The 57671-nt window shown below is 37.0% G+C and carries 45 protein-coding genes and 1 pseudogene (2 of these 46 only partly in view); 4 read left to right on the top strand and 42 right to left on the bottom strand.

Annotated features, from left to right (window positions below; translation table 11 throughout):
* From IGJ17_RS03800 to IGJ17_RS03755, 10 genes are all read right to left on the bottom strand, one after another.
* Positions 1–477: the 5' portion of a glutamate decarboxylase gene (locus IGJ17_RS03800; protein ID WP_429961089.1), read on the bottom strand. The gene continues 894 nt to the left of window position 1, outside the view; only the first 477 of its 1371 coding nucleotides appear in the window; the start codon lies at positions 475–477; the stop codon falls past the left edge of the window.
* A 22-nt stretch (positions 478–499) separates the two neighbouring features.
* Entirely contained in the window at positions 500–1486 is a 987-nt protein-coding gene (locus IGJ17_RS03795; protein ID WP_429961088.1) for a choloylglycine hydrolase family protein, read from the bottom strand.
* A gap of 241 nt (positions 1487–1727) precedes the next feature.
* Positions 1728–2288, bottom strand: a complete 561-nt coding sequence (locus IGJ17_RS03790; RefSeq protein ID WP_429961087.1) for a DUF308 domain-containing protein — start codon at positions 2286–2288, stop codon at positions 1728–1730.
* On the bottom strand, positions 2281–4779 hold the full coding sequence (locus IGJ17_RS03785) for a YhgE/Pip family protein (RefSeq protein ID WP_429961086.1): 2499 nt from the start codon (positions 4777–4779) through the stop codon (positions 2281–2283). The genes IGJ17_RS03790 and IGJ17_RS03785 overlap by 8 nt, the downstream gene beginning before the upstream one ends.
* Entirely contained in the window at positions 4779–6191 is a 1413-nt protein-coding gene (locus IGJ17_RS03780; protein ID WP_429961085.1) for an amino acid permease, read from the bottom strand. The genes IGJ17_RS03785 and IGJ17_RS03780 overlap by 1 nt, the downstream gene beginning before the upstream one ends.
* A gap of 247 nt (positions 6192–6438) precedes the next feature.
* Positions 6439–6936: a hypothetical protein gene (locus IGJ17_RS03775; RefSeq protein WP_429961084.1), complete on the bottom strand. Its 498-nt coding sequence runs from the start codon at positions 6934–6936 to the stop codon at positions 6439–6441.
* 233 nt (positions 6937–7169) lie between these two features.
* On the bottom strand, positions 7170–7331 hold the full coding sequence (locus tag IGJ17_RS03770) for a hypothetical protein (protein WP_176324028.1): 162 nt from the start codon (positions 7329–7331) through the stop codon (positions 7170–7172).
* Positions 7332–8657: 1326 nt separating this feature from the next.
* Positions 8658–8909, bottom strand: coding sequence for a hypothetical protein (locus IGJ17_RS03765; protein ID WP_429961083.1), 252 nt, complete (start codon positions 8907–8909; stop codon positions 8658–8660).
* Positions 8910–8924: 15 nt separating this feature from the next.
* Entirely contained in the window at positions 8925–9167 is a 243-nt protein-coding gene (locus IGJ17_RS03760) for a hypothetical protein (RefSeq protein WP_429961082.1), read from the bottom strand.
* A 16-nt stretch (positions 9168–9183) separates the two neighbouring features.
* Positions 9184–9537, bottom strand: a complete 354-nt coding sequence (locus IGJ17_RS03755) for a DUF805 domain-containing protein (protein ID WP_429961625.1) — start codon at positions 9535–9537, stop codon at positions 9184–9186.
* Positions 9538–10731: 1194 nt separating this feature from the next.
* Here IGJ17_RS03755 and IGJ17_RS03750 point away from each other — a divergent pair.
* Positions 10732–12504, top strand: coding sequence for an oleate hydratase (locus IGJ17_RS03750; RefSeq protein ID WP_429961081.1), 1773 nt, complete (start codon positions 10732–10734; stop codon positions 12502–12504).
* 45 nt (positions 12505–12549) lie between these two features.
* Positions 12550–14322 (top strand): oleate hydratase, encoded by a 1773-nt coding sequence (locus IGJ17_RS03745; protein WP_429961080.1) that lies wholly within the window; start codon positions 12550–12552, stop codon positions 14320–14322.
* Between the two features lie 924 nt (positions 14323–15246).
* Here IGJ17_RS03745 and IGJ17_RS03740 read toward each other — a convergent pair.
* From IGJ17_RS03740 to IGJ17_RS03700, 9 genes are all read right to left on the bottom strand, one after another.
* A complete protein-coding gene (locus IGJ17_RS03740) occupies positions 15247–16017 on the bottom strand; it encodes an ABC transporter permease (RefSeq protein ID WP_429961079.1) in 771 nt (256 codons plus the stop codon).
* On the bottom strand, positions 16010–16942 hold the full coding sequence (locus tag IGJ17_RS03735) for an ABC transporter ATP-binding protein (RefSeq protein WP_429961078.1): 933 nt from the start codon (positions 16940–16942) through the stop codon (positions 16010–16012). Before IGJ17_RS03735 ends, IGJ17_RS03740 begins: the two co-directional genes overlap by 8 nt.
* A 103-nt stretch (positions 16943–17045) precedes the next feature.
* Entirely contained in the window at positions 17046–17204 is a 159-nt protein-coding gene (locus tag IGJ17_RS03730; protein WP_429961077.1) for a hypothetical protein, read from the bottom strand.
* 3 nt (positions 17205–17207) lie between these two features.
* On the bottom strand, positions 17208–18890 hold the full coding sequence (locus tag IGJ17_RS03725) for an FAD-dependent oxidoreductase (RefSeq protein WP_429961076.1): 1683 nt from the start codon (positions 18888–18890) through the stop codon (positions 17208–17210).
* Positions 18891–18907: 17 nt separating this feature from the next.
* Positions 18908–19987 (bottom strand): ACR3 family arsenite efflux transporter, encoded by a 1080-nt coding sequence (gene arsB, locus IGJ17_RS03720; RefSeq protein WP_429961075.1) that lies wholly within the window; start codon positions 19985–19987, stop codon positions 18908–18910.
* 13 nt (positions 19988–20000) lie between these two features.
* Positions 20001–20315 carry an ArsR/SmtB family transcription factor gene (locus IGJ17_RS03715; RefSeq protein ID WP_270277295.1) on the bottom strand — a complete coding sequence of 105 codons (315 nt, stop codon included), beginning with the start codon at positions 20313–20315 and terminating at the stop codon, positions 20001–20003.
* A 1301-nt stretch (positions 20316–21616) separates the two neighbouring features.
* Positions 21617–21982 (bottom strand): DUF7006 family protein, encoded by a 366-nt coding sequence (locus IGJ17_RS03710; protein WP_429961074.1) that lies wholly within the window; start codon positions 21980–21982, stop codon positions 21617–21619.
* Between the two features lie 106 nt (positions 21983–22088).
* Positions 22089–22937: a helix-turn-helix domain-containing protein gene (locus IGJ17_RS03705; RefSeq protein ID WP_086332067.1), complete on the bottom strand. Its 849-nt coding sequence runs from the start codon at positions 22935–22937 to the stop codon at positions 22089–22091.
* A 153-nt stretch (positions 22938–23090) separates the two neighbouring features.
* Positions 23091–24041, bottom strand: coding sequence for a hypothetical protein (locus IGJ17_RS03700; RefSeq protein ID WP_429961073.1), 951 nt, complete (start codon positions 24039–24041; stop codon positions 23091–23093).
* Between the two features lie 537 nt (positions 24042–24578).
* Between IGJ17_RS03700 and IGJ17_RS03695 the strand changes: the two genes are divergently transcribed.
* Complete coding sequence (locus IGJ17_RS03695; RefSeq protein WP_086332066.1) at positions 24579–25217, top strand: CPBP family glutamic-type intramembrane protease; 639 nt, start codon at positions 24579–24581, stop codon at positions 25215–25217.
* 157 nt (positions 25218–25374) lie between these two features.
* Positions 25375–25995 (top strand): CPBP family intramembrane glutamic endopeptidase, encoded by a 621-nt coding sequence (locus tag IGJ17_RS03690; RefSeq protein ID WP_429947053.1) that lies wholly within the window; start codon positions 25375–25377, stop codon positions 25993–25995.
* Positions 25996–26083: 88 nt separating this feature from the next.
* Here the strand turns inward: IGJ17_RS03690 and IGJ17_RS03685 are convergent.
* The 23 genes and pseudogenes from IGJ17_RS03685 to IGJ17_RS03575 form a co-directional block, all read right to left on the bottom strand.
* Positions 26084–26194 (bottom strand): annotated as a pseudogene (locus tag IGJ17_RS03685) (transposase); the annotation flags it as partial.
* A gap of 289 nt (positions 26195–26483) precedes the next feature.
* The gene (locus IGJ17_RS03680; RefSeq protein ID WP_429961072.1) at positions 26484–29735 is read right to left on the bottom strand and encodes a MucBP domain-containing protein; all 3252 of its coding nucleotides are present in this window, start codon (positions 29733–29735) and stop codon (positions 26484–26486) included.
* Between the two features lie 1792 nt (positions 29736–31527).
* Positions 31528–31869 (bottom strand): ABC-2 transporter permease, encoded by a 342-nt coding sequence (locus IGJ17_RS03675; protein WP_086332064.1) that lies wholly within the window; start codon positions 31867–31869, stop codon positions 31528–31530.
* Positions 31866–32732, bottom strand: coding sequence for an ABC transporter ATP-binding protein (locus IGJ17_RS03670; protein WP_429961071.1), 867 nt, complete (start codon positions 32730–32732; stop codon positions 31866–31868). Before IGJ17_RS03670 ends, IGJ17_RS03675 begins: the two co-directional genes overlap by 4 nt.
* 2 nt (positions 32733–32734) lie before the next feature.
* On the bottom strand, positions 32735–33112 hold the full coding sequence (locus IGJ17_RS03665; protein ID WP_429961070.1) for a GntR family transcriptional regulator: 378 nt from the start codon (positions 33110–33112) through the stop codon (positions 32735–32737).
* A gap of 1949 nt (positions 33113–35061) precedes the next feature.
* Positions 35062–35412 carry a DUF7006 family protein gene (locus IGJ17_RS03660; protein WP_086332061.1) on the bottom strand — a complete coding sequence of 117 codons (351 nt, stop codon included), beginning with the start codon at positions 35410–35412 and terminating at the stop codon, positions 35062–35064.
* Positions 35413–35917: 505 nt separating this feature from the next.
* Entirely contained in the window at positions 35918–38086 is a 2169-nt protein-coding gene (locus tag IGJ17_RS03655; RefSeq protein WP_429946531.1) for a BspA family leucine-rich repeat surface protein, read from the bottom strand.
* A gap of 8 nt (positions 38087–38094) precedes the next feature.
* Complete coding sequence (locus tag IGJ17_RS03650; RefSeq protein WP_086332059.1) at positions 38095–39129, bottom strand: DUF916 and DUF3324 domain-containing protein; 1035 nt, start codon at positions 39127–39129, stop codon at positions 38095–38097.
* 91 nt (positions 39130–39220) lie between these two features.
* Positions 39221–40048, bottom strand: coding sequence for a WxL domain-containing protein (locus tag IGJ17_RS03645; protein WP_086332058.1), 828 nt, complete (start codon positions 40046–40048; stop codon positions 39221–39223).
* A 3-nt stretch (positions 40049–40051) separates the two neighbouring features.
* Positions 40052–40378: an LPXTG cell wall anchor domain-containing protein gene (locus IGJ17_RS03640; protein ID WP_139843203.1), complete on the bottom strand. Its 327-nt coding sequence runs from the start codon at positions 40376–40378 to the stop codon at positions 40052–40054.
* A gap of 91 nt (positions 40379–40469) precedes the next feature.
* Complete coding sequence (locus IGJ17_RS03635; protein WP_086332057.1) at positions 40470–41789, bottom strand: sensor histidine kinase; 1320 nt, start codon at positions 41787–41789, stop codon at positions 40470–40472.
* Positions 41783–42469 carry a response regulator transcription factor gene (locus IGJ17_RS03630; RefSeq protein WP_005233513.1) on the bottom strand — a complete coding sequence of 229 codons (687 nt, stop codon included), beginning with the start codon at positions 42467–42469 and terminating at the stop codon, positions 41783–41785. The genes IGJ17_RS03635 and IGJ17_RS03630 overlap by 7 nt, the downstream gene beginning before the upstream one ends.
* A gap of 74 nt (positions 42470–42543) precedes the next feature.
* Positions 42544–42702 carry a hypothetical protein gene (locus tag IGJ17_RS03625; protein WP_005233508.1) on the bottom strand — a complete coding sequence of 53 codons (159 nt, stop codon included), beginning with the start codon at positions 42700–42702 and terminating at the stop codon, positions 42544–42546.
* A 41-nt stretch (positions 42703–42743) separates the two neighbouring features.
* Complete coding sequence (locus tag IGJ17_RS03620; RefSeq protein WP_422705384.1) at positions 42744–44057, bottom strand: PASTA domain-containing protein; 1314 nt, start codon at positions 44055–44057, stop codon at positions 42744–42746.
* Positions 44050–44724 carry an ABC transporter ATP-binding protein gene (locus IGJ17_RS03615; protein WP_008379303.1) on the bottom strand — a complete coding sequence of 225 codons (675 nt, stop codon included), beginning with the start codon at positions 44722–44724 and terminating at the stop codon, positions 44050–44052. Before IGJ17_RS03615 ends, IGJ17_RS03620 begins: the two co-directional genes overlap by 8 nt.
* Positions 44725–44736: 12 nt before the next feature.
* The gene (locus tag IGJ17_RS03610; RefSeq protein ID WP_429961624.1) at positions 44737–46185 is read right to left on the bottom strand and encodes an ABC transporter permease; all 1449 of its coding nucleotides are present in this window, start codon (positions 46183–46185) and stop codon (positions 44737–44739) included.
* A gap of 419 nt (positions 46186–46604) precedes the next feature.
* Positions 46605–46952, bottom strand: coding sequence for a DUF7006 family protein (locus tag IGJ17_RS03605; RefSeq protein ID WP_429947056.1), 348 nt, complete (start codon positions 46950–46952; stop codon positions 46605–46607).
* Positions 46953–47043: 91 nt separating this feature from the next.
* Positions 47044–48519: a helix-turn-helix domain-containing protein gene (locus IGJ17_RS03600; RefSeq protein WP_429947057.1), complete on the bottom strand. Its 1476-nt coding sequence runs from the start codon at positions 48517–48519 to the stop codon at positions 47044–47046.
* An 80-nt stretch (positions 48520–48599) separates the two neighbouring features.
* Complete coding sequence (locus IGJ17_RS03595) at positions 48600–49862, bottom strand: helix-turn-helix domain-containing protein (RefSeq protein WP_429947058.1); 1263 nt, start codon at positions 49860–49862, stop codon at positions 48600–48602.
* 59 nt (positions 49863–49921) lie between these two features.
* Positions 49922–55438, bottom strand: a complete 5517-nt coding sequence (locus tag IGJ17_RS03590; RefSeq protein ID WP_086333071.1) for a WxL domain-containing protein — start codon at positions 55436–55438, stop codon at positions 49922–49924.
* A 13-nt stretch (positions 55439–55451) separates the two neighbouring features.
* Positions 55452–56495 (bottom strand): DUF916 and DUF3324 domain-containing protein, encoded by a 1044-nt coding sequence (locus IGJ17_RS03585; RefSeq protein WP_086332084.1) that lies wholly within the window; start codon positions 56493–56495, stop codon positions 55452–55454.
* An 88-nt stretch (positions 56496–56583) separates the two neighbouring features.
* Complete coding sequence (locus tag IGJ17_RS03580) at positions 56584–57414, bottom strand: WxL domain-containing protein (protein WP_429961069.1); 831 nt, start codon at positions 57412–57414, stop codon at positions 56584–56586.
* Positions 57414–57671: the 3' portion of a hypothetical protein gene (locus IGJ17_RS03575; protein ID WP_086333070.1), read on the bottom strand. Its footprint extends 63 nt past the window's final position; 258 of the gene's 321 nt are visible here — the last part of the coding sequence; its start codon lies beyond the right edge, outside the window — the gene reads right to left on this strand; it ends in the stop codon at positions 57414–57416. The genes IGJ17_RS03580 and IGJ17_RS03575 overlap by 1 nt, the downstream gene beginning before the upstream one ends.

Below are 57671 nucleotides of genomic sequence, written 5' to 3'. Positions count from 1 at the left end.
CTTTTCCCAGCATACTTGAAATCCTGATGAAATCACAAGGTTTGGTTTTTTCTTTTGTACATCTAATCCGCGAGCAATGGCTTCATTACGCCATTTAAATTTCATCGCCATGCCACCGAGCATACATGCTTCACTTGACCCAACAGTTGATGTACCAATCATCTTTTCTTGATCGGGAACATGCCATAAATCTGCAATAATATTTACACAGGCTTTCTCTATTTGTGCGGTACTTGGATATTCAGATTTATCAATAGCATTCTTTTCAAATGTTTCTGTCATTAGTTTCGTTGCTTCGGGTTCCATATATGTTTGACAAAACGTAGCCATATTTTGGCGAGCATTTCCTTCATCGATCAATTGATCTTTAATTAATCGATAGGCTAATTCTGGTTGTACTGGCTTTTTTCTCAATTTTTTTAAAATAACATCTTCACTTGATTGTTTGGTGCCGAACAGTGGTGTGTTGTTAGTCATTAATTTTCCCTCCAAATATTGGTTAGACAGATTTAATTATAAGGTTACGATCAACTGGGAATTTTTGTACAGTTGACTCTTCAAGTAATTTTTCGGTAATCATTGCTTTTGTAACACTATTACTATCATAGTCTTTATAATAGATTGATTTTGTCTCGTTGCACATAATACTAATAAACTGAGAATAATCTTGCTCACCAGTTTCTTTTAGTACAATTCCTTTAGGTATGCTGACAGTAGACAAGATATTCAATGCGTTCATAACGCCTTCTTCTTCATTCTCCGCTTGATCGATATATTCTTTGAAAAATGCAGCTCTGACAAAGCGTTCAGGAGGAGTATATCCACCGGGCAAGCTTGAGGTCCCTGTTCCTTGAGAAAACGGGGTTGCTTCAAAAGAGTCAAATGTCACTGATGGAAGTTGTTTTGGCTGCGCACCTAAATAATTTCTGAGATTTTGAATATGCCATTCTAAATGCGGTGTATTTGTCATAACACGAACAGGATTTTCTTTAAAGTATAATTCTTTTTCAGTTGGTTCAATCACGATTACTCGGCCATTTTTATCTGAAATAATCCAATGCAACGGTGTAACGAATCCTAATTCAGGAACAGGACGGCTAACTAAATTTATTAACGGTAATTGTTCTTCTAAAGCATCCAAAGATTGAATATTTCCTAATACCCAAAGAATAAACTCGTGGGGACAAATATTAATTTTGTCAGTTTCTGCTTCTTTTTGGTAAACTGCTTCGCCAGGAAGATAAAGTTCTGCAATTGAAATTCCAGCTTCGTTGACGCCATCACTAACGAAATAGTTACATGAAATTTGTTCTCCTGTTCCTAAAAAGCCTAGTTGATTGCTCCAGACCTTTTGATCACTCGCTGATGTCCATAAATAATCACGAGGAATATAAAGTGGTGTAACATTTAAGGGATATGAGAAATCCATTGTCCTTGCCAAAAGATGTTTCCGGTCTTTTGTTCTTGTAAAAATACTTGTACACATATTCTATTTCTCCTTTTATGATTTTTTGTTTTGTTATTACAATTATTATTTTAAGAGGAAATCATTGGTATGATTGTTTAGATGTTGTCGTTTATTGCGCCAATTTTAATACTTTTATACTCAGAATTTCTCTACTAACGGCTTAAGTATGTACATTGGTTATTTCCCCTACTTGATTTCAAAATAAGAGCCCATGACTATATCCGTCATGGGCGTTCAAGACCTTATTAACTGGAAGAAACTACTTCACACTGTGCAAATCATCTTTATTGATGATCCCACCTATGATTTTGGCCATTCCAAAAAGCAGGAAGTAATTGCCTATCAATGTCGGTACTGCAATAATCAATGTATCACCACCAATAAGAAGCAATAAACCTATTAGACAGCCAATCAAATCGACAATCAGTGAAAAGTAGTAATACGGCATTGCAATCAGTTTAGCCAAGTCCAACATGAAGAAGGACAATACTGAATCGCAGATAAACCAAAATCCAAAAAGTATTGATAATGAACTAACATCTAGCGTTGTATTCACTACCAAGATCAATCCAATGATACAATCCACAAAGCCTATCACAAGTGCTGAATATTGTTTGCGTTTAGTTCTTTGTGCAATTTTTTGATGATTCATCAGTTCAAAACATCCTTTGATTAATGAAAATACGCCGACTAATTGAATAGAAGCAATAACGCTTTCCTTTGAATACCTCATGGCTAATACCGCCATAATCAAGTAAATGATTCCAGTCAACAATTGTAGGAAGCGATAAGATTTTATAAAACTTTTTTTATTATTCATGATGTATCTCCTTCTCATATACTTTATCTTTTTTCTTTGTTATTTTAATTTGTTCTGCTAAACGTTCTTTGTCATCTGTCTCTAAGGCTAACATTTTTTGATTATCATTTAATAAGGAAACATCTCGTAAATGTTTTTTTTGCAATATAGCCATAGACACACGTAAAAAGATAAGAAATAAAACTATCAATGAAACTAATATTGTAAAACATTTAATAAGCAATTGGTGGCTTATTCCGCTGGCAATTGCATTTCTAAAAGCGTATAAAGAATAAGTCATTGGTAAAAATGGATGAATGATCTGGAAAAATTTTCCTTGCGTTTCGATTGGAAAAGTCCCTGCTGCGCCGCCAAGTTGCAAGACCAACAAAATCATTGCTACAAATCGACCAGGATTATCAAATGTAACTGCTAAAAACATCACAATCGCCATATAAGCCCAAGCAGTAATGAGCGCTGTAACGTATAAAGCTGGAATACTATATGCTGGTAGCCCTAAGAGCAGCATAATTGTTACTTGGATAATAGCCATCATGGATGAAACTACAAATCCCAAACTTGCTTTACTTAACCACCACGCTCCACTACTTTGACCATCCATAGAAGATTTTCTGACTGGATACACAAAATTGAATAGCATACATCCTACAAACAATGCCAATGACATAATGTAAGGTGCTAAAGCTTCGCCATAGTTGTCTACTTTAGTGTAAAGATCATTATCTAGGGATACTGGATCTACAAACTGGTTGATAGTTTTATGAGTAATTTTCACACTGTCCGCCTTGTCGACCCCTTCGTCTAATCCACTTGCTAATTCTGCTGCACCAGCTTGAAGTTTTTTAATACCAGAAACTAATTCTGGTGACTTGCTGTTCAATTCGTTCAATCCAGCATCTAATTGTTCGCTACCGTTATACAACTGTTCGACACCACTACTCAAGCTTGGGATTTTACTATTAAGTTCACCCAATCCATCAGTTAACTGTGAACTACCAGAAGAAAGTTGTTGTACTGCTGACTCCATTAATGGAATATCCTCAGCAGCTGTATTCAGCATCTGGCTCAGCTGATTTAACTGGGCAATAATTTGTTGTGCACCTTCAGCCTTAGGAACAATCCCCATAGCTTCATCTAACTGCTGACTTCCAATTTTTATAGCTGATAAAGTATCTTGAACATTTGCTGTATTTTTTGACATACTACTAGCCACTTGACTCATTTCACTTGCTTGTAGTGCCAATTGTGCTGTAATTGTTGACAAAGCATCCAAGTTTCCATTAATTTCATTTATATGAGCGGTGATAGATTGATTTAAGTTAGTTAAATTTTGATCCACAATACCGCTAATGTTACTAATTAAACTATTTTTCGCTTCTTCCGATAATTCCTGATTAGTTTGAATCAAATCTTTAATCTGGCTGGTGATTTTTTGGTTAGCCGTTCCTAGATCTCCAGCAATGACCTGTAATTTAGATGAAATCGCAGAATTTTGTTGTTCTATTTCATTGGCATCAATAGAAGCTTGATTTAAAGCCGTTGTATTTGTAATTAACTCTGCTAATTGATTTTGTGCGCGTTCAATCTGTTCATTCAGCTTGATTCTCGTTTCTTCACTCAAATGATTTTCAAAATTTTCTAGAGCATCAGCCATATCTTGTGCAGCTGTTGATAAATTTGAGAGTCCACTATCTAATAGATTGATACGGTTTTGATTAGCTTGAATCCCTGCTTCGACTTTGTTTAAAGCTGAACTAAGTTCTTGTGATCCGTTCGCTAATTTGTCGACACCGCTGGCCAAAGGTCCAACCGCTGATTCCAACTGTTCAGTACCCGAAGCTAATTTACTGGCACCTATATCTGCTTGTGAAACACCATTCGTGTACTGATCTATCCCTGTTTCAAGTTGCCCTGTACCTGAAGATAGCTCATTTGCTCCAGAAGCAGCTTCACTAATAGCCCCAATCATTTTGCTTGCTATCTGATCGACAGCACTAGCATATGCTTCTACTACTTGATTTCGAATTTTGATCTCCAATGCATTGGCAACAACCTCTGAGATTTCTTGTCCGATATAATTGTATGAACCATTCGTTGTGTAGATAAGTTCCATTTTCTTTGGTTCGTTATCCATAATGCTAACTGCTGATTGCGAAAAATCTTTTGGTATTGTCACAATAGTATAGTACTTCATATCTTTCATGCCTTCTGCAGCTTCTTTTGAATCTACTATATGCCAATCGACATCTTTGTTTTTTTTAATATTATCAATAACCTGCTCACCAACATTGACTTTTTGTCCCAACATTTCAACAGATTCGTCTTCGTTGACTAAAGCAATAGGAAAATCTTTAATTCCTCCATACGGATCCCACAACGATTTATCAAAAACCGAGGTATATATAATGGGAATAAACGTTATTGCAATAACTGATATTAATAAGATTTTATTATTTAATAAATTTTTGAATTCTTTTAATGCCATCTTCATTATGCGCTACCCCTTGATATTTGTTCTTCCTTGTGACGTTTGCTATAACACTGATAAAAAATAAATGGACAAGCAAGTGTCACTACAAATCCAACTATTAAACTAACAAGATATAAACTACTTTTACCCTTTGGTACCGTTGAAGGAACAATGAATGCTGTGCAAACTGCAGCAATCGAAATCAATAGGCCGCAACCCGCTACGATTCCCTTAGTCCACTGACCACCAGGAATTTGGAATTCTCGGTTAAGCGATTTATGTTTAAATAAAAGTACGAAATAAGCTACGAAGAACAAAATATAGGCGCTTAAGTAAATCAATACTGTTAAAGAAATAGCTGTCTGAAAACCAACATTTCCACCTGATTCCTTAGATCCAAAAGTAAGTAATGCAGCCCATACTGTTACTATAAGTCCTTGAATCATCAAAATTCTAACTGGTACGTTATTTGCATTTTTTTGAGCCAACTTTTTCGGAAGCAAATGCTTACTTGCTGCAAATTGTAATCCTTCAGTTGGACTCACAATCCAAGAACTAACTTGTGCTAATATGCCGAATGAAGTTAGAAAGCCTATAATTTTAACTAACAATCCGACATGCCCTGGAGACATCAATTGCGTCGCCGTATCTATAACCCCTTGATTAGCAGATATTTTTCCTGTTAAAACCGTTGAAACGACACAGCCACCAATCGTGCTCATCATGATCCCAACGATGACTAAAACCATCAAAAGTTTTGGATAATTCTTTTTGCCATCTTTTAAGTCCGAAAAGTGAGTTGCTGAAGCTTCTACACCCATATACGCTAAGACAAATGAGGTCAACGCTCCAATATTTCCTTTGTTAGGTAAGAAGGACGAATGTGTAAAGTGAGACGAAACAGCATGTCCTTGTTTAAAGTATGCAACAGTATATCCAAACAATACGAGTACCGGGAGAATGATTCCGACTGAGAACCCTAATTTCGCCATTTTAGCAGTTGTTTCGGTCCCCCGTAATTGCAAGAATGTCAAAATCCAAAAAATACCGACAACTGAGACAAATTTAAACACTGGATCATTATTCATTGCGGGTATTTCCAAAACGTACGATAACGTACCCACAATAAAATAAATCATTGTAACAAAACCAACTGTGACTTGGAACCATTGAAAGAAAAGCGCTGCAAACCCGTATTTCTCTCCAAGTGGTTTTCCAACCCAACTATAAATGCCTCCTTCTTGATAACCCTCAATTGTGGCAAGCTCTGCTGAGCACAAGGACACTGGTAAAAACCAGAAGAATCCACAGAGTAATAAATAAAAAACCAATGCTTTACCCACAACTGCAAACGTAGGATACTCATATACAGTAACAAATAATGAAGCTGTCATTGCAAAAAACGAAAAATTTGACATACTGTTTTTTTTCATGTATTTAAATTCCTTTCATCCATTTCTATTTTTATTTTATTTCTTTTTTAGTTTACTAATGAACAGGAAGTAATGTTATGCGATTATTGTCGAAATAAAAGACAAACCATACAAAAACTCCATTACTTGAACAATAAAAAGAATTGTAGAAGTGAGAGAACTATTCGAACAATACTTTAAAAACAAAAAGATCAGCACAAAACTGATCTCTTTTTGACAAGAATATTCTATTTAATCAGTATCAAAATTAATCTAAATGATTTTGTGCAGTTTTTATATCTTCTTGAACTTCCTCATAGTCAAAGCGTTCAATTGAACCGTTGTACTTTTCGACAATCATTGTATTTAATAATGTCTCGTCCGTTTCATCAATATATATCAATAATCCAACTTGATTTTCTTTCAATTCACCAGCGATTTTATCAAAAACTGTGATTGTTTTTTTATTTTTCAAATAATTAGTACTCATACCTGCAATATCTCCAACAATCCAACCACAGAGAACACCTAGAGGCCCCGCAAGTATGCCTACCAACATGCCGATTAAACTCCCTTTGACCACACGATTACCACTTACGTAGTCAACACTATCTTTGATTGTAATATCTGTACCTACTTTATTTTTTTCAATTACTGCGGCTTGTTTGATATATAAGGTATTACTGTTATTAATATTTTTCATTTGTGAGAAGGCTTCATAAGTAGTTGCTGAATCCGAAAATGTTACTAATGCTATTTTTTTCATATTATTTTCCTCTTTCCTTGTAACTGTATTCAACTGTCTGTATTCTTTAACTGCTTTACATGTCTGATGGCAATGGTTTAATGTTTTTGGCACTTAAAATTTTTTACAGCCATCTATAGAAATTTTATTGTAGATATTTAAGGAATAGATTTCTCCTAGATCCATTGTTCTTTAGTTAAAGAATATTTTTTCATGTTAGTACATGTAACTCTCTATAATCATTAATTTCTTAGTTAAGTAAGCAGAAAACTTTTTTGTTCTAATTTAGAAATGGCTTCTTCAATTGTTGTTGCTCTTACTTGAACCATTTCATTTGACGCTAGGTACACTATAAATTGATTTTTATCTATATTGAATGTTACACGATATTCTAGATCATTTGTTTTAAATTTCATTTAGTTTACTTCCTTTTTTACATCTGCTTGACTCCTTTCAAGCAGTGCATGATTTTTTTCCTATTAAGCAAACATTCTCTTGAATGTTTTTAAGTACATCTTGATATTATTAAAACGAGGTATCTCAAATACTTGAGACATCCGTACATACGAAAAATCGAATGCTCCGTTTTCACTTGAGTGGATAACACATTGTTAGTAAAGATAGTTCGTTAAGTTTGCTCTACAAATCATCTATTAAATGCAAATCTTTTTAATGTTTTAGAACTACTTGATTGCATTCAGTTTGGTTGAATTGTTAAATATGCAGATGCATAAATCATATGAACTGATACAATATTTTAAATACTTACTATGACCTCTACTCCGTTTTTCTAATATCAATTAATCTTAGTTATATTTTTCCTATATATTCAATTGATTTCTAGGTTACTTTTTTTCATTCACTTTAATTTAAGTTTGTTTGAAAAAATTACCCAATCCTAAGTTAGTATACGATGTACCCGCAGATAACAATTTCATTTGGTTTAATATTAGTGAAATAAAGTTAATCTTGACTAACAACCGAAACTGTCGAATCTATTTAACTGATTGATGAATTATCTTTGATGAGATAATTGAATTTAACGCATTCAATATCCTTGTTTACGGATCCGTAAACAAATACGCGATAATTAAGCATTCGTCAATCACAAGCAATATTTTCTTTGTTATTTACTATTTGATAATATTGCTTGATAATCATATGTCATTGAAAGATTAAGTGCTTCATCGTTTGATACTTGATTTTCCAATGAAAAAAATGAATATCTGGTCCTTTCCATTTTTTCTTGATTAAAGTAAATAGTTGCTTCCTTACTGACGCATAAACTCTGACTATTTTGCTTTTTTTATGGTTCTCACTCCTTTATTTTCGCCTACATTTAGTATTATGTTTGTCATAAGATTGGGACTCATTTTGCAAGATTCCTGTTTTTTTTCCTGCATAAAAAATTCCTAATGCGACAACACCTAAACCAATACTCGTTTTTACTAGATTATTCATCAAATGTTTCATCTACCTTTCAATATAAATATCTTACGCATACATCAAAGTCAGATATTGTTTCATCCTAAAATTTATGCGATTAATTTCATGTAGAATGTGCTTGAAAAATTAAAATATCTTTTTCTCAACAACCGTTTTGCTGAAAAAATATTTATAGTATCTTGCTCGATGGTATCTATTTTCACTTTTTTTGATCGAGCTCATTGATTCAGTGAAGGATATTTTCGACCAATTTGCTAACTTGCTCTATGCCTGTTGAAATAGAGCGCTTTCTTCATCTACATTAGTTCATTAATATAATCTTCGAAATCAACCATTTCTTTTTCATCATATGTTTCATAAAGATTGGCTTCATGTAAGATATGCTTGATCTCATGTAATGCTCTTTTCTCAATGAACCATCTCTTTAAAGCATGCTTCTTTTTATCTTGTTCTAAGGTATTCAATTTTGCTAATTCGTAATCTAATTTTTTCATTGTTTTTATAATATTCTCTACTACATTCTTGTCCCTTTTTTCGTAATTTTTCATATATATATCACCCTTTTAATTGACGTAACTAATTGATTGTACTAATTCATTTACTTCGTATGTTTTATAGTGATCTGCTTCATTAAGAATGTGACGAATTTCATGTAGTGCTTCTTTTTCAGCGAAAGATTTTTTCAACGTATGTTTTTGTTGACCTTTAGATAAGTAATCAATTTTGTCAAAGTTATTATCTAATTTGATGATAGTTTTTTGAATTTTTTTTATAACGTACTTTTCTTTTTCTGTGTAATTTGTCATCCATTGCTCTCCCTTTTCACTTTAATGACTGATTCATATATTTTTCAAATTCTCTTTTTTGATGTCTTTTCGTCGGTTGGCAAAGCATAACGATCAAGACGATCCACCCAATCACCGGTAGCAAACCAATTAATAACCATGCAGCGGATCGATTGATATCATGTAGACGTCTAACTGTCAACGTGAATTGTGCAATAAACAATAGAATACCTATACTGATCACAAATATGTTAGTGCTATCAAATGTAATATAAGAAAATCCTGTTAATGTAATCCCTGTACTGTAGAACAATAAGTTGTATAGTACGCTATAAACGATTGTTGGGATCCAATATTGTTTTCTAGTTGCAGTATAATTCCACTTCAACATGTCCTTCCAAAATTCTAATAAAGGGGTCATTTTTCATCTTCTTTCTTTTTGCTATATTTCCTATTACTAAAACTTTTTTCTGCTTTGTTCAAAAATTATACTTGGTTAATGATCATATCTCACCGCCTTTTTTGTTTAATATTTTTCTTTCATAACTCTAGATTAACCCTTTTTTTTATTCGTAATAACAAAGTATTGTCCAATTATTCGCCGATTTTTTTATCCATAAAAGCTTTCTATGATAAATTTCTTTTAAAATAAATTTTTCAAAAAGGATCTTAAGTTTGTAGAGGTATAGAATCAGAATTGATTGTTCACCCCCATTTTTATTCATGCCTTTATTCACTTCCGCTCGCAATACCTTTAAACAAAAACCCATGTTTCAACAGGACGAAAAAGTAGCTTTAGCGAAAAAATCCTTTAAATATGCTGATTAGTTATATTTGTAGCTTTAAAGTTGAAAAAATATGACTAATAAAATCAATACTTACAGATAAAAATTTAAATCCTTCTTTTTATCTTATAAGGATTTATTCCTAACCAGAGCAAAAGCTAACTTGATACAAAAAAATGCTCTATAAATATTATTCGGATAAAACTATACAGAATTTTGTGATTCATTTTGCTACTAAATCAATCTTAAACTGTCCAACACAAAAAAATTCACTTAATTTTCTAAAAACGAAAATTATTCAGTTTACCTTATCTCATATCAAAAGTTTTTTATTAAAGAATTTTACAACATCGATGATAAGACATCTTCAAGTGACTCGTATGGTAAGTTAGTTTATCGCTTTTCTTAAAAGAGCAGAATGATTCGTAGTATCGTAACCCTGTTTAAAAGATTATTTTTCTAATTATCTTCTTTAAGAAAATTTTTACTTCTGAGAAAGCGTCCATTCCTTATTAGTACAGAACCTTAAGAATTAAGTCATTTATTCTAAGAAGTATAGATAAACCAGTGTTTCCTGTTCATTTAGTTACTAAATTATTCAACATCAAATAAGAATATTTCTCGTATTGCCCCCCCTAAAACGAATCAAATTTTTGTTTATAAGAAAGAATAATTTTTACAGTTATACTTTACTTCCTTTTAGCGTATCAACTATTGGCTGTCGGATAATGCGACAGAAATCGCATCTTATACCTATTTGATTTCATTAAAATGAAGTCATAAAAAAAGGAGGTATACTTATGTATAGAAGTAATGGAAATTATGAAGCCTTTGCTAAACCAAAAAAACCTAATAACGCAGATGAAATTTCAGCATATTTGATTGGCTCCGGATTAGCTTCACTTTCTGCAGCTGCATTTTTAATCAGAGATGGTCAAGTGAAAGGTGAAAAAATTCATATCATTGAAGAACTACCAATTACAGGAGGTTCTTTAGATGGAATGTACAAGCAAGAGTATGGATTTGTTACTAGAGGCGGTAGAGAGATGGAGAGTCATTTTGAATGTTTATGGGATCTATACCGCTCAATTCCATCTTTAGAGGTAGAAGGTGCATCTGTTTTAGATGAATTTTATTGGTTAAATAAAGAAGATCCTAATTCATCACACTGTAGACTTATTTACAAAAAGGGAGAACGCTTTCCAAGTGATGGTAATTTAACTTTAAGCGAAAAGGCAACTAAGGAAATTTTTGCTCTTTGCTTAATGAAAGAAAATCAATTACAAGATAAAAAAATCTCAGATGTATTTTCGAAAGATTTTTTTGAATCAAACTTTTGGGCTTATTGGAGTACAATGTTTGCCTTTGAAAAATGGCATTCAGCGATGGAAATGCGTAGATACTTAATGCGCTTTGTTCATCACATCGATGCACTAGCAGATTTTTCATCATTGAAATTTACTAAGTACAATCAATATGAGTCGCTTGTTTTACCACTACTTTCTTATCTGAAAAATCATGGAGTGCATTTCCTATATAATACAAAAGTAGAAAATATAATCATTGACACAAAAAATAATGAAAAAGTAGCACAAAGCATAATCTTAACAAACGAAGACGAAAAACAAACGATTGAACTAAGTAAAAATGATTTAGTCTTTGTAACTAATGGATCTATTACAGAAAGTTCAACATATGGTAATAATGATACGCCAGCGCCTCCAACACATGATTTAGGTGGAAGCTGGACACTATGGAAGAGACTAGCTGATCAGGATCCATCATTCGGACGTCCAGAGAAATTTTGTGATAACTTACCTCCAGAAAGCTGGTTTGTTTCCGCGACAATTACAACACTAGATAAAAAAATTGCTCCTTACATTGAAAAAATAAGTAAAAGAGATCCATATGCAGGAAAAGTAGTGACCGGTGGAATCGTCCATGTAAAGGATTCAAATTGGAAGTTAAGTTACACACTGAACAGACAGCCACATTTCAAGAGTCAGCCAAAGGATCAATTAGTCGTTTGGGTTTATGCGCTACTATCTAACAAACCAGGTAATTATATTAAAAAATCAATTACAGAATGTACAGGAAATGAAATTGCACAGGAGTGGTTGTACCAAATGGGTGTACCAGTAAGTAAAATTAAGAATTTAGCACTAAATTCTTGCAACACTGTACCTTGTTATATGCCATATATAACATCTTACTTTATGCCTAGAGCAAATGGTGACCGACCATTGGTTATACCTAAAGGATCTAAAAACTTAGCCTTTATTGGTAACTTTGCTGAGACTGAAAGAGATACTGTTTTTACAACAGAGTATTCCGTCCGAACTGCGATGGAAGCTGTTTATACACTGTTAGATATTGATCGTGGTGTTCCCGAAGTCTTTGCGTCATCTTATGACATAAGAATGTTACTTAAAGCCTTTTACTACCTGAATGATAGAAAAGGAATAAAAGAGGTGAAAGTTCCATTATTAGCCAAATTAATCGAAAAACATGAGCTGAAAAAAATAAAAGGAACTTTCTTAGAAGAATTACTGCAAGAATCAAAATTACTTTAGAAAAGTTTTAAAAAATTAATCAAATTGATTAAGGAGGAAGTTAATATGTATTATTCTAATGGGAACTATCATGCATTTGCACATCCTAAGAAACCAAAAGGTGTTGAAGATAAATCAGCATATTTAATCGGATCTGGTTTAGCATCGTTAGCAGCTGCTGTATTTTTGATTCGTGATGGACAGATGCCAGGTAAGAATATTCATATTTTAGAAGAGTTATCCTTACCCGGTGGGAGCCTCGATGCCGCACTACAACCCGAAAATGGTTTTGTTATGCGTGGTGGTCGAGAAATGGAAGAACATTTCGAAACATTGTGGGATTTATTCCGTTCAATCCCTTCTTTAGATACCAAAAATGCTACAGTTTTAGATGAATTTTTCTGGCTAGCAAAAGAAGATCCAAGTTTCTCTCATGCTCGTATAATTGAAAATAATGGAATAAGAATGGCTACAGATGGACAACTTAAACTGTCCAAACAAGATATTAGAGAAATTTTATCCTTAGTTTTAATGACAGAGGAAGAATTGAATGATACAAAGATAAATGACATATTTAGTCCAGAGTTTTTTGAATCAAATTTTTGGTTATATTGGGCATCAATGTTTGCTTTTGAGCCTTGGGCTTCAGCGATGGAAATGCGGCGATATTTATTAAGGTTTGTACACCACGTAGGAGCATTGGCTGATATGTCATCATTAAGATTTACTAAGTATAATCAATATGAATCATTGGTAAAACCACTGATTCATTATTTAGAAGAACATCATGTTCATTTCCAATATAACACAGCGGTTAAAAACGTAATTGTAAAAAAAGATGAAGACAAAAAAATTGCCACTTCATTAGAGTTAGTGGTCGATGGAATTGAAAAAACCATCTCTTTGACAGAGAATGACCTGATCTTTGTAACGAACGGTTCTATTACAGAAAGTACTACGTACGGAAGCAACCACAAGCCTGCTGATCCCAATCACGAACTAGGAGCTTCTTGGGCATTATGGAAAGCTTTAGCCAGACAAGATTCAGACTTTGGTAAACCAGAAAAATTTTGTGATAACATTCCAAAAGAAAACTGGGTGATTTCAGGAACAATTACATTAAAAGATGATCGTGTATTACCGTATATTGAAAATATTAGTAAAAAAGATCCTCGTAGTGGATCAATTGTAACAAGTGGACCTGTTACAATCAAAGATTCAAGCTGGTTTTATGGCTATTCTATTAGTCGACAACCTGTTTATAAAGCTCAAAATCCAAATGAAACAGTTGTTTGGGTCTACGGTCTATTTTCTGACAAAAAAGGCGATTTTGTGAAGAAAAAAATTACAGAATGTACAGGTATTGAATTATGCGAAGAATGGCTATATCATATTGGTGTTCCAATCTCTGAAATTCATGATATTGCTACAAATTCTGCGAATACGATACCAAGCCATATGCCATATATCACTTCTTACTTTATGCCAAGAGCTGTGGGAGATCGTCCGTTAGTTGTACCAAAAGGTTCACAAAATTTAGCCTTTATAGGTAATTTTGCAGAAACGGATCGGGATACTGTTTTTACAACAGAGTATTCGGTTAGAACAGCTATGGAAGCCGTTTATACATTGTTAGAGATTGATCGTGGTGTTCCAGAAGTATTTGCCTCCTCTTTTGATGTCAGGACTATTTTAGAAACCCTTTACTATCTAAATGATCAAAAAGGACTAAATGAAGTGAATATGCCTTTAATTGATCACCTTATTGAAAAAGAAGCGTTGAAGAAGGTTAGAGGAAGTTATATAGAAGAGCTATTAGAGAATGCAAATCTGATTTAAATCGACTTCTTACAATTAAAAAAGAATGAATTTACTACGCAATTGATGCATTATTGCACGTATCTTCCCCAAACAATAATAAAAGTAAGTCATTCGTATTCTCTTAGGACATAGTTGAGACAGCCAAGGATTTTTTAAACAAAGACGAAACAATTCATTTTTATCAAAATTAAGACATTAACAATATAATTAGGATGTAAAAATATTGACAACTTAACAATTAGGCTCTTTGTCATCTAATATTGTTGAAGAAAATCCTAAGAATCATATCACTTAATATTTTTCCTAAAGAAAATTTATACGATTGTAAAAAGTTTAACTTTTTCGGAGTGGAGAAATCCACTCCATTTTTGTATGCTTTTATTGATGATTTGAGGAAGCTTTTAATACATCTTATCTATATTATACCGGACTCTGACAGCTTAGTTTCCCTCCATATGATTGTAATTGTAGTAATCAAGTTAGATATCAATTTCTCACATCAATGAGAATCTCTTCCGTCATAAATTTTATACTTTAATAGGCTAAAGAAATTCTCCATAATTGAATTATCTAAAAAATTCTCTTTACGAAACATAGTTTGGAAGTCTTATGTCCTTTCAATCCATGCCTCTAAGCTTTAATTTATTATTTTCATCTTTTAATAGGACTTATGTATTTGCTATAAATTTCTCTCTAGGTAGTTTCCTCTACTCTTCGTAAAATTGTTTGATTTTGATTATCTACTTAGACAAAAAAATTCATAACTTAATGTCGATTTTTCTGCACTAAAAAAGGTGTCAGTAACTTTTAAGTTTCTGACACCTTTTTTATTACATATTTTGAAACAGCTAAAAATTGTCCATAACTTTTATACCAAAATGGATTGTTCGAAGTATTTTACCTTTGAACAATCCATTTTAATTTTTTTAGATATATATGAAATTAACTTCTCAATCCAATTCCCTTATTCACCAGGTAATAACAAATTCCATAAAGGACAATGATAAATCCAATAAGAAGTGACAATGAAATAGCAATTGGAACATCCGTCGTTCCTAAGAATCCATATCTAAATCCGGAGATCATATATACTATGGGGTTGATTTTAGAAACAGCCTGCCAAAAAGGAGGCAGCATTGATATCGCATAAAAAACACCGCCCAAATATGTAAGAGGCTGTAAGACAAAGGTTGGGACAATCGAGACGTCATCATAAGATTGAGCGAAAACCCCATTGATTAGACCTGCAAGTGAGAATAAGATTGCCGTCATTAATAATGTGACGATCACAATAAGCCAAGAATGGACATGTAGCGGAACAAAGAACAATGATATCAACGTGACTAAAGACCCGACCAGGATACTCCTTCCAAGTCCCCCCACTACAAACCCCCAGATGATAATATGTGTAGGTACAGGAGCAACTAATAGTTCCTCAATATTTTTCTGGAATTTTTGTGAGAAAAAGGAAGATGATACATTTGCATATGAACTTGTAATTGCTGACATCATTATTAAACCTGGTACAATAAATTCCATATATGAAAAGCCGCCCATATCACCAATACGGCCCCCAATCATTTTCCCAAAAATAATAAAGTACAAAGAAGTTGTAATAACAGGTGGTACCAGTGTTTGTACCCAAATTCGAAGATACCTATTTGTCTCTTTTATTGCTAAGCTTTTCAATGCTGTGTAGTAAAGATTAAACATGATTCTCCTCCAATGTTTTTTCTTCTGTTATTTTCAAGAACAATTCTTCTAATCGATTAGACTTATTCCTTAGGGACAAAACTTTCACTTCTTGATCACTCAATTGTTTAAAAATATTGTTTACACCTTGATCACGCTGCACGACGACTACTAATGTCGTATCATCTTCAAAATAGTATTCATAACCCAAAATTTCTGGTTTATTCTCACTGGATTCTAAGTCAAAAATAAAGGTTTCGTATTGCAGCTTTGAAAGGATACTTTTCATACTAGTGTTCTCGATCAACTCACCTGATTGAATAATCCCGATGTTTCGACAAAGAAGCTCTGCTTCTTCTAAATAATGTGTGGTAAGAATGATTGTTGTTCCTTGATGATTCAACTCCCTTAAGAAGTTCCACATATCACGTCGCAACTCTATATCTACTCCTGCAGTCGGCTCATCTAAGATAAGTAAATTAGGTTCATGCATTAATGCTCGTGCTATCATTAATCTTCTTTTCATTCCTCCGGATAGCATACGTGCTCGCACATTTCTTTTTTCCCATAAGTTTGATTGTTTTAAATACTTTTCAGCTCTACTCAGTGCTTCTTTTCGTGAAACCCCATAGTAGCCTGCTTGATTGACAACGATTTGTTGGACTGTCTCGAAGGGATTGAAATTGAATTCCTGAGGGACAAGTCCAATTTTCTGTTTGGCTCTTACTAAATCTGTATCAATGTCATAGCCAAATATTTTTACCTTTCCCGAAGTCTTATTTACTAATGAAGTAATAATTCCAATAGTCGTGGATTTACCCGCTCCGTTTGGTCCCAGGAGTGCATAAAAATCTCCTTCATCCACTGTTAAATCAATCCCTTTCAAAGCCTCTACACCTGTAGCATAAGTCTTTTTTAAATTCTTAATTTCTAATGCATAAGACATTAATCAATCCTCGCTTTCTTGCTCTAAGTAACATGCTATCTTCTATTGACCGAAATAAAATCATGCAACCAAGAAGGTCACATGACTTTATGAATTTTTGAATTTACTTCGCTCTTTTTTTAGCGACTATATATAAGACAAAAATCAGAATAAGGATATTTAAAAATACACCGAATCGAATGGGAAAATTTAAAAGTTTAGCAACCGCAAAAGCAAATATAACACCAACAATACGTGCGGCGGTTCGCTTTTCTTCTGTCATAAGTTATTGCGCCTCTTCCTCATTTAATCTTGTATCTTTAAGAATTTCCTGATAATTTTTGTTTCCTCCAGATAAATTGTAGACTTGTCTGAAACCTTTTTTCAGTAGAATATTTTGAGCTGCATTTCCAGTAACTCCTTTATTACAGTAAGTTACGGTCACACATTCTTTATCCAACTCTTCATATCGGTCTCTTAACTCAGCTAAAGTTATGTGAATTGCTCCTATAACTCTTGAAGTTTCAAACTGTTTTCTTGATCTGGTATCAATAATTTGTAATTGTTCACCGTTTTCAATTCTTCTTAGTAGCTCTATAGGAGTCATTAGCGGTGTGTTATTATTTACATCGTTGTTCAAAGCCATCCCGGTATAATGAATAGGATCTTTTGTTGTAGAAAAAGGTGGAGCGTATGCTAGATCTAGGTGGAATAAATCTTCAGCAGTTGCGCCAAATGAAATAGCAGTAGCAAGCACATCGATACGCTTATCTACACCATCATAACCAATGATTTGTGCCCCAAGTATCTTCCCGTTTTCTTTATTTGCGATCGCTTTGATCACCATTTCTTTACCATTCATATAGTCCGGCTTATTAGGTTTAATATTATATAAAGTAGTAATGGCTATATCATTTGCTAAAGCATCTTTTTCTGTGAGACCAGTTTGAGCGATTGTAATATCAAAGAATCGTAAAATACCAGTTCCTAAGATTCCCTTATGTCGTAGATCGCCACCGGTAATAACATCTCCTGCGATCCTTCCCATTTTATTGGCTGTTGAAGCTAAAGGTCGATAAATAGGTCGCCTAGTTATGCGATCAAAACTTTCTGCTACATCACCCACAGCATAAACATTTGGAAGATTGGTTTCTAACTTATCGTTTACTTCTATAGCTCCGGTAATTCCTAATTTAATTCCCATGGATTTTGCTAATGCGGTGTTCGGCTTTACTCCAGTAGCTAATACAAAAATATCTGCCGTAAAGATAGTTCCTTTAGCCGTTTCAATAGACTTCAGACGACCATCACTGTTAACTTTTCTGATGGTTTCTTCAGGGAAAAAGGTAATGTTTTTCCTTTTCATTTCATTAATGATTCTTGAAGACATGTCCCAGTCTAAATGGGACATGGGATATTTACTTCGTTGAAGTAACGAGACCTCAAGACCTAATCTTTGCAACTGCTCGGCCATTTCTAAACCAATATATCCAGCGCCGATGACAACAGCTTTTTTTGGCTCGTTTTCATCTACAAACTTCTTGATACTTTTCCCACTCGAAATGTTTTTCACCTGAAAAACATTCTCAAAATGTCTATTAACAAATATTTCTGGGGTATTATAAACCGATCCTGTGGCAAACACTAAAACATCAAAGTTATTCGTAAATGTTTTTTCTGTAATTAGATTGATTCCGTGAACCAATTTTTTATCATAGTCAACCTGAGTTATTTCATGAGAGGTATGAATATCTACGTTGTACCTTTTTTTAAACCATTCAGCATCACGAGGCGTCAGTTCATCAAAGTTTTCCACTTCTCCACCCACTGCATATGGAATCCCACAAACTGCGTAAGACACATCTATATCTTTATCATACAAAACAATCTCTGCATCTTCAGTATTCCTTCTTGCTTTTGCAGCGACACTTGTTCCAGCAGCGACAGATCCAATAATGATGATTTTCATTTCTCCACACCTATCCTTTATATGTTCTTGATTTCACTCAAAGATTCCGGATTTATGAACCAGTCTTTTGTTTTATTAGAAACCTTAACTAAAAGTAACATAACCGGCACTTCCACAAGTACACCTACGACTGTTGCTAAAGTTGCTCCTGACTGTAATCCAAAGAGTGATATTGATACCGCTACTGCTAATTCAAAAAAGTTACTTGCTCCTATCATTCCGGCGGGTGAAGCAATATTATGTGGCAACTTCCAAAATCTTGCCCAACTATAAGCAATTGTAAATATTAAAACCGTTTGAATCGTCAAAGGAATTGCAATCAATAAAATATGCAATGGATTAGCAATGATTCTTTCACCTTGGAAGGAGAAGATAATGATCAAAGTTAGTAATAACCCAATAATCGTCACTGAATCAAATTTCTTTAAGAATATATTTTCAAAATAGGTTAACCCTCTTTTTTTTATGATCAACACTCGAGTAATGAAGCCTAAAAACAATGGAACAACTACAAAAAGAACAGTAGACAGTAATAAAGTAGCTAAGGGGACACTTACATTATCAACACCTAACAAGAAAGCAACAATAGGTGCAAATAATACTAGGATAATTAAATCGTTGATTGCGACTTGAACCAAAGTATAGGCAGAGTCACCTTTTGTTAGGTAGCTCCACACAAAAACCATCGCTGTACATGGTGCAGCTCCTAGAATAACCGCACCAGCGACGTATTCTTTTGCTAGTTCTATTGGTATCAATTGTTGGAAAATCACATAAAAAAAGAGTGCTGAAATGCCATACATCGTAAACGGTTTAATAAGCCAATTAGTAACGCATGTGATGATCAAACCCTTAGGTTTTTTAGCAGCACGAACAATACTAGTAAAATCAATTTTTAACATCATAGGATAAATCATCAACCATATTAAAATAGCCGTTGGAATTGAAACCTGAAAATACTCAAATTGACTTAATGTATCAGGAATAGTTGGTGCAAATTGTCCGATCAACACACCGACAATCATGCACAAGATTACCCATAGAGTTAAATACTTTTCAAAAAATCCTAACCCTTCAGTTTTACCTTTTGGTTTCATTTTTCTTCCCCCCCTATTTAGATCCTTCTTTTACTTTGCACACACAGTTGTCTTCATTATTTACAAGTAATTGTTGAATAGATTTCATAAATTCTACAACAAATTCTTCCCTCAACGAATAATGGTGCCATTGTCCTTTTTTACTTACACAAACAACACCTGCTTTTTCTAGTACTTTCATATGATGAGAGAGTGTAGGTTGTGTAAAATCAAAATATTCAAGTAAATCACATGCACATAAACTGCCGCAAGAAAGCACATCTACTATTTTCATACGATTTGGATCCGCTAGAGATTTTAATACTAATGAAAGAGATTCATAATTCATTCTTTCGATCCTCCTTATATAGATGGTTGTCTATATACAATATAGACAACCATCTATATAAGGTCAAGTTGTTTACTCATAATTTCTAAGTAAAAAGGAATTAATAGCATAGTTATTGCTCTTACTATAGGTTAATTTAGCATAGAAAAAGTGTCCAATAATATCCAATCTTGAACGATTTTATAATATATAGCAATCAAAGAGAGCTCATAAACTCTTAAGTTTCTGACATCATTCAAGATATGTAATTATCATCATAAACTTAATTTTTAATTGAACAGTGAATAATTTATGAGTTTGTGGATACAAAAATAGAATAATACATATCAATTATAGTATTTAAAAAGAGTGTTCAGTAATTAGTCATTTTCTGAACACTCTTTTTAACAATTGCATCATACACATTCTATTTTTTTGAATTCTAATTTGCTCAACATATCTGGCTGCAAAGAACGGTTTATATATTCCAATCGGCAAATAGACCAACAGGGTAAACTCTACTGTCCTACTAAGAATTTGTAATATGCCGGAATTAAATTTAAATCAGATTAAAACACTGACTGACTTAAACAATTTAATTACGCGTCGACACACTTATTAGGTACTATCAAAATTTGGCTGCAAGTAATTAGTAAATAAAAAACCTCTTGAACATGTAAGAGGTTTTTACTAGTTATTTATTTTATACTATTCATGTTTCACTCATTAAAAAAACTAGAAACTACCATAATACGGAAATGAAATAATAAGATAGGACAATCAATATGAACAGCAGTAACATTAAACTTACATACAACCAATTTTTTTGGAATAGTTGGGTTCTTTATCTATCCTTTTTCCTGCAACCCATTTCCATAGATCAAAGTTATTCATATTCTCAGATTCTAGTTGAATAATGTCCGATATACCGAGCTCCGCCCACATAACTTACACGTTCTACATGACCAATGTACATATGAGTTGAGTATACAGCTGGAGGATATTGTCCAGGAGGAAATAATATACTGAACTTAAAACCTGAACACGAGATTGGATACCAACTTGCTCCTCAAATCCTATCGTTATTGATACTAGGAAATCATATATAACTCATTTTACTTGCTTCATTAATTGCGTTCATTATATAAAAGAGGGACAAAAACTTTTAAGTTTATGACACCATTAAGGGTTTGTCCAAATACTCATAAAACTATTTTTTTAATAAATAATCTTTTGATGACAAGTTTACGAAAACAAAAAGAGCATCCAGCAATTAGTCATTTTCTGAATAGACTTAGTTTTTACATCACAATAATTTGAATTTATGACACATTAAAAATCATAGAAGGTTTGGATTTCATTTTCAGGTCATACCCACATAACTCCTTAAAATAATTCTTATAATCATTCTGAACTATTCGAATGATATCCTTACTGGTAAAGTTCTCGAATGATACCAACTGGATCAATAAAGTTAGCTTAGCATCAATACCTAATATTTCAGGGAAAACATCCCAAAATGAATCTTTGGGAACACCATCAATTAATTGATTCAATTTTTCGAACTGCTCCTCCATATAACGGCTCAACGCATTTCGTTCTTTTCCTTTTTTTAAGTGACTGTTGAAAATATTCCATATATTCTTCTTTTTTTTATTAATTTCGTCATTATTTTCTTCCTCATCCACTTTATTTGAAGATTAGGTCCACACTACAGAAAGGAACCATTTCTAGTATATTTTAATTAATGCATTTTTCATTTTTTCTGATGCTTAAAATCATTTTATACTATGGTTACACCAAGTGAGAAAACATCTTCGCTAACGGTTCTTGATCTAAGTAACGCATAGTTTCAAGCATGTGCTCTGCAATTTTTCTTCCTTTTACTTCCTCTCCTCGCTTCATAAGTAACAGTCCTTCAAAGAATTTATAAACTGTTCTGTGGAAAAATTCTCTATAATCGGTTGATAACAGATCTAATTGTGCAAGTAAAACTTCTGTATACTGATATTGTTCTTTCTTAAAGGTGTACTCTAATAAATTTATTAACAAAGTACAATAAATTTCTCGACCATTATCAAGCAGAACATAATATTCTAATAAATTAGAAACTCTTTTGAAAAAAATAAAGATGAGTTCATCTTCTAAAAAGTCCAGTGTATTAGCAAAAAGTAAGATTTCATGTAGCGTCCAACTTTCAACATCTACCAGATAAGAAGCAATAACCTGACGATCACATTCCAGAACTACTCCAGCATGATAAGTTCCAAACTTTTTAAAATGCGTTAAAATTCTTATACGTGATCTTACTTCTGCAATTCTAATATTGTTCAATTTTCCTGTTTTTTTTTTCAAATCTTCTAACAAGAGATTTAGACCAGAAATATCTTGTTTATTTGCCAATCTTTGATAAATATGATTGTAATTATTTTTTTCGTTCAATTGATAATCATTTGCAATAAATAAGAATTCATCAATATCCATTGAAAGCTTATCTAGGATTTGAATAAGTATATTGGAAGCTATTTGATGTTTTCCTTTTTCAAATTCAATAGCATAGGACTTAGATATGATATCTCCATAAACTTCTTTTTGACTAAATCCTTTCTTTAAACGAATTTTTCTGATCGTCTCACCGTACATAAATAGTACCCCCTCTTTTACATAACCTTCAATAAACCATCTTCTGAATAGAATCAGTTGATTTTAAGTTTTAATTGCTATTTAAATTATTTATTCAAGTTAAAGTCATGATCTTTAAATTAATTCAGTGAAAAACTTCTAGCGTCTTGAATTTCACAGTTTTGCCTCTTTTGTTTTGAATACAAAGCGCACTACTATACATATAAATATAATACCAATAAAACTAAAAATAGTTGAAATCTTACTATTTTCTCCTGTTTTAGGAAATCTATTAGCATTGATATTTACTTTATCTTCTAGAACTTTAATTTCTCCTTTTTTAACAGAACTAGCCGTTTTCGTCACAGATGTTGCTTCCTTATTGGCTCCTTGACCAATAACCTCTGATGTGTTTTTTGCTGTCTTAATAGAGAGGTTCGTTTCTTCTGGTTTTGGTTCTGTTTCTTTCGTTCCTTCTAGTTCTTGTGTAGGAGTTGGAATTACGGGAGTTGTTTCTTCCGGTTTTGGCTCTGTTTCTTTCGTTTCCTCTGGTTCTTGTGTAGGAGTTGGAATTACGGGAGTTGTTTCTTCCGGTTTTGGCTCTGTTTCTTTCGTTTCCTCTGGTTCTTGTGTAGGGATTGGAACTACGGGAGTTGTTTCTTCTGGTTTTGGTTCTGTTTCTTTCGTTCCCTCTGGTTCTTGTGTAGGGATTGGAGTTACGGGAGTTGTTTCTTCCGGTTTTGGCTCTGTTTCTTTCGTTTCCTCTGGTTCTTGTGTAGGGATTGGAGTTACGGGAGTTGTTTCTTCCGGTTTTGGCTCTGTTTCTTTCGTTCCTTCTGGTTCTTGTGTAGGGATTGGAATTACGGGAGTTGTTTCTTCTGGTTTTGGTTCTGTTTCTTTCGTTCCCTCTGGTTCTTCTTTGAAAAGAAGAATGCCCTTTTCACCGGTAAGGCTATTAAACCATGTGCCACCATCATTTGACCACATGGTTCCATCATCATCAATTGCATGGTATTCATCTTTTACTGTGACGTGATACCCGTTTATTGTATCTGCCGAAACAGGTACTACAACCCCTATACTGCTAATTGCAACTGCTGTTAATCCAATAAAAAGTTTTTTCATTTTGTTTTCCTCCATTAAATTGATCGTTAAAAACTCGTATTTACACGAAACTAAGTAATATTAAAGTAATGATCATAACTATCCATTTCACTTATTTGCTCCTCACAGCTTTTATTAGAATTTAAAATTCCACTTCATTATAGTTTGATTTAATGAATATAGAAAAAAAGTCTTAAATATACGACTTTATTTCTTTTGTTAACTGAAATGACGTAAGATACACTTGTATAAATATAAGAATAAGAGAATCAATCCTTTGGAAAAGGCTAGTCAATACAACCAAGAGTTGTTAATGCCTACATGCATTGCAGTTTTATACTCTATTATATAGAAGCTGATTAAAAGTAAGATTGAACGTGTTCGTTTGATATGATTTATGCCGACCAAGCTTTAAATTATATTTTGAAATGATAATAGTTTATACTTACAACAGTTATTTCATATTAAATTGTCTTAAACTGATCCGATTAATTTTCCTCACTTAATATTTTTACAAAAAACGAATTCTATTTTATACCACATTAGGAGCTGAATCATATGAACAGATTATTACACAGAGATTTAGAGACAAAAAAAATTTTCATTGGGACCTTCATCGTAATACTTGGAATAGTCGGACTATTATGGGGACCATCAATAGTCAGTATTCTTGCACTGACAGTCACAGGTTTTATTGCTTTTCGCTATGTTTATGGGCCGGGTAGTATAAAGTCCCTTTTTTCTAAACCCACTGCACCAATTAAAAACTTCCTTCTGTACTTCTTTTTAAATCTGATTTTGAGTTTCATTGTCTCTGTGATATTAGAACATGTATTGAAATGGGATCTCAAAGGAAATTCTGCTACAGAAGCTGTTCAGCCCTTACTTTTTCTTATTTTACCAATAATGATATTGGGTGAAGAACTCTTTTCTGTTTTCATTTTATCCATTTTCTCTAGCAAATTTCGTCTTCCGATTGCAAGCTTATTGTCAGCGATCATATTTGGGCTAATACATTATTCCACTTATGATAATGGTAATATTATCCATACATTAGGTCATATCTTATTGATACAAGGAGCGGCAAGGATTCTCTTTAACCAAGCTGCAATTAAAAGTAATTCTATACTTACCAGTTATGCAGTTCATTTAATATTTGATCTCACTGCTATTTTGTTAGCTTTTTATTTTGGTTAATATTCATACTAGCTAGCCTAATTAGGGTTGGCTTTTTTTGTTTCGTCGGATTACTGAGTAACTTGCTTATACTTAACCCAAAAAGATTAATATTTTTATTGTTTTTTATTTTTATCTCTATACTTTTCTTAGTTTCATCATATAAAAAGGTGTGATGATGTTGAAGAAAAATTCATCTTTTATTCTATTCTCTATAACCATAATCATTGCTATCTCTTACTTGTTTCTTTCTTATACTGGTTTAAACACTAACGTTTTATCTGTATTCGGAACTGTTTGGAATTTCTTGTTATCAGCTTTAGCGGGGTATTTCTTATTGAAGACTGAGTTTTTATCTCAGTTTAAACATTTCAGTATCAAAGTTTTACTTTGGGGAATACCATTAGTTCTGATTTCTGGCTTCTTCTTTTCTTGGATGTATGTTCATTTTTTCGGTCAAACCACATCTAATTCTATTTATGGAACCATCTCATGGACAATGTATTTTTTACAAATACCCTTTATGCTTTTGGGGGAAGAATTGGTAAGTACAAATATTCTTTTATCTCTTCAAAAAAGAGGAATATCTTTTTTCTGGTCTACAATTATTTGTAGCTTCCTATTTTCTATGTGGCACATCACTTCATATGGTTTTCATCCACTACAATTAGTAATGACTTTGATGCCTGCAAGACTTGCTCTAAATTATATTTGGAAGAAATCTAATAGTGTATGGATTAGCTGGATTTGTCATTTCGTATATGATTCTTTTGGATTTTTAAGTTTCCTTATAAAATAAAAATGGTTCTTCGACATTTAGTGTTGGTAGAGAAAGATACAACTGAAAATTTAGTCATAATCAGTTAGGCAGAGTGCTTAACTGGTTTTTATTTTACTTGGAAGATCAAGCCTTGAATGAGATAAATTCTTGCTCGAAAGTTGTGGGAATTTCGATAACCGTAGGCTACTCGTTTTATCACTTTTATCTTATTGTTTATTCTTCTCTCACAAAATGGCAAGTTATGATTCTCTAACTATTTCCCCACAGTATTTCTGTAAATTCCGATTTTCAAATGTGGTTTTGAGCATGCGGTTATAAATATGAGGTCAGAAACTTTTAAGTTTTTGACCCCATCCATTGTTTGTCCTAATACTCATAAATCTAAATTTAATTGAACAATGATTTAGTTACGAGTTTATGAACACAAAAATAAAGTAATACCTATCAATTATGGTATCTAAAAAGAGTGTCCAGAAATTCGTCATTTTCTGAACACTCTTTCTTTTTTAATGATTAGCTTTTTTACGTATTTTACCTACTACAAATGCAAGAGTAACTAATAAGGCTCCAGCAGCTGTCATAATTCCTTGTCCATAGGTCTGTTCTCCTGTTTTTGGCAAATGATTATTTGAATTGTCATTGTTCTTCGAATTATGCGATTTAGTGCTATACACGTACACTACTTCTTGCACTGCGTCGCTGAAAGTGCCGGAAGCATTATTCGGTGTTTCTGCGACATACCATCCTGGAATCTCTTTAGGATCACTATCATAAGGCAACCCCACTTTTCCACTTAGGATCGTTGGTTCTGCTAGTTGATTCCCTTCGGAATCTTTGTGTTTTACGGTAACAGGTGCTGCATCGCTACGTTCATACACATACACCACTTCTTGGGCTTCTTTTGTAAAGGTACCAGATGCATTATTCGGTGTTTCTGCGACATACCATCCTGGAATCTCTTTAGGATCACTATCATAAGGCAACCCCACTTTTCCACTTAGGATCGTTGGTTCTGCTAGTTGATTCCCTTCGGAATCTTTGTGTTTTACGGTAACAGGTGCTGCATCGCTACGTTCATACACATACACCACTTCTTGGGCTTCTTTTGTAAAGGTACCAGATGCATTATTCGGTGTTTCTGCGACATACCATCCTGGAATCTCTTTAGGATCACTATCATAAGGCAACCCCACTTTTCCACTTAGGATCGTTGGTTCTGCTAGTTGATTCCCTTCGGAATCTTTGTGTTTTACGGTAACAGGTGCTGCATCGCTACGTTCATACACATACACCACTTCTTGAGCTTCTTTTGTAAAGGTACCAGATGCATTATTCGGTGTTTCTGCGACATACCATCCTGGAATCTCTTTAGGATCACTATCATAAGGCAACCCCACTTTTCCACTTAGGATCGTTGGTTCTGCTAGTTGATTCCCTTCGGAATCTTTGTGTTTTACGGTAACAGGTGCTGCATCGCTACGTTCATACACATACACCACTTCTTGGGCTTCTTTTGTAAAGGTACCAGATGCATTATTCGGTGTTTCTGCGACATACCATCCTGGAATCTCTTTAGGATCACTATCATAAGGCAACCCCACTTTTCCACTTAGGATCGTTGGTTCTGCTAGTTGATTCCCTTCGGAATCTTTGTGTTTTACGGTAACAGGTGCCGCATCACTGCGTTCATACAGGTAAATCACTTCTTGAGCTTCTCCGCTAAATGTACCTGTCGCATTATTTGGTGTTTCTCTTACGTACCATCCAGAGATTTCTTTTGGTTCTGTAATAAAGGCTGCCCCAATATCTCCGTTCAGAACCACAGCTTCTGCTAATGGTTTCTCTGTCTCAAAATCAAGATAATGAACAGTAACGGGTTCAGGGCTTCGACGTTCCCAAACATAGGTTCCAGGTTTACTCCCATCATATTGGTCCATGAATTCCTCAGAACTAGCAAATCTAACAGTTAGCTCTTCTGAATCCAGTATCCATCCACCGGTATAAATACTAGATGACGTAACTGTAAATAAATTAGCACTTGCAGAAAACACCGACTTTTCTCCCAAAGTAATAGAAGACAAATTACGCGTTCCTCTAAACATGTCTCGCATATTCGTTACATTGGACGTGTCCCATGAACTAAGATCTAATGAAGATAACGAAGTCGAACTAAACATACTCCACATATTGGTAACATTTGAAACATCCCACGTGCTGACATCTAATTGGTTGAGTCTTATCGCAAGATTAAACATGTAGTTTGTGTCAGTTACTTTAGATGTATCCCATAAGCTTACATCTAACGAACGCAAGTTCTCGGTATTATAAAACATCCAGCCCATATTGGTGACATTTGACGTATCCCACAAACTGACATCCAATGCAGTCAAACTACGAGCTCCTGAGAACAGATTTCCCATATCAGTGACACTAGAGGTATTCCATGAGCTGACATCTAAGGCAGTCAAACTACGAGTCCCCATAAACATGGATCGCATGCTTGTAACACTTGAGGTATCCCAGGAGCTGACATCTAAAGTCGTTAAACTACTCGAATTAGCAAACATAGAGCGCATATCTGTGACACTTGACGTATCCCAAGAGCTGACATCTAAGGCGGTGATACCAGTGCCCATATTCGAAAACATGGCAGCCATGTTGGTGACTCTTGACGTATCCCATGAACTGACATCTACATTAGAAAGATTTTCAGCACGGAGAAACATATTACTCATATTTGTTACTTTTGACGTATCCCATGAACTGACATCAAGAAATGATAATTCACGGGCATTATGGAACATGTTGCTCATGTTCGTTACTTTTGACGTATCCCATGAACTAACATCAACAGAGGATAAGGCTGTTGTACCATTGAACATGTTGCTCATGTTCATTACGTTTGACGTATCCCATGAACTAACATCAACAGAGGATAAGATTGGTGTATTATTGAACATGCTACTCATGTTAGTCACATTGGATGTATCCCATGAACTGACATTAAGAGATGATAACTCACGTGCACTAGTGAACATACTACTCATGTTCGTCACGTTGGATGTGTCCCACGTACTAAGGTCTACTGTTTTCAAACTCTCTGCACGGTGAAACATATTACTCATATTCGTTACATTTGACACATCAAAATTGGCAGCTGAATCGATTTCAGCCAATCGATTCGTGTTTCTGAATAACCCTGAACTATCACTAGGTAGTACTACGATTCCTTTAACAACAATCTTCTCTACCTGAGTATACTGTGAACTCCAAGGTGCTTGTAACGATCTTCCGGCAACTCCTGCTTCTAAAGTGATTGTTTTTGTGGCTTCATCCCAACTCCAAGGAACTTCCCCCCAAGTGTCTGAGTCAGTTTTCTCCATTAGTTTCTCTTCATTTTCCTCATTTTTTTGTTCGATGGTATCCGATGAATCCAAAAAATCAGGATCATTTTCCTCAGAGTTGGTGGCTTCGTGGCTATTTTCAGGCTTTTTCTCATCTGAATCAGAAAGAACAGGTGAAGAGTCTTCGCTTGCATTTTCATCCTTACTGTTTTCTGAATTAATAGGATCATTCTCATTACTTAGCTCATTTTTAGGGGGTGATTCGTCTCTTTCCATATCCTCACTTTCTTGGTCTCCTTCTCCTAGTCGTTCCTTTTCCTGCAGTGGTTTTTCCATTCCTTCTGCCACTGCTATAAGAGGATGACCTAACGTCATCATTCCAACTACTAGTATAATACCTAATTTTTTCAACATAATAAAACTCCTCTTCTTCTACTCAGATTCACAATTTCTATGAATGTAGATATCACTTCTTTAGTATTTAATTTCCAAATAAAGCTTAGGTTCAAGCACTACTATTCTCATCTATAATTGCTCAACAAATCACATTAAGTCAGTTGGATTGCTGGAGATACCGCCAGGCCAACTAACTTCTTATAATAGTCCCTACTGACCTTTTATGTTTGTTCAAGCAAAAATCCTTCATTAGGAATTGCATAAAAGCGCGTCCAAAAAAAAATCGAGATTCACTAAAGATGAAATTTTCAAGAAATTACGAGTAATTGTTATACAGATGGTGGCCGATCGCCGGATAACTAATCGTCAGTTATTGATAATAGCGTTTTTCTTTAGGGTATTTTAAAGCATCTTATTCAATAAATGAAAATTATCCTTACCGTTGTGATTAATTTACAATTCAATCTCGATAGTAAAAAATTATTGTGTTTAAGTAGTTCCCTTAGAAACTAAATGTTAACTTACATTTAAAGTGTTTGGTTATATTTATTGGTAATATTAACAATTATTCCTCTTATTAGCTTACAATGGAATCGTGTAAATAAGTAATCAAATTTTTCGTCTCTCTAAGAAATATTTGAAAGAAAGCGATTGCAAATCGATGTCTACTAAGGAATTAAAAAATCTAAAAATTCCCTTTAATGAGAACTTTGCATATTTTCTACTGACGCTTTAGTTGGAAATATAATAGAAAAAAATGATAGACTAACTGAGGCAATGTTCTCTATAGTTTATGGATCTGAAGAATCACAAATAAATTTACAGTTCATTTCCCTTTAAGACTTACAATATATAGTTCTCTAGCACGGTTATATTATGATTTAATCAGTAAGCGAATAACGCCCAGTCACCAATTAGATCTCTTACAAGATTTTTTGGATTAAGTAGAAGACTCAGTTTTTTCAGCTCCTACTCAGGTCTGTAGAAACTGTTTTCTTCATTCTTGATCGATGGGAAGATTGTCGTTGTTTCCCCACCTAAAAAAATGTTTTGCGAATGGAAATATACTATCATATACCATTATTAAAATAAAATAGGAATATTATATAGCTCATAATCACTCATAGCTTATCTATTGTCTATATTAGGAACTAATTACTATTAAATCACTCAAAAAAGTCAATGATATTTTTTTAAAAAAATTCTATTACTAGAGCATACTCCGTTGTCCTCTGAAAAAGAAACTTTCTGACCACAAAAAAAATAGTCTTCATAACCATAAATCTAAAATTTTAAATGAACAATGATTTTTTTCCGAGTTTATGATCACAAAAATAGAGTAGTACATATCAATTGTAGTATCTAAAAAGAGTGGTAGAAGTTGATTTGTATCATTTCGTAAAAACAAAGATTCATATTTTGAATTATAAAAATAGGCAAAATTTCATTTATTATTTATGGTGATTTCTTATTTAACTGAAATCTAACTTTCTAAATGCCTTGACGCTAATGAAGTAGCTAATTATAAAGAAAACTAATCCCGCACCTAACATAGCATTTGGCATTTGATCCCATGTCAAGTTAATAAAATGAATGTAGGAATCTGCCATCATATATACGCCCGTTATAATAACGGTTATCCAAAATGGTGGTTTTCCTACATTTTTGAATACTGTATAAGATAAACTATAGTAAAGGGCTGTCTGAAACAAGGTAAATCCCAATACAATTTTTACGACAGTTAAAAATGGCACTTGAGCAAATAACCAGTTTAATCCATCTAGATCAAGGCTGAAATTGATATTATATTCTACTCAACGAAGAAATTCGTTGTCATGTAAAAAATGTAACTCACTCCAATGGCCATGAGGTTAACAATGATAAAACTTATATATCTGATATCCACATTTTGCTTTCTCGAAATAGGAAAGCTCAACTGTAATTTCGTATTTTTTCTTTCTGCCACTTCCATACCGTTAAAGTTAATAAAGCTTGGTACTAACCATAAAAGAATGCCTGTTGCAATGGTTGTCCATCCAAGTGAAACGGCAATGGCTACGCACCCTAGGACAATTAAGTACATCCATGTAGTTTCTATTGGCAGATTATAAAATCGGTATTGTAATAGACCAATTGTTTTACTTTTTCTCATTGTGACTCTCCTCTAATAATAATCAGCATTATTTCTTCAATGGTTGCCTTATCCATGATCAAATCTTTATACTTTTTTTCTACGACGCTTTTGTTATGGACTAACACGTCAATTTGAAAATCTCGCTTTTTATAAGCCACGACATCATATTTATCTATGTCGGAAAATTTTGATACTGGGCAACGTAGTATGCCATATTCGTAAGTTAGTACGTCTTTTGCTTTTGACAGAATAATTTCACCGTCATGAATGAAAGTAATGGTATTCGCAATTTTTTCTAAATCACTAGTAATATGTGATGAAAACAAGACCGATTTGTGACCGTCACTCACAAAATCTAAAATAATATCCAGAACTTCGTCTCGAACAATTGGATCAAGGCCACCTGTAACCTCATCCAAAATAAGTAATTTGGGGTGGTGGGATAGTGCTACAGCTAACGCCAATTTCATTGTCATACCTCGTGAAAATGTGACGATTTTCGCCTTATAAGATAACTTGAAGTTTTTAAGATATTCTTGATATAAGTTGTCATCCCAATCGGTGTATACATTTCTCATAACACTGGCAATTTTTTTTGGTGTCATGCGTGGCCCAAAACTTTCTACATCGAAGACTACGCCGATACTGTCTCTTAAGTATGAATTCTCATCGGTAGCATCTTGACCAAACAGTTTGATATTACCTGAGCTTTTAATGAGTGTCCCTAAAATACAGCCGAGTGTAGTGGTTTTTCCTGCACCATTCTCGCCAATGAACCCCATAATTTCGCATGTTACCAAGGAAAAGTTTACGTTTTTAAGTGCGAATTCTGATTTTGAATAGGACTTCTTTAGTCCATTAATTTCTATTAGTTTTGTCATTCTTATTCGTCTCCTAGATAAAAAATATCGATCAAACTTTTCAATCTTTCAATGCCTATGCCATTTTGACGGGCAATATCAGTTACTTCTAGTAGGAAGCTTTCAAGTTTCCGCTGTTGTTCTTCCTTTATCACGTCTTTGTTTTGGACAGCAACAAAACTGCCTCGTCCAACAGCACTCTCGATAAATCCGTCACGTTGTAAATCTTCATATGCGCGTGGAACGGTAATAACACTCACATGTAGTGACTTGGCAAAAGCACGCATTGATGGCATTGAATCGCCTGTTTTTAATTTTCCTGTCATAATGTGTTCTTTGATTTGTGCTGTGATTTGTTCGTAAATTGGTTTGTCTCCAGATGTTGAGATAATAATTTCCATATGGTTTACTCCCTACCTTGCCCGTCGACGAGGCATCCTTTTGTGCTTGTTCAACAAGTACAATTTCGTTCTATTGTATATTTCAAGAATGAGATATGAATCTTATAGAGAAGTTAGTTATTCACGTTCAAACAAAAACCAGCCAATATTTATAGGCTGGTGCGGTGGCAAAAGGATACTTTTTTATTATTGCGTTTCCCTCTTTACATGATTCTATGTCTAAAAACCTTAAAACCTCCTTTTTAATTGATCTATTTGAAATGTGTTAAAGAATTCATAAACTCCTTTGGTAAGAATCACATGAACCTATGCTAGTTATTCAACGAATTTTGATTTCTTCCTCTATCTCAATAGATATTCTTAAATTCATAAATCTGTTCATATCTCTTCTTCTCTTTCCTCTAAAATTAGGACGTTATTACACGCTACCAATCAATCACCTTTTAAACTTATTTGATTTCTTTTTCTTCAGGTATATTCGATAGCCATCCCACCTTCGCACTTCGTGTGGGATTCTTCGATTAGTCATGATCTCTTTGCCTTATTTAAAGGCAAAGATTGTCCTTGATCAATGTGCCATTGTGCCACTTGGAACCACTGATTCAGGCAAGTCGAATCTAGCATCCAATGTCCATAGTGACTCAAGTGGATATTTAATGCTGTCCAATTCTTACAGCACTATCCAATTAAGAACAAAACAGTTCCTCTACTATAGAGCTTTGATGGGGAGCTGTATGTGTTCACGATAAAATGTAGACTAGGGCGTGCGGATAAAAACATGAGTCAGAAACTTTTAAGTTTTTGACCACAGTTGCTTATAGTATTTTACACAACGAAATTTGATCCACTCGTTTATTATTAATTTGAATCACTAATTGCTTTTTCTGAATAAAAAGGTAGAGTGTTAAAGCAGTCTACCTATCAATTAAGAATGTGATATACTGATAAGGAAACTTGTTGTCCTTCAGGTGTAGTATTGTTCGGTCGTGGTGACCCCAACAACTTTACAATTTCTTTTTGAAACGTTGGTTGTAAGGAGGTCTGCCAATGAATTACAGTGGAATGGGAAAGGTTACGTTCTAAATAGAATGTTGCAAAATATTCTAGTAATCCTAACGATCATTAACTTGATCTTAGAGATTGCGAACAAAATAAAAAGCTTAAAGGACTGATCCTTTAAGCTAACCTCATTACTACTGCCGTAACAGTTCTGTAAAAGGTACTACCAATACCTTTTACCTACACCTGAAGTATAACAAGTTTTTTTGTGTACGTCAAAGCTAACTTCTTCCGAGACTGGACTCAAAAACTATCATGTTGACCACATCCAACATTTGTCCTAATACTCATAAATCTAAATATTAATTGAACAATGATTTAGTTATGAGTTTATGAACACAAAAATAAAGCAATACATATCAATTATGGTATTTAAAAAGAGTGTCCAGAAATTAGTGGCTTTCTGAACACGATATTTTTAATGAAAGCAAAAAAATCACTTCATTATTTCTAAGCGATTTTTTTGGGGAATCATATATTTACAGTTTGTGCCATTTAAAATTTAAAAAATTTGCTAATTAAAAAGAAAAGTGACAAGTAGCCTTAGAAGAGTGAAAAATATACTTTGAAACTAAAGGAACAGTCACGAGCATAACATCTATTGTCCACTTTTTTTTATATCTAACTGATCTTAACTAACTTAGCTGTTGAAGGAGCTTGCAATGAACAATAAAAAAGAACAAAAGCTTTTTTAAGCTGCTGATATTTCAAAAAATTCTTATAAAATTCATATCTCGTTTTTTATGAATATATCCTTATAAAGAAATATATATCCTAAAAAGAAGGGAATTCTACATGTTGGCTCCTAAAAAAGAGTGCTCAAAATTATTATTTTTGAACACTCTACTACAGTTTCTGTTTAAATTTTTTACTAGGAATTCACACACCGCTTATATAACATTGAAAATTATCGAAAAATTTGGCGCCATACTAAGATCATATCCGCAAAGTTCTTTGAAATAGGAGCAGTAATCATTCTCAACGATTCGGATAATCTCTTTATCTGAAAATTCTTCACAGACAATCAACTCCGCAACTATCCCAAATTTGGCATCAATCCCTAAAAATTCTGACCAAACGTGCCAGAATTTTTCCGGAGTAATTTGTGCGATCAATGTCTCTAATCGTTGTACTAGAGTTTGCAAATAGATCTTCAGGTCTTTATCGTCTCTTTTTTCCGCTTCATCAAAAGCGATCTGAAATCCCTTTAAGTATGTTTCTGTTGTTAGAAATTCTACCATTATTCTTTCCTTCTCGTAATATTTATTTTGAAACGACTTCCATCGTTTCAGTCACCCCTTAGGGCTATTCCTCATTAAATAACTTTTAAACCTTGGCTTTCTTTTGTTAGGCGCTCCAATCTATCAACGGACTCAATTGGTATTTCGCCCATATTCAATTGCGTGCCTTCGGAAAACATTTCATAAGAACATACTCGGTTTCAAAGGCATAATCCAATAGGCATAGCCAATAATTTGTTACGATCAAAGTAGTTTGTTTATCATTCGAATGTTTTCATGTTAATGCTAGAAGAGAAATAATCAGTATGTTGTAGTGAGTTCCAAAAAGTTTCAAGTCCTACAGCCGAGAGCCGATTGGACGACCAAAGATTCCCCTTTTAAAGAAACAGAACGTGTATGATCACCTAGTAATAATATCTCTGCAAAGGCCAACCATCTCCTAGTAGAGATAAAAAAGAAAAAATGATGAAATAGTGCTTGTATTTTTTCCCTTATTCATCTTTGACTAATTGCCCGGTACGGCACTCAATTCCCACGTGAGTGTTGTTTGATAGGAAGTCGCTCTTGGGTTTGCCGTTGGTGGAACTTCCAGTACAATACTTTCTCCAGCATTTTCTCTGTCACCAAAGCGATAGACCCAAGTGCCAAGACCTTGATCATTATGTGCGGTTAAAAGCGTCATCTTTTCTTCTGGAACTAAAGGAACGCCATCTTGATGATTCACTTCGGGTTCCCCCATTTGTTGGACAGAGGCCACTTGTTGGTTCGTTAATAACAAGCGTGCACCCTTAAGCTCATGTTCTTGAAGGTTCGTAAACTGATTATTTTGTGTAACTGCTAATTGCCAACCATTACGTTCATTTTCATGCCGGCGATCACTGATCTGCACATAGTTTGGTCGTTCTTCGGCGTTATTGTTAGTCCCGTCAGCACTCAATAAACGTTGAGGTTGTGCATAATACCTCTTCATTTGAGTAGAAATAGTTTGTTGTCCAAACGTAAATTGAGAAGCAAAATCAATACTTAAAGAGCCTTGATCGTTTGGAATTTGTGGGGGATTTTCTGGATCAACCTCATTTTCTGGCGCTAATGGATCCACAGGTGAAACAGGATCTTTCAAATACCGAAAAATTAGTAATTGTTCTTGTTCTGTAAATCGACCTGAAAGATTAGTCGGAACTTCTTGAATAGTATAACCTTCAATCGCTTTTTCTTCGATTTGAAAAGGTGCACGTACCCCACCAGTTATCACCAGAGGAGCAGCTACTTCATGATTTTGAGTATCTCTGTATTGAACAGTTACCGTTCCTACTGATTGCCACTTATAAGTTCCGGGATTAGTACCATCATACTCCCGCCAAAAATCAGTTGGCGAAGATGTAATGTACGGGTCCGGAGTTATCTCTGATTGATTCAAATAATAGACCCAATTTCCAGTGTGGTTACCCAAAGAAGGGGGGGCAGGCATAGTTGGCAGAGGCATTAAGTGATCAAAACGAGATCTTATTCCCAGATGAATGGTAGAAAGGTTTGTCGCACCAAAAAACAAGATTGTCGCGCGGTCCACATTTGATGTATCCCAGGTTGAGAGATCTAACTCGGTCAGACTACTAGCATTTTGGAACATAGAATCCATGAGAGCAACATTACTCGTATTCCAATTCGAGACATCTAACTTGGTCAAGCTACTAGCCTCTCGGAACATCGTACTCATAGTAATAACATTACTCGTATCCCAGTTCGAGAGATCTAACTCGGTTAAACTACTAGCTAGTTCGAACATCCCGTTCATATGAATAACATTACTTGTATCCCAGTTTGAAACATCTAACTCCGTCAGATTACTAGCATTACTGAACATCCAAGCCATATAAGTAACATTACTCGTATCCCAATTTGAGACATCTAACTGTATCAAATTACTAGCCCAACTGAATGCCCAAGCCATATTAGCAACATTACTCGTATCCCAGTTTGAGACATCTAACTCCGTCAGTCTAATAGCTTGATGGAACATTGAATGCATATCAGTAACACTAGATGTATCCCAGTTTGAAACATCTAACTCCGTCAGTCTAGTAGTTAGCATGAACATCCCAGTCATTTTAGCAACATTTGATGTATCAAAATTACCCGCCTGATCAATGATCTCGAGATTTGATAATTCTGAAAATAAATACGACGAATCTGACGGTAATACCACTCGTCCTTCGACCACAATCTTTGAAACATCAGTATGAGTTTTCCAAGGGGCTGAATCCACTGATCCTGCTGTTCCACCACTCAACGTAATTGTTCGAGTGGCTTCTTCCCATAACCATTCAACGATTCCCCAAGATCCTGTCGCATTCCTTATATCGGTAGTTGGATTCAGTTCGCCTTCCTTATTCGTATTAGTTTCGTCGAGAACTGTTTTCTTGTCTGTCATTTGCTCTTTTTCCGATTCATTTGTTTCCGGTACCTCCGCGTTTTTCGACGGTTCTAAACTCTCAATTTCCTGTAGGTCTTCCCACTCAGGTGTTTTTTGCTCTGATTCATCCGTTGATTGTGTTGCAGTTTCTTCTATATTTTTGTCCGTAGGTAGTTTTTCGATTGCGACAACTGGTTGTAGAGTGACATTGAACAGAAAGACTGACAGACTTATTACGATTGTCATTTTTTTAACACTATTCATCCTTTTTCTCACTCCCTTTCGTCTAAACGTTTTCTACGTAAGAGAAATCGATAGGTTCCTAACATGATCCAGACAACTGCTAAAAATAGAGCACTGATCATCCACCAATTCGGACGATTGTCGATCATGACATCCTCACGGTTTAACTTACGGGCATCGTCGGCATCGATGGTAAACATTCGTGTCCACGACCATTCATTTTCTCCTGACTTAGCTCTTAGTTCCAGTACATAGTTCCCACTGCGGAAACGATCCCCTTCTAAAGAAATCGGAAAGTTGAAGTTCGAATTCGGTGCCATCTGCATCATTTCTTTGCTTGCCTCATAGAGAACGTCACTCTCTCCTGCACGTTTGACTGTGGCCTCCACTTCTAAGCGATTCACAAAAGCCGGTGTGAAGTTTTGCAAGGTCGCACTAATCACATTCCGATAGTTCAACTGATCCGCAAATACATCCAACAATTCTAATACCGGCTGTACAGAATCACCGGTATTACTGACGACGACGCCGACCACATGGGCAAACTCATTCTTGATAGCCACCCCTTCCTCTTCTGGGGCTTCACTTTCTTCCTCATTTTTTACTTCGACGATCCGTAAACCGCCAGCTAAATACCCTTCAAAGGCTTCTTCAGGCATTTCTAGAAGAATCTCTACGACCTTCGTCTCATTTTCTGCTAATGCAATGACCCCTGAAGAGGTCATTAACTCATCCAGAGAATGGACCAGCGTCGGGTCTGCTTCAGGCGCATCTTTGCCATACTCAACGGTTCCTAAAACATTGGTATAAGCGGTATGTGGAGTGATTTGGATCTTGATCGGGTCTACACTAGAATTACCGACTTCCAGCCGCAACGTCTCTTTTTGCCCCGGAGCGAGGCGCAATTCATAATACCCTTTGCTTTCATCCACTTGACTCTCTGGAAAATGCGGGGTGACATACGTATTCAAGGTCGTTTCTTCAGCCTCGACTGAAAACGGAAAGAATACGAAGAATACTGCTAGGAACCAAAAAAAGGTACACAACGATTGTTTGTATCTCATGCATCATAATCCTTTCTAAAAAAGCAGCGCTACAGAGACCTGTAACGCTGCCAGTACCTAAAGTACAACAGTAACGGAATCGAATTCGTTATTAAAAGACGATGCCAGGAAGTTCGTTGTCAGGCGTTTGTTCCAATTTCCATGTTAAAGTAGAGCGATACGTTACTGCATCTTTCGCCGTCGTTCCTGGAACGAATAATTGTATGGCGGCGTTTTCTACGACGGCTGCGCCCGCTTCAACCTGTTTGTCTAGGGCTACTTGATTCCCCCAAGTAGCGGTCGAAGTCCCACCTCCTTTTTTAGCAGCGGCAGTCATAATCGGTACAGCATCATTATTTGGAATCAGTTCTAACCCATTGGCGTGAATGGTCGGTTCCTGTTCCGCATCATTGACACTGTATCGAAGTTGAGGATCGAATAACTTGATTTGTGCCCCTTTTAACACATTGTTTTTCGTGTCTTTTGCTTCAAATTCAGACAAGCTCACGCTTAGTTTCCATCCCTCATTGGTTCCGCGCGTATCTTGGACTTGTACAAAACTTACATAAGGCACCTTGTTTGTGTCACCAGTCGTTCCTGCTTTTTGTTGTCTCTCAGCGACCATGTTGTAATGCTTATCCGAAGACGAGATAATTTGTGAACCAAAGTTCATCGTTGGTACATAAGCAATGGTTAAGGGACCGTTGTTTTCTCCATCCGGACCGACAACTGGCGGGATCTCAACTTCTGGCCCGTCTGGATCCAATTCAACGTTTGGCGCATCATTATTCGGAGTAAACGTGATCTGCCCATTCGTAGTGATTTGTCTTACTTCACCTGTTTTCTCTGTTTCTTCTGCTTCTTCTGCAAAAACGCGGATGCCTCCGGCAAAGATTGTTGTGGATAGTGCAACTACAGTGGTTAAACGGATAAATTTCAAACTTCATTCCCTTCTTTCATTCCAATAATTTTTGTACTGCTTTTTTCTTTTCTCCCCTACAGCCAATGAAACGCCGACCACTAGGAGAATGCCGATCCATCCGACAAATGCCCCTTCGATCATATTTGTTTGGGGTAACGAGCCGCCTGGACTTTGCGGGCTGGTGCTAGGGGGGGGATCAGGCGGGCCGATCGGTTCATAGGCCCCGGTAAATCCAACAGATCCTTCTGACTCAACGGATTGGACCTGTCCCCCATAGACGTACAGTGGAAACTGTAGTGCAAAAAGTACTGCGAAAATACAAAACAAACGGCCAACCGCTTTCTGCATCTTCCCTCCTCCTTTTACTAGTTGTCTCAAAACTCTTGATTTTTGGTCTGAATCAAAATCTTTTCATTCAAGTGAGGACAGTAATAAACGCTCAATGAAATGAAACTTCAAAGTGATTGACGCCGTCTTGATCCACCGTCAAACTGATTTGCGCCTGCAGCGTTTCTGTAATGGCTTTGGCAATGGCTAAACCTAACCCATAACCACCGTCTTGATGGTTGTGAGAAGGATCCCCGCGGTAGAAGCGATCAAAGACATAGGAAATTTTTTCTTCTGGGATCGGACAACCACTGTTAGACACTTGCAGCACCGTTATTCGTTGGTGTTTAACGAGTGCCACTGTGACGTTTTCTCCAGCGGGTGTATATTTCAAGGCATTGTCTACCAAAATCATAGTCAATTGACGCAAGACTTGCTCATTGCTTTCAAGGCACACCTGTTTAGTGATCTGTTCCTGATAGTGGATCCCTTTTTCTAGCGCAATGGCCTCCATGCTTTGATAAACACTTTGAACGACTTGACTGGCATCGATCACCGAACACACGACCTCTTGCTCGGCACTTTCGAATTTGGTCAACATCAATAAGCTATTTACTAGCTCATCCATCCGTTCGGAACCTAACTGAATGTTTTCCAGCCATTTCATTTGGCTTTTCAAGGTTTCTTCTGGACTGCCAGCTAATACCTCAGCATTGACTTGAATGATCGCCAGTGGTGTTTTCAATTCATGGGAAGCGTTAGAAATAAACTCTTTTTGTTTGCGCCAAGCCAGTTCCACCGGTCGCAAGGCTCGTTTGGCGACATAAAAACTAGCGATATAAATACTGACTAAAGCTAAGACACCGATGATCAAAAGCGTGGTTCTTAAGTTGCTTAGACTGGTTGTGTAGTCGGTGACATCGAAAAACAGAACTTCATAAAATGGCTCATAATTATTGATACTAGTAGAATATTCCTCTATATAGTCATTACTGATTGAGTAATAACTACTCGAAGTTACTAAAAAGAGCGTATACCGCCAATACCGACCATTCACCTTTACTTCGTTGGGAACTTCACCTTGTTTCGTTGCTGCATCTGCTAATGCTTCATAAAGGTCGCTCTCATCGGTACTTTGGATCTCGCCTTTCACTTGATTAACGTCGACTAGAGCTATATGTCTGAGCTCATTGGTACTATTCGTGATGGTCAACATCATTGGATACTCAGGTTCTGTCAGTGATTGCCGTACTTCCTCTTCATCCAAAGGTACCGCAGCTAAGGTGTTTGCTTCTTGCGAGATCAATGATTGGATCTCGTTTTCAATTTGGGTGGCATTCAAAATATAGATAAAGGTAAAGGCACCTAAGACAATGATTGAGATCAACGCCATATTGAACCATAGCATTTTATTCCGTAATTTTTTTAACATGGCGGCTCCTTGCTCTGCAAAATATACCCCGCATTGCGGATCGTGCGAATGCCGATATCCGCTTCAAGCAGCGTCAGTTTTTTCCGCAGCAAAGACACATAGATTTCAACGCGGTTTTCTTCCACATCGGGATCAAAGCCCCAAATTTTATTGATGATGGTTTCTTTTGATAAAATCACTTTAGGTCTGGCTAAAAATAGCTCCATCAGTTTCATTTCTTTGGGTGACAGCACCACTTGATTGCTAGGCGTGGCTAACTGCAGCTCATTACGATCTAAGCCCACGTTGCCAAAGGCTAACTGGTCTTCTTGATAATCCAAATCTTTTCTTCTGCCTAGCGAACGAATCCGTGCCAGCAACTCTTTCATTTGAAAGGGTTTCGTCAAGTAATCATCTGCCCCTGCATCCAAGCCGAGTACTTTGTCATCGACTTCGCTTTTGGCCGTCAACATAATGATCGGCGTGCGAATATTTTGCTTGCGTAACGTCTTTAGCAATGTGATCCCATCGATTTTTGGCAGCATGATATCCAAAACGAGAATGTCATATACACCACTCGCTGCATAATCTAATCCGGTTTCGCCATCATACGCCAAATCAACGGAATAATGTTGTTTCTTCAATAAGCTGGCAACCGCTTCTGCGATCGATGGCTCATCTTCTACGAATAAGATCCGCATCGGTCAGTCCCCCTTTTACACTCATCATTTCTATTTTCAATCACTTTTCGGTAAGCACAATCATTCCTGTAGGATCATTCCAATTGTTCTCCAATAAAACGTTCTGTTGAAACGATCCGCACGTGTTCGCTGGATTGATGAATCCACATGTGTAGCAACAATGCTACCATACCGCTTAACAAAAAGACAAACAGCTTTTTCCTAAGGTCTTGAAAATTCTCTTGATGACGCATGGGTTTCCTCCTTTTTGCAGGTCATCGACAAATCCGCTCGACTATTCTGGATCAGTAGCCGCTGGGGCTGTCTGATTGCCTAAGCTGATATCGAAGGTGATCGTATCTTCTAACGGTAAAAACTGATTGAACTTGCTCATCCCCACGATTGTCCCGTAGGGTTCTGCTGAATTGACATAACGGACTTGATAGCTGATGTTCGCCCCTTTTGAACGGAATTCATCAAAGAAGAGTTTTTGCAGATCCCCTTCAAGGATCTCGCTTCGACGGTAATCTTTGATATACGGTTGACCTGCCGAATAGACGACTTCAATGCCTTTGTCATCTTTGCTGGTTAAGACGGTCCCGGCGGTCTCACTTTGCGAGATCAATTGTCCATAGGGCAGACTCTGAGTAAACTGCATCCGCATCCGCACAGTGACACCCTCAACAGCGGCCTGGGCATCATCTGGTAAAATCGTTGAAAAGTCTGGTACGGTGACCCCTTTCCCTAGGGAAATCGTTACTTGAAACGCATCCCGTTTCGCGATTTTTTCTTTTGGTGCCACGCTTTGTTCAATGACTTTGCCTTCTTCCACAGTATCCGAAGCCTGTTCTTTGACTTCAAGCTCCAGCTCATGGGCTTTCCCCCATGTTTCTACCTCTGCACGGGTTTTATCACTAAAGTCTGGTACTTCAATATCTTTTTCAAAGGTTTCTTCGCCTTTGGAATAAAAGACTCGTCCGACATCTCGACGATGATAGTTCTCTCGTGAGACTTCTTTATTGGTAAATTCTACTCGAATCGGTGCTTTTTCCTCGATCTCATCGTGGTATTCATCGACGATCGTCAAATTGCTTGCTTGATTTTTTTCGATCCACTCTGCTGCCTCGTCCCTCGTCATTTCCATAAAGTCTGGCAATGCCAATTTCTCTTCTGGATCAGGTCCTTGGCTCACGGTTAGATGCAGAGTGCTTCTTTTTCTGACTCGACTTCTGGCAGCTTCTGCTTGGGCGATCACTTGATTGGCTGGGGCTTCATCATAGGCTGGTGTGACATCAACCGCAAGATCATGTTCCGCTGCCCATTCTCTGACCTCTGAGATCTCTTTGTCCACAAAGTTATCCAACCGGACATACGCCAATTGGAAAAATAAAAAGCCGCTGAGTATAAAGAGTCCAAGCAAGGCAGCTAACCCTAGCAGTCGTTTTTTTCGCCGCTTCTTTTTGAAGGAGGGATCATGTTCGATCCCCTCTTCTAAAGAAGCTGAACCTTTTTCTTTGCGGGAAGCACGGGAAGAAGGTACTTCGGCTGCTGCTGATTCCTTGTCTGGCTGTTTCGGTTCTTCTTCAAACTTCGATAAAAAATCACTCATAGGCCGTCAACGCACCTTTTTTTAAGTAAAAAGTCTGATCTGACTGCTTGGCGATCTCGGTCGAATGGGTCACTACGATGATGCACTTGTTGTGGATCGCCGCTAGTTCTTTAAAAATATCCACGATTTCTTGTTCCATGCCTTCATCCAAATTCCCGGTAGGTTCATCGGCTAAAATGATATCAACGTTGGTCGCTAAAGCACGAGCGATGGCGACCCGCTGCTGTTCCCCACCGGAAAGCTGATTGACGAAACGATCGGCTTTCGTGGAATTGATGCCGATATAGTCCAGCAAACGATACGCAATTTGATCGTGCTGATCCGGGAGTTTGTTGTCTGAAATCGCCATCGAAACAAGGACGTTTTCTAAAGCCGTCAAATAAGGGATCAAGTTGTAACTTTGAAAAATCAGACTGATTTTGTTGCGGCGATATTCTTCATAACCGATCGTTTTGATATTTTTTTCTTCAAAAAACACTTCCCCATCGGTTGGCTGATCCAATGCACTGATCAAGGAAAGAAAAGTGGTCTTTCCTGAGCCTGATTTTCCTAAGATCGTGTAAAATTTGCCTTTTTCAAAGGAGATATTGGTTTTATCTAAAATTTTCCGGCGATTCTCGCCATCTTGGTAGTAATACGTCATGTCTTTTGTTTCTAAAATTGCCATGTTCATCGCTCCTTACAGCATGATTTTTTTCGGATTCAACCGTAAAATATACAACAGCGGCACCACTGCCGAAAGCAAGATCGTCACGATCCCAGTCGCTAAAAAGGCGATCACATAAGATAAGGTATATTGAACGCGAAACGCCTCGTTGATCGTCGCTTGGTCGATTTTCGGTGCCCCCACAAAGAATTGTTCCATCCCTGTCTGGTTTGCCTCTAGCATACTGCTGGTTAACAAAGATTCAGAAACCATCTTGCCCAGCATATTCCCTGTAACCAAGGAGATCAGCATTGCACTGACACCAATCAACAGGAGTTCGAGCACGATTTGTGCAAACACGTATTTCCGTCGTTCCCCTAACGAAAGGTAGATGCCTAACTCATATTTACGATCTCGGGTAAACAAGACAATGATCAAGGAGATAATAATCAAGGAAGCAATCACCGCAATCACTACGACATATGAGGAAATCTGTGATAAGCGATTCATGCTGGTTCCCACACGGTCATACTCATCCGTAGAAGAATTGACCTTATAGCCATTTGGCAAGAGTGGTGTCACCTCTTGTTTGAATTGTTCTGCATCTTCTGGTTGATTCAAAATAAATTGCGGGGTAAAGAAATCCTTATCAGATCCGGGGTCTGTCGCTGGAAATGCCGCTTGATGTCCCGCACGTTCCTCTTCAACAATCGTTTTCACAGCATCATTTGGCATATAGATCCGATTGAAGGGACGATCATCAAAAAAGGACGAACTCGAATTATCATTTTTTTCATTCGCTTTTTCTAAACTGGTGTTTTTAAAGATCCCGACGATTTCAATTGGGTAATCATTGCCTTTTTGTTTCTCTGGATCTCCACCAGATGAATAATCGATAAACTGTCCATCTAATACCATGGTGTCACCAACGGTCAAGCCGTTTTCCTGAGCCACCTCTTCAGAAATCAACCCTACACGTTTTCCGGTACGCTGTTCCTCTTCAGTAAAGAAGCGTCCCTGTGTTAAATTCACCGTATCTTCTTCAAAATCCAACGGTTGTAAGAGATTGGTTCCTGTTAAATAGACCCAAGAATCCATACCTCCAGAAACCATGATATTCTCGTTTTCAACTTCTGGTCTAAAACTATAGGGTTTGAATTTATCAACAGCAATCATTGCTTCTCGCAAATAGTCATACTGTTTGACTTCCGAGCGCTCGCCAATTTGTTTGATCAGCTCCTCCGGCAGCGGCTGAATCTCCTCCATACTTGCGCCGCCCTCACTATTTGCCATCAAGGCTTCATAGTCGATATCGATCGTTGCGAGGGAACCTAATTGGTTTTTGATCTGCTTTTCGACATTTTGAGTCGACTGATTGACCGCAATTGCGCCAGCGATCACATTTCCTAAAATTAGAATAACAGCAAACAATATTGCAGATTTTCCTCGCTTTCTCGTCACACTCAGCCATGCCCGTTTCATATAATTCAATTGCCAACATCCTCTCTTTTTTTCTCTAACAAAAGCATACTGGATGAACCTTTAGCGAACCTGTCATTTGATGATTCTTTTGTCGAATTATACAAAATAATATAATTAGCTGAGTTTCAAAAGATTGATAACATTACACTTCTTTTTAGTATAATTTTAAAAAAAATTCACCTTGTTTATTCCCTATTCTTAAGTTTGATTTTGCATAACATACATTACACTTAACAATGCTATATATTTTATATCCAACTCAGCTACTTAAAGAGTCATGGAACGAACAAAAAAGGGGCAAAAACTTTTAAGTTTCTGACCCTACTAGAAATTATTCTACATGCATAATTGATATTAACTAACTTAACAACCATTTTTCTTTTCGATAAGAAAAGACCTATCAATTAATAGCGAACGCATCATTGAACATTGAAGATCATCGAATGTTTGGTCTCCATACTCAAGTCATACCCGCATAACTCCTTGAAATACGTACGGTAATCTGTTTCAGCCATGCGAATGATCTCTTCACTGGAAAAGTCCTCAAAATGAACTAACTCTGTGACTATGGACAGTTTGGCATCAATCCCTAAGATCTCTGGCCACCGCTGCCAAAAGGTTTCTTGTGTCAGGCCATCCAGTAAGGTATCCAGTCGCTGAACTTGTGCTGTCACATAGACCTCTAGGTCTTTGGTGTCCCTTTTCGTTTCTGTAAATACTTGAATAAATCCTTTAATATAATCCTCTCGTGTAATGAATATAGACATAATCTTTCTTCATGCTCCCCTCTCATTTTTTTCGTTTAGCTTTGATAAGCAGCTATTCTATTTCTTCGCTTTGTTTTCACTCTGACTTAGCCTAGGTCAAGTGATCGGCTATTGGATTCAACCGATGTTTGATTCGTACCCAATCATTGGCATCAGGCAGCGTATTCATCAAGACATAGTTCGCTTGTAAATTATACTCAAACAAATACGGTCGGTAATTCGTCACGATCAGATCTACTTGTTGGGCAGTCAACCGTTGTTGGGTCAATTCCTGTAATGGTAAAAACAAAAGCTCATGGGTTTCTCCTAGCTGTTGTCGTGCTTGCAGTCGAATCGATTGGACCAACAAATAATCCCCCTCTAACAAGAACAACACTTTTTTTTTCGGCTGATAAGCCTGCAATAACATATTCATATACATCGTAAAACTAACCACGATCTCCTCAAGATCAGTCGAAGAAAAAGATAAATCCTTGACATAATTTCCAAGAAAGGCCGTATGCTTGTCATACAAGTTCCGGTGGTTTTTCTTTACGATCGTCGTTACTTCTAATAGCTCTTTATTCAACACAGGGGAAATTGCGTCATTTATTTTTCGCGAGACGAAAAAAGAAGTTATAAAGTTCTTTAGCGTCTCCGTTTCCCATTCGTCAAAAAAAGGATTCGACAAGTACTCTGCGACCAATCGTTCGATCGCCGGCCACCGATTAAAGCGTTGTGAAAAGACGATCTCTTGGTCTCTGCGATGGATCGTTCGCTTGGTGATCACCGAAAGATGGAGCCAGGAAAACTCACTTTTCGGGAGGAAAATACCATATTCCTTTTTAATGATTGCCTGTAAGGAGTATAAGAGCTGAAAGTCTTTTTCCTGATAGTCGATTTCCCTCAACCAATCGGGGATAGTCACCAATCGACCTTGTTCCACCCGCACCATCGTGATATATAAGTGATAATAAAAGGCCGAAACAGTGGTTCCAGTTCCTAATTCATAGGTACCTAGCTTTCCTGCGAGTTCCTGTAAAACCATCGGGTGCAGCCCTTCTGGAGGGCGGATCGTATGTGGGGTCTGTTCTCCTGCGTAATAAAAATCAAAAAAGAATTTTCGAATGTTGGCCTCAGGTCCCTGAAAATCCACCGGATTGAAGGTCATAGTGAGTCCGTAACTCAGCAAGATCGGTTGTGTACGAGAGAAAAAACGGCGCAACGTACTTTCTGCATAACTGTAGCGGTGTGCCCATTCATCGATGGGCAACCGTTCCCCGTAAAATATAGACTCAATGATCTCAAATAATACTTCTTGTTCCAATAACTGTTCTTTTTTCTCGTAGTAGGTTAGTCGATTCCGTTCTTCAAAGTAAAATCCTTTGTGTTGGGAAACCAATGATATACTGTCACCGAAATAGTTTTTGATCGATTGGATGTCTTTGATCATCGTCCGTTGTGAAATCGTCAACCGCTCACTTAACTCGACAATGGTAAATTGTTGTTCACGTTCGAGGATCGTCAAGATCCGCATGGTCCGTCTGATCTCGGCATTTGTGATAAAGGCAATCTGAAGTTCTCGCATGCGTTTCCCCTCACTCTTTTATTTATTTTATTCTCACTGTACACCGAAACATAATCGTTTGCCTAAACAAACGGCTCCTTCTAGAAGTATTCTGTCAAGGCTCCCACGATTGTTTCCTTAGTGGGGACATAAGGCAATTCGATCGCGGCTTCAGATGCCATCTCTATTGGTCGGTTTGTGATACAGACATGGCGAATCATCCCCAACTGCTCACCGATTCCGCCTTCAATCAAATGTAAGCCCGCTTGTGCAAAGCTTTTCTTTACTTCTGCTTTGATCCAGCACTTTAATGCGGGTGAACCCGTTAATCGATAAGTAACATAGACTGTATGATTGTATTTGTGTTTTTCCGCTACGTACCGGTCGATCAGTGCTAACAAGAGCGCCTGTTCTTCTATTTCTTCAGAAGCCTCATTCATGACGGGGAGTTGAAAAAAAGTTTTCATCAACGAAAGTAGTGTCTCAAAAAGGTGATAGGAAAGACTTTCGGTCGATCGAACAAGAAAATGTAAACCCGTACCAGGCGAAAATGTCTGAATAAATGCTTTTTGCGTGAGGGGATTCAAAAATTGTTTTTCATCCAAAGCAAGCAAAAAAAGTGCTGCTTTTTCTGGTCTTGGCAGTGCCACCGTTACTTGTTGGTCAAAGGCTTTCACAAGTAGCTCCTGAATGACTCTTTGTTCCTTTCGCTCTGGCAAAAGATACCCTTGATCGACCCGCAGTTTTGTCAATTGGCACCATTGATTGAGCAGCTGATGATCCAAGCGCCAGGTACCTTGATGGACGACCAACTTTTCACTATGTAGATGGCGAATATGATCAGTCAGTATCTCGGGGTATAATGGCAACGTAAAATAAAAATCATAAAGGAATTGTCTGACGGCCGCTTCTTCTCCTACAAATTGATTGGTCTTGTTCTCCAGGCGAACGCCGTAGTGTTGCACCAAAACTGATTGTAATTGACGTTTCATCCGACCAAAGGCTGCTTGAGACACCGATAGATATTGTGCCCACTGATGATTTTTCAATCGTTTGCCAGCAGTTAACTGGTCCACAAAAAGAAACAACTTTTCCTCCTCTAGTAACGCTTGTTTTTTCTTATAAAATCTTATTGGGTCCCGAAAAGAAAAATGATAGCCTTTTTCGTCTCCAGTCAATTGGAGTGTATCGCCAAAATAGGTCTTTATTTCTTTGATATCATTCAAGACGGTTCGTCGCGCAGCTTGCGTCTGAGCGATCAGATGTTGCGCCAGGATATGTTCGTTTTCTTCCATGATTTCCAACAATTGAAACCACCGTTTGGTTTTGGCATGAAAAATCAATTGGTAAAATAAGGTATCCATGTCTTTCCTCCATTCATTATATAAAAAAGAAAAAGAGCCGCAGCTCTTCCCCATTATGTTTAATTGTCAGGAACCATACTTAATTCCCAAGACAACGTAGTTTGATAGGTCGCAGCTTGTGGAGCAGCACTTGGTGGAACCTCTAGCGCTACACTTTTATCGGCGCTGGCTGCATCACCAAACCGATAGATCCAAGTACCGATCCCTTGGGTGTCTTTTGCGGTCATCAGCTCGGTCTTTTCTCCCGGAATCAGTTTGATTCCGTCAGGCTGACTCAGTTCAGGCTCGCCCATATCTTGGGCAGACGCCACCTGTTGATTAGTCAATTGCAAGCTTGCCCCTTTAAGTTCATGGTTATGATCATTGTGGAACTGTTCATTTTGGGTCACAGAAAGGGTCCAGCCATGGCGGTCGTTTTCACTCCGACGATCACTGATCTGCACGTAGTTCGGGCGCTCTTCCTCTTGATTGACGGTTCCATCAGAATTTAACAGGCGTTGCGGTTGCGCATAATACCGCTTCGTTCGCGTAGATATCGCTTGTTCGCCAAATATGAATTGAGAAGCAAAATCTATGCTTAACAAGCCTTGGTCTTCTTCGAGCTCAGGTTTATTCTCTGGATCGACTTCTATTTCTGGATTCATCGGATCTACCGGAGAGACTGGACCAAGATCCCCAACTGTTAAAATCGTCGCAGATTCAAATGTGACGTCATGATAAGGCAGTGCTATTGTTGGATTAATATTTCCTCGATCATTATTTGTTTTTGGTGGATCAACGACCCCTGCGGCCTTTGCGGATCCTGCATTATCCCGTAAAAAGATTTGAATTTCATCATCTTCTTTTAGTGAAAGTTCACTTAGATCAAGAGTGAATCTGCCATCGTCATTAACAGTAACATCCGACGTATCCATGGGTTGCCCATTATGCGTTGCGGTTACTTCAGCTTCTTTATTTTCTGAAATACCTTGGATGGTTTTACTATTTTCACCAATGATAGAAGATGAGAATTTCGCAGGTGCCGGAGGGACGATTGGAAAGACTTCCACAGTATCTGTTAAAATCTGGTGGTCAAAACCTTCGGTCAGTTCGCCACTGGTTAATTCTACGTTACTGATTCGAACTTTTGATCCCGCTTCGAGGGGTTCAGGTAATGTGATTTCAAAAAGTCCACCACGTGGGTCTTCTCCGTAGATACTGATTCCTGGTGATTCGTCTGAATGACCGACGGTCTTGGTCGTATACTCTTGTGTTCGTCCTGACGGAAATTCTACTTCGACTGTCACGATCGCTTCATCGTCCCATGCTGGACGACTATCATCTAGGCCTACAGGAAGACTCACGCGCCCATAGATTTTCTTATCGGCATTGGTTGGCACTCTCAACTCATCTGCGATGGCCCATCGCCCATTGTTACTACTCAATCGACTGTATGCAGTCAAACCTGTGTTTCCAAACACTTCCGTATTTAGTTGTGTGGGGTCATTTGTCTCTCTTAACGTATTAAAATTTGTTCCAGTAAACGAATAATCAATACTTCGGAAGTCTAAATTTGGGTCTCCATTCAAATCAGCGCCTTTTCGCCAAACAGATAAATCACTATTTATTGCATTTAATGTCGATCCACTACTAGCATTAAATATATTCCCACCACCGACGCGAGTATTTCTAAAGTCCATAAATAACGGATTATCAAAATCAACAGTTAAATTTCCAGCATTGAAAATTCCTGCCGCATCTGTAGCTGTTCGTCCTTGGGCAACGAAGGTAGCACCATTTCGTGCTTCAATTTCTCCCGCCTGACTTTCCATATCGATCGCTGCACCGTTGTCCGCAATAATTTGAACTTTAGAACCCAAACCATCAACTACAAAAGAATTACCCCCGGTCCTAGGATAATGTACCCCTTGATTTGCCAAACCAGAGGACGTATCTTGATCTATAGGTGTACCATTCCCAGGATTATAGATGAAAAATTGCCCTCCGTTCCTAACTAAAATATGATTATTACCACCATACATACGAATACCTGGTGTTCTTCCTCCAGATTTACTTATGTTCATTTTTGCATTGTCTATTGTAAACTGATAGCCTCCTGCACGTATAAAACGTAAGACAGCAACTGCACCGTTGGCTGATGAATCAGTATTACCTGCTGTTAAATTTAATTCCGATAGATTTAATAGGTTAAATTGTCCATTCGAACTAAGTAAACTTAATGCAGAGGCTCGATTCGCATGTACATTCATTTTTGCACCCTCAGTCAATCTAACTTCAGCATTAGGATTTGTAGCTCCCGCAGTTGTAGTAGCTGCACCTAAAAAAACTGCTGCATTTAACTCAGCTTCACTGACATTACTAACAATGTCCATGTTTGATTTAGAACCACTCATTTGTAATAATGCCCGTGCACCATGTATCGTTATACTGTTGGCATCCTCAGATTTTGCATTTAACTGAGTACCATTTTCTACGGCTAGAACTGAATCTGCTCCAGCTAGCCAAATATTCCTACCAGAACTGGCTGCTTCAAAAAAGGCATCAGAGTTATCAACTAAGACTGTACTATTGTCCCCGACCATATGAATATTGTGTCCGGAGCTCCCGTTCGCCTCCCACTGGCTCTTTGAGATGGCTAATTTATTAGTAGTTCCTGTTGCAGAATAACCGACCCCACTACCAGCTAACTTCAAACTTATATCACTAGAATCAACGTTTGTGGTTGAATTATTTCCCGTCATTACTATTCCACGTCGATTACCAGAAGTAATATCAATAGAAATGCTTGACTTATCTGCTACATTTAGTTCTGGATTACTTCCTCTGAGATGGACGGCATTATTGGCTGTGGCAGAGCCTGCACCTGTTCCACTGGTAGTAGTGATTCCTAATTTTGAACCATTTTCTAAGTCTATCTTAGGTCTTGCATTATTATTACCAACTTGAATATTTTCGGTAGTACCTGTTCCACCACCAGAAACAGTGAACGTACTATTCTTTTTCAAAGAAAGTACGGCATCGGTCCCTTCCAAAATCATTCCTTGTGAGGCACCGGTGTCTGTCATTTCAATCTGACTTTCATTTAGGCTCACTTGTGGCGTTGCTCCTAACAAATAGATGCCTCGACCAGTCGTTGCATTCATCGTCAGATAGCTTTTGTCTAAATCCAATATAGGGGAAGCTCCTATAAGGTTCATACGCTGGCCAGTCGTTGATTGGATCATCATCTCTGTATTCACAGCATTTATGGTTGGATTATCTCCCGCAAAAGCAACGCCTATACCAGTCGTTGTTTCTATGGATATTTTGCTGTTTGTCGCATGAAATCGTGCGTCTCTCCCATTTAAATGAAGTCCTTGTCCGGTCAACGTTTTCACATTAAACTGACTAGTATCTACTTTCAATTCGGCTTCAATACCATTTAAATAAACGCCGCGTCGTGCATTGGAAATAACTGAAATATTAAGTTCTGATTCTTCTGTTATCGTCATTTTCGGTTGTTCACCACGTAAGTGTAGGGCATTGTTCGCCGTATCCGAAGCCCCTCCCGTACCACTCGTAGTAGCGACTGTAACTTTAGAACCACCTGTCATTGAAAGTTCTGGACGAGGGTTATTGGCGCCAATTTGAATATTTTCTAATGTTCCCGTTCCGGCACCATTAATTGTCAGTTCGCTATCTTCTGTTAGAGACAGTAATGCGTCTGCTCCTTGTAAAATCATTCCTTGTGAAGCTGCGGTATCTGTTATTTCAATACTACTTTCATTTAATAAGACTTGTGGTGTTGTTCCTTCTAAATACACTCCACGTCCGGTTGTAGCTGACATTGACAATTGGGTCTGATTCAATGATAACTGAGGGTTGGTGCCGATCAAATTCAATCGTTGTCCCGTGGTACTTGTTAAACTACCTGTGGATCCCACATAGTTGACTTTAGGTGATAAACCTATCAAGGCAAGTGTAGCTCCTGTTGTAGAACGAATGTCGGTATGACTATTCGTTACAGAAAATAATGGCTCATCCCCTGATAAATTTACCGCTGACTGTGTGGCTGAGTTCACAGATAATTTCGAACCATCCACAATCACCTGGGGATTATTTCCAGATAGATGTAACCCTCTTTTGGCTGCAGTACTTGTCGTCGTCAAGCTGCTTTTATCACGAACGGTGATTTTCGGATCTGCTCCAGTCATTGCAATCGTATTATTGCTTGTATTAGTAGGAGCAGCAGTCGTTCCTACTGTATTGATCGTTAAATCCCCACCAGATTGGAGTGCAATCTCCGCATTTTCTCCTCTAAAATCAATCGTATTTGCCACACCTGAAGTCGTAGTAATTGCTAAATTTGCACCGTTTTCGATTGTTAGTTTAGGTTCGGAAATTGTCGCTGCTGCTAGAAAGATCGTGGCATTTCCACGACTGATCGTTACTTTCGCTTGATTGATTGCTTTGACTTCTTTTGCTTCAATGAAGGTTTGCGTAGAACTTGTGCGTGTAAAGTTATTCGTGCCACCTGTAAATTGAACCGTACCTTTTGGAATTGATGCTAGTCGCATCGTATTTGCATTGACTTCTGCTACATCTTCTATTTCTAGTGTCCAATTGTGGCTAACCTCTGTTGTTGCGTTGACTAAAGGAGTAGCGCCGGTCTTTGTAATTGTTGCGTCCTCTATCCGAAAGGTCGTTGGCTCACTCACTTCTACTAATTGAAAATAAAAACTATTGTTACCAAAAGTCAGCGTATGTCCGTTTCCTTGTATCTTGATTGGTCGGTCGATCGTCATGATATTGGCTGTATTTTCAGTTAAATTTGCTTGAACAGAGATAATGCTGACTTCAGGATTTGCGACAGCTTCTCTGAATGCAGCCATTGTTGAGACTTCTTCTGTATTTCCATCAAAGACCGCCTGTTTGAATGTATCGTTCTCAGAAGGAGTAGCTTCCTCTTTCGATTCTTCGGTTGCTACAGGCGCTTCTTTTTCTTCTGATTGTTCAGTCGTATTTGGATATTGCTCATGTTCTTCATTTGATTCATCAGATGAATCCTGATTCATTTCTGATTGATCTTCAGTCTCCGTTTCTTCCTTTTCCGATATTTCAAGTGTCGCAGTTACGTCTTCGACGGACACATCATAATTACCTTCAGATTTAAATACCACTGGAAGCACAAACGTTTGTTGTGCACGCTCCGCTTGAATCACCCATTCATTTGATTCTTCTTCTTGGTTGACGGTAACTCCAGCTTGTAACTGGTCTTTTACCAGCTGTGCTTCCTTTGGAAGGGTAATCCTTGCCTCTGACACCTCTTGATCTGAAACAAATGTCACCTTCAATGACTCTTCAACCGTTCCTTGAAGGCGAGAGCGAGGAAAGGAAAAGCGAGGATTGCCTTCTTCTTCCACTTCTAGATAGTTTTTTATGGATGGAAGTTCCAATTGTTCTTCTTCCTGTACTTGCCCCCCTACCTTTTTATCCGTGGTTTCCGCATAGACGATGCCTACTGGCAGGAGGAATGCATGCAGAACAAGAATCATCGTCCCTAAAATGAGCATTCCCTTTTTCATTAGCTTTCTCATGGAATCCTCCTCTCTATACTTCTTTTTCGCTTTCACGTGCTCTTTTCTTTTGCCACATCAGGTAAAGCACAAGTCCAAGCATTAAAATAAGCAAAATAATTGCACCGATCATCCACCAATTGACACCTGAATCAATCGTTACATCTTCTCGATTTAACTTGCGGGCTTCATCGGCTTCAATCGTAAATTCACGCGTCCATGACCATTCATTCTCTCCCGATGTAGCTGTTAATTCTAGAACATAGTTTCCACTTCGAAAACGGTCGCCTTCTAAAGAAATCGGAAAGTTGAAATTAGAATTTGGGGCCATCTGCATCATTTCTTTCTCTGCCTTATAGAGAACCTCGTTCTCCCCTACTCGTTTAACAGTCGCTTCCACCGCCAATTGATTGACAAAAGTGGGGGTAAAGTTTTGTAACGTAGCACTGATTACATTGCGGTAGTTCAATTGATCTGCAAATACATCTAGCAGTTCCAACTCCGGTTGTACCGAGTCTCTGGTATTACTGACGACCACACCAACCACATAGGCGAATTCATTCTTTATGGCTACGCCTTCTCCTTCTGCTTCGTCGGTTTCTGCCGTTTCCTCTTTTTGTTCAGCAATACGTAAACCACCCGCTAAAAAGCCTTCAAATGCTTCTTCTGGCATCTGTAAGGGAATCTCCACAGTTTTCGTTTCATTTCCAGCTAATTCAATCACCTCAGAGGACTCCATCAGGTCAGCTAAGGAATGAACCAACGTAGGGTCTGCTTCTTGTGCATTTTTACCGTATTCAACGTTTCCTAACACATTGGTATATGCAGTATGGGGAGTCACTTGAATTCGTATAGGTTCAGCACTCGTATTCCCAATCTCCAAGCGCAAGGTTTCTTTTTGATTGGGTGCTAAGTTTAAATCATAGTACCCTTTGCCTTCATCCACTTGACTGTCTGGAAAAATTGGTGTGGCATAAATATTTAGAGTCGTTTCTTCTGCCTGAACAGAAAAAGGGAAAAGCAAGCAGAAAAAAGGAAGCAGCCATAAGTAATAGTTATTCTTTTTTTTAAGTTTCATGAAACGTACTCCTTTCCTAAAAAAGGCAACGCTACAAGGATCTGTAACGCTGCCGATACTACAATGTCGTAGTAAAAAATATTTATTCTTACACTTCAGTATCAGGAATTGAGTTGTCAGGAGTTGAAGTTAACTCCCATGTCAATGTGGACTGATACGTTACGGCATCTTTTGCGGTAGATCCTGGAACAAATAGTTTAATCGCGTCATTTTCTACAACGTCTGCGCCATCTGCGACTTGTTTTGCAATAGCCTCATGGTCGCCCCAGACAACTGAAGATGTTCCTGCTCCTTTTTGCGCTGCTGCTGTCATTACTGGTACTGCAGCTTCACTTGGTAGAAGTTCTAACCCACTTGCGTGTGTTTCAGGTCTTTGTTCAACATCATCAATGCTATAAAGTAATGCTGGATCAAGTAAGGTGATCTTTGCACCTTTTAATACAGCATTTTGTGTTTCCTTCGTTGCTTGGAATTCAGTTAGGCTCACACTTAGTTCCCAACCTTCATTTGTCCCACGTGTATCTTGAACCTGAGCCATACTCACGTAAGGAACTTTGTTTTCATCGCCAGTCGTTCCTGTTAATTGTTGTCTTTCAGCAACCATATTGTAGTTTTCATCAGTGGTCGAGATAATTTGTGACCCAAAGTTCATCGTTGGAACAATAGCGATCGTTAAAGGACCTTTGTTTTGACCATCAGGATCTACAACTGGGGGAATGGTTACATCTGGACCGTCTGGTCCAGGATCAACGACAGTATCATCATTCCCTGGGGTGAATGTGATTTGACCATCGGTTGTTGTTTTACGAACTTCGTTTGTTTTTTCTGTTTCGGTCGGCTCATCAGCAAAAGCTTGAATGCCTCCGGCAAAAATAGTAGCAGATAATGCAGCAACGGTAGTTAATCGAATAAATTTCATTAATAATTTCCTTCTTTCCTATTAGTTGTTTTTGTCATTCTTTTGACACCAAGACTACCCGCAACAATGACGAACAGCCACCCCAGCAACAACCACTGCTTTTGTCTTAGTGTGTTAGTTTGTGGCAATTTCTCAGACGTAGGTGGTTTGGCGATATCCGGCGGTGGATTGGGTGTGCCGATTGGTTCATAACGCCCCGTAAATGTAATGGAGCTATCTGTTTCGGACGATTGGATCGACGCCGCCTGCCCTTCAAG

Origin of the sequence: Enterococcus sp. DIV1096b, assembly GCF_050498765.1 — a bacterium.
Classification (GTDB): Bacteria; Bacillota; Bacilli; order Lactobacillales; family Enterococcaceae; genus Enterococcus_D; species Enterococcus_D entomosocium.
Note: the sequence above shows the minus strand (reverse complement) of the source record. Positions and strands in the feature narration are given on the sequence as shown.

Excerpts from the sequence above, each read along its gene's own strand:
- IGJ17_RS03795 (WP_429961088.1), bottom strand. The coding sequence starts at position 1,486 with ATGTGTACAAGTATTTTTACAAGAACAAAAGACCGGAAACATCTTTTG.
- IGJ17_RS03790 (WP_429961087.1), bottom strand. The coding sequence starts at position 2,288 with ATGAATAATAAAAAAAGTTTTATAAAATCTTATCGCTTCCTACAATTG.
- IGJ17_RS03785 (WP_429961086.1), bottom strand. The coding sequence starts at position 4,779 with ATGAAGATGGCATTAAAAGAATTCAAAAATTTATTAAATAATAAAATC.
- IGJ17_RS03780 (WP_429961085.1), bottom strand. The coding sequence starts at position 6,191 with ATGAAAAAAAACAGTATGTCAAATTTTTCGTTTTTTGCAATGACAGCT.
- IGJ17_RS03775 (WP_429961084.1), bottom strand. The coding sequence starts at position 6,936 with ATGAAAAAAATAGCATTAGTAACATTTTCGGATTCAGCAACTACTTAT.
- IGJ17_RS03770 (WP_176324028.1), bottom strand. The coding sequence starts at position 7,331 with ATGAAATTTAAAACAAATGATCTAGAATATCGTGTAACATTCAATATA.
- IGJ17_RS03765 (WP_429961083.1), bottom strand. The coding sequence starts at position 8,909 with ATGAAAAATTACGAAAAAAGGGACAAGAATGTAGTAGAGAATATTATA.
- IGJ17_RS03760 (WP_429961082.1), bottom strand. The coding sequence starts at position 9,167 with ATGACAAATTACACAGAAAAAGAAAAGTACGTTATAAAAAAAATTCAA.
- IGJ17_RS03755 (WP_429961625.1), bottom strand. The coding sequence starts at position 9,537 with ATGTTGAAGTGGAATTATACTGCAACTAGAAAACAATATTGGATCCCA.
- IGJ17_RS03750 (WP_429961081.1), top strand. The coding sequence starts at position 10,732 with ATGTATAGAAGTAATGGAAATTATGAAGCCTTTGCTAAACCAAAAAAA.
- IGJ17_RS03745 (WP_429961080.1), top strand. The coding sequence starts at position 12,550 with ATGTATTATTCTAATGGGAACTATCATGCATTTGCACATCCTAAGAAA.
- IGJ17_RS03740 (WP_429961079.1), bottom strand. The coding sequence starts at position 16,017 with ATGTTTAATCTTTACTACACAGCATTGAAAAGCTTAGCAATAAAAGAG.
- IGJ17_RS03735 (WP_429961078.1), bottom strand. The coding sequence starts at position 16,942 with ATGTCTTATGCATTAGAAATTAAGAATTTAAAAAAGACTTATGCTACA.
- IGJ17_RS03730 (WP_429961077.1), bottom strand. The coding sequence starts at position 17,204 with ATGACAGAAGAAAAGCGAACCGCCGCACGTATTGTTGGTGTTATATTT.
- IGJ17_RS03725 (WP_429961076.1), bottom strand. The coding sequence starts at position 18,890 with ATGAAAATCATCATTATTGGATCTGTCGCTGCTGGAACAAGTGTCGCT.
- arsB (WP_429961075.1), bottom strand. The coding sequence starts at position 19,987 with ATGAAACCAAAAGGTAAAACTGAAGGGTTAGGATTTTTTGAAAAGTAT.
- IGJ17_RS03715 (WP_270277295.1), bottom strand. The coding sequence starts at position 20,315 with ATGAATTATGAATCTCTTTCATTAGTATTAAAATCTCTAGCGGATCCA.
- IGJ17_RS03705 (WP_086332067.1), bottom strand. The coding sequence starts at position 22,937 with ATGTACGGTGAGACGATCAGAAAAATTCGTTTAAAGAAAGGATTTAGT.
- IGJ17_RS03700 (WP_429961073.1), bottom strand. The coding sequence starts at position 24,041 with ATGAAAAAACTTTTTATTGGATTAACAGCAGTTGCAATTAGCAGTATA.
- IGJ17_RS03695 (WP_086332066.1), top strand. The coding sequence starts at position 24,579 with ATGAACAGATTATTACACAGAGATTTAGAGACAAAAAAAATTTTCATT.
- IGJ17_RS03690 (WP_429947053.1), top strand. The coding sequence starts at position 25,375 with ATGTTGAAGAAAAATTCATCTTTTATTCTATTCTCTATAACCATAATC.
- IGJ17_RS03680 (WP_429961072.1), bottom strand. The coding sequence starts at position 29,735 with ATGTTGAAAAAATTAGGTATTATACTAGTAGTTGGAATGATGACGTTA.
- IGJ17_RS03675 (WP_086332064.1), bottom strand. The coding sequence starts at position 31,869 with ATGAGAAAAAGTAAAACAATTGGTCTATTACAATACCGATTTTATAAT.
- IGJ17_RS03670 (WP_429961071.1), bottom strand. The coding sequence starts at position 32,732 with ATGACAAAACTAATAGAAATTAATGGACTAAAGAAGTCCTATTCAAAA.
- IGJ17_RS03665 (WP_429961070.1), bottom strand. The coding sequence starts at position 33,112 with ATGGAAATTATTATCTCAACATCTGGAGACAAACCAATTTACGAACAA.
- IGJ17_RS03660 (WP_086332061.1), bottom strand. The coding sequence starts at position 35,412 with ATGGTAGAATTTCTAACAACAGAAACATACTTAAAGGGATTTCAGATC.
- IGJ17_RS03655 (WP_429946531.1), bottom strand. The coding sequence starts at position 38,086 with ATGAATAGTGTTAAAAAAATGACAATCGTAATAAGTCTGTCAGTCTTT.
- IGJ17_RS03650 (WP_086332059.1), bottom strand. The coding sequence starts at position 39,129 with ATGAGATACAAACAATCGTTGTGTACCTTTTTTTGGTTCCTAGCAGTA.
- IGJ17_RS03640 (WP_139843203.1), bottom strand. The coding sequence starts at position 40,378 with ATGCAGAAAGCGGTTGGCCGTTTGTTTTGTATTTTCGCAGTACTTTTT.
- IGJ17_RS03635 (WP_086332057.1), bottom strand. The coding sequence starts at position 41,789 with ATGTTAAAAAAATTACGGAATAAAATGCTATGGTTCAATATGGCGTTG.
- IGJ17_RS03630 (WP_005233513.1), bottom strand. The coding sequence starts at position 42,469 with ATGCGGATCTTATTCGTAGAAGATGAGCCATCGATCGCAGAAGCGGTT.
- IGJ17_RS03625 (WP_005233508.1), bottom strand. The coding sequence starts at position 42,702 with ATGCGTCATCAAGAGAATTTTCAAGACCTTAGGAAAAAGCTGTTTGTC.
- IGJ17_RS03620 (WP_422705384.1), bottom strand. The coding sequence starts at position 44,057 with ATGAGTGATTTTTTATCGAAGTTTGAAGAAGAACCGAAACAGCCAGAC.
- IGJ17_RS03615 (WP_008379303.1), bottom strand. The coding sequence starts at position 44,724 with ATGGCAATTTTAGAAACAAAAGACATGACGTATTACTACCAAGATGGC.
- IGJ17_RS03610 (WP_429961624.1), bottom strand. The coding sequence starts at position 46,185 with ATGAAACGGGCATGGCTGAGTGTGACGAGAAAGCGAGGAAAATCTGCA.
- IGJ17_RS03605 (WP_429947056.1), bottom strand. The coding sequence starts at position 46,952 with ATGTCTATATTCATTACACGAGAGGATTATATTAAAGGATTTATTCAA.
- IGJ17_RS03600 (WP_429947057.1), bottom strand. The coding sequence starts at position 48,519 with ATGCGAGAACTTCAGATTGCCTTTATCACAAATGCCGAGATCAGACGG.
- IGJ17_RS03595 (WP_429947058.1), bottom strand. The coding sequence starts at position 49,862 with ATGGATACCTTATTTTACCAATTGATTTTTCATGCCAAAACCAAACGG.
- IGJ17_RS03590 (WP_086333071.1), bottom strand. The coding sequence starts at position 55,438 with ATGAGAAAGCTAATGAAAAAGGGAATGCTCATTTTAGGGACGATGATT.
- IGJ17_RS03585 (WP_086332084.1), bottom strand. The coding sequence starts at position 56,495 with ATGAAACTTAAAAAAAAGAATAACTATTACTTATGGCTGCTTCCTTTT.
- IGJ17_RS03580 (WP_429961069.1), bottom strand. The coding sequence starts at position 57,414 with ATGAAATTTATTCGATTAACTACCGTTGCTGCATTATCTGCTACTATT.